We start from the raw sequence: 57,671 nt of genomic DNA on the forward strand, positions 1-57,671 counted from the left end.
ATGAGTGCGACCTCGCGATGCGGTAATGTGTGCGCCAACGCTTAATCATAGCGAATTCGTGCTTCAGTAAAGAAAAGCCTCTGCCGTCAAGCAAACAATCCCTGATCTCGTTGATGAAGTCTTGTAGGTAGTCTCTTAAAGCGCAAAAGCCTCGATGCGATCATCCTTATTCCCAAGCGACCGAACTCGTCGAGGGGGTGAGGTGAGACCTCGAGTTGATTGCGCAAGCCGGCGTGATCGAACGGACAGCGCGCCGCTACAACTTGGCCAACTCTGCCAGAAATTCATCGCTCCTCATTCAAATAGGATTCGTATCGCCAAACGTTGGCGCATGGACTCGCCGCTTCCAGTAAGCATGCAGGACGCCTTGTTGCCGTGGATTATTTCACAAAATGGCCTTGGCTTCAGCCTTGGTTCGGCAGGCGCTACGCAGAATCAGAAAATGGATGGTCCAGGTCAACAAGCGATCAGACCACGCCAATGAGTGCCAGATTTTTCCCAGACGCGGGGTCGTTCAGGCGACTTTTGCGTGGCTCGGTTTGAACCGCGCTCATGCCACGGACTTCGAACAAACCATCGCCTTCGCGTGACTAATTCCCGCCTCGACCCAGTTTTTCTTCCGCCGCATCGCAAGACTATGAGATTAATACAATTAATCTTGAACCAGACTCTAGCAAAGCTAGCTCGCCCAGTTCTCGATTACCTCAACGAAGCGCGTGAGCCAGGCATTGGTCTGATGGCCATCGACAACCCGGTGATCGATGGTGAGCGAAACATAGCACATTGGCCGAACCTGCATGGCATCCTGCCCGTCTATTTCTCGCACTACTACCCGCTTCTCCATCTTGCCGAGCCCAAGGATGGCCGATTGCGGCTGGTTGATAATAACGGGCGTGGCGAGCAGCGACCCGGAGACGCCGTGGTTGGAAATGGTGAAAGTACCGCGCGCCATATCGGCCGCACCTAACTGGTTGGATCGGGCGCGCTCTGTGATGTCGGTCAGGCGTCGTGCGATCCCGCGCAGCGACAAGTCCTGTGTATTGTGGATCACTGGCACAACAAGACCCTTTTCGCCGAGCGCAGTACCAATGCCGATATTGACGTTCTCGAAAAGTTCGAGACAGTCGTCGTGCCAGCGACTGTTGATCGCGGCTGCGACTTTCATCGCCTCCGCAGCAGCAGCGACGAAATAGGCTGAGAAAGTGAGTTTTACACCCTTTGCTTCAAACGCAGCCTTATTGGCAGCGCGGTGCGCGATGATCGCGGAGAGATCGGCTTCAAACACCGCTGTAACGTGTGGCGCGGTCTGGACCGAGTTGGCCATATTGCGAGCAATTGCCAGACGCATATTATCGTGCGGAATAGTACGCGCGGTCAGGCTGGCCGGTGTCGGTGCAGGCTCGGCGACTTCAGTCGAGGACTGTGCAGGAACCGCTGCCGCTCCGCTGGCGACGAATTTGTCAACATCGGCGCGGGTTATCCGCCCCCCGCGTCCGGTTCCTGAAATTTGTGCAGGGTCGAGGCCATGTTCGCCCAAAGCCTTACGCACTGAAGGCGAAAGCGCGGTGAGAGGATCGATAGCAGGCCCCCGTGCCTTTGAAGATTCGCGAAGCTGCGATTCCGATTTTTTAACTGCACCCCTTTGCTCAGCTGGCTGGCTGCCGACTTGCACTTCTTCCTTCACATCGGTCGGCTTAAGGTGCCCGAGCACCGCACCCGGTTCGGCCTCGGAATCGGTATCGAGCAGGATTTCCACGAGCACACCCTCGCTCGTAGCGGAAACTTCCTGTGTCACCTTATCAGTTTCCAATTCCACGAGTGGATCGTCAATCTTTACGTGGTCACCAACTGATTTTAGCCAGTTGCGGACGGTGGCGGTGGTGCCTTCGAGTTCGGTCGGGACCAATATATCTGTCATGTTAGGCCCTCCCTAGTAGCCGATGAGTTCATCGATCTTGGTACGTATACTCTCGATCGAGGGAACAACTGAGTTGAGCAGCACCGGGTTATGCGGACTGGGCAAATCGGGCATCGTCAGCCGCGCCACAGGAGCATCGAGATGGAGAAAGGCGTCCTCGACCACGACAGCAGCAATTTCCGCACCGAAACCTGCAGTTTGCAAATCTTCATGCACGATCAGGCAGCGGCGAGTGCGCCGCACCGATTCGAGCACGGCATCTTTATCCCACGGCATTAACGTACGCAGGTCAAGGACATGGACAGAGCGACCCTCCGCTGCTTCTTCGCAGCGCGGAACCATCGCCCCCCAAGTCACGATAGTCAGGTCGTCGCCCTCCGCAACACTGCGCGCTTTGCCGAATTCGAACGCGTAGTCATCACCAGGATAGGGTCGCCGCGCCCAGGTATCGTCGAGCATCGCACGATGTTCGAAGAAGATCACCGGATCGTTGCCGCGCAGTGATGTGCGCAACAATCCCACCGCATCTTCAGCATTGGAAGGCACTGCCACTTTCCAACCTGGGTTGTGTACGAAAGCAACCTCGTTGGTCTGGCTGTGCCAGGGGTCGCCGCATTTAAAGTAGCCACCCGGGATGCGTACCACCATTGGCGCAGCGAACCGGTTGTTCGTGCGCCAGCGGATTGTGCCGCAATCGTTGATCTGCTCTGTGGCGGGCTCGGCATATTTGCGGAACTGAATTTCCGGGACGGGCATTAGTCCGGCCAGCGCCATACCAACGGCTCGCCCGATAATGCCTTCTTCCGAAAGGCTGGTGTCGAACACGCGCTCTTCGCCGAACTTGTCCTGTAATCCCAGCGTCACACCATGGACTCCGCCCTTCGGCCCGATATCCTCGCCGAATAAGACTACGCGCTCGTTGACTTGGAGTTCGTGCTCCAACGTGCGCCGAATAGCGGTGACCATGTTCACGCGCTGACCACTCTCGGGCTGCGGAATATCGCTGCTTTCGGGCGGCGTGTAGCCAAGAGTCCACTGGCCGCCCATCTCCTGCATTCTACCCTCGAAAAACACGTCGTCGGCCACAGTTGCGGGCTCCGCTGGCTGACGCGCTTCTGCCTGCTCGCGCGCATTCTCTGCAACGTCAGCGGCTCGATTCTCAATAGCATCCCACTCCTCCGGTCCGATGACCGACGGGACCAAGAATTGCTTCATTTTGGGGAGCGGATCGCGCGCCCATTCGGATGTAATGGTATCCTTATCTTTGTAGGCCTGCGTATCTTGGAAGCTGTGTCCCTGGAGCCGCGGCATTGTCAGTCGCAGCATCGCAGGGGCGCGATTTTCGCGCACGTACTGGACCGCCTGCTCAGTAAGCTGCGCTGCTTCCTGCGGATCGGTTCCGTCACCGGATATAATTTCCAGGCCTTGCCAGCTAGCAAGGTTAGCAGCGATATTCCCGCCCGGTGTTTGCACGGTGGAAGGTACCGAAATGCCAAAACCATTGTCCTCAATATAGAACAGCAACGGCAACTGCTGCGTGGTCGCGATTGTGAGCGCAGACCAGAACCCGTTGGAAGCAACCGAGCCGTCACCGCCAAGTACTACACCGATAGCCTTGTTGTAGGCGCTGTCCTTAAGCTGCGTCCGATAATACTCAATCGCCTGCGCCCAGCCTGCGGTTGGCGTGTACTGCGCACCCACCCCGCCGCACATCGGCAGCGCCGAGGCGCCACTGTCATTGGGGTAGTTGAACACAACGCCGATATCCCGGCCATCGGAATAACCGCCGCTGCGCCCCATGGCTGATGCCAGTGCGTCCGACACATCAACGCCCAACGCCAGTAGGATTGGTCGCGAGCGGTAGTACCCGCAGATTGCATCGTGCTGCTCAGTCAATTGCTGGCCAAGAAGTAATTGCGCCATATCATGACCGCGCGCGGAGAATTGATAAAGAACCTTCTTCTCAGGAACGAGCCGCTCTTCCTCCATCGCGTCCAGTGCGCGCGAAAGTTGCATCAGGTACGTCAAGCGATGCCAGTCGGGGCTGTTCGCCTTAGCTGACCTAGTGGTCCGGGCTTTTGTGCTCGTTGCCATCTACTATTCTCTCGATTGCATCGCCGGTGACTGGCTGGAAATTACGAGAATATTTTATCCAAGTTGCAAAAGCTCAATCAGAATCCTTGACATTCTCCATGTGAGCGGAACATATTTTCGCATATCTCAATAATCTTGAAAGGTTTATATCATCGACGACATTGACCGAAAATTGGTACGATCACTTCAAAAAGATGCAGCGCTCAGCCAGCAACGCTTGGCAGAGAGCATCGGGGTTTCACCCGCATCGCTTTGGCGAAGACTAAAGAGCCTCGAGAAAACAGGGCTTCTTGGAAAACTGGTTCGGCTTGTCGATCCGGTCGCAGCTGGGCTGTCGCTTGATGTCATCTGCCAAGTACAGATGCAGAACCACGATGAGGAAACGCGAACCAGCTTCGAGGAGTTCGTGGCCTCTCGAGGAGAGATTCTTGCTTGTTTTTCGACCTCGGGCGAATGGGACTACCTATTACACATTATTGTGCCAGATATCGCCGGGTACGAACGGTTGCTAATGGAGGATTTACTTCGCCACCCCGGCGTTTCTCAATCGTCATCACACTTCGCTTTGAAGCGGATAAAGCACACGACGGTCCTACCCATTTCGTGACATCGGCGGCCAGACGATTTGCATGGCACACACCCGATCACCGGATTTCCATAAGCGCAGGGGTCTTGCCAGATTAACGTGGCAGCCGGATTGGCGCGTTGTTAAGTCGCACCGATGAGCCGCAAATCCAGAGCTAAGCCGCTGTCTCCATTCCGTCGCTTCTACTCATCGCCCGAGGTGATCCGCCTTGTTGTCATGAAGTATGTGCGGTTTCCCGATGCCAAGTTCGCCCATGTTCCTACGTCGAGCTCTCCCTTCTCCCCGACATTGGGATCGGATTTCTCGAGCAGGCTCTCGACCATTGCAGGGCAAAGCCGCAGTCAGAGCGAGACCTATTCCAACCTTGCACAGCAATCGACGAGCTCGGCGGTGATGGTCGAAATTCCCATTCTCGATCTCCAGGCCTCGGCCGGATTCGGGGCGATTGCGGCGAGCGAGAATGCCTACACCCGGTTTGGTTTCGATGAACGCTGGCTGCGCGCACTGACGCCCGCGAAGAGCGCCAGCCTGTCGATCGTGCGCGTGTTGGGGGATTCCATGGAGCCCATCCTCACGAGACGTTTGAAGCGCAGCGGACGCAATTGGCGTTTCACTTCGAGCGAAAAGAGGCGGGTTTCGGCGCCAGAAACAGGATCGGTGCGGAGAATTTCATCGCCGAGCACCGCGAAGCTATCGACGCGGAGCGTTTCCAGACCCAGGTCGAGCGTGCCAGCCCCGCGTGCGGCCTCGATCCGCGCTTCAACAAGACCGAGATATTCCTCGAAGATGCCGTTCTGCAACGCAATGGGAAGCGCGAGGATGCGGTTGAGCCAGCGCTGGATGGTGGGCAAATTATCGGTAAGGCCGCCATCGGGGCTCTCGAGCTTGAGGCCGGTTCGCTCGACGAAGTCCCCGAAACCGACTGCCTCGAGTTTGCCATCGTAAAGCAGGTGGAACCAGCGCGAGAGAGCGTCCTTCGCATAATCGCTTTCGAGATTGTCGGCAGGGTCGAACAGGTTCTGTCCCCCTGTCTGACGCTGGCCGCGTGTGAGAGCGCCCAATGCGTCGAGCCTTCGCGCGATGGTCGAGATGAAGCGGCGTTCGCCCTTCACATCGGTCGTGACCGGGCGGAACAGCGGCGCAGAAGCCTGGTTAGTACGGTTTGTCCGGCCAAGACCCTGGATTGCATTGTCGGCACGCCAGCCCGGTTCGAGGAGGAAATGGACTCGGCGCTGCTGGTTCTGGGCATCAAGGTCGGCGTGATAGGATTGTCCCGTACCCCCTGCGTCCGAGAACACCAGAATCCGTTTGGTTCCGTCCATGAAGCACTGTGCTTCAGCGACGTTTGCGCTTGCGCTTCGACGTTCAAGCCGCTGCTGACCGTCGCGTCCCCAGACCAACCTGCGCGAGCGGCCCGTGACCTCGGCCACCGCCTCGGTCCCGAAGTGCTCGATGATTGCATCGAGTGCAGTAGCGATAGGGGGCAATGCGCAAAGCTGCTCGATCAGTGCTTCGCGCGCGGCGATGGCCCGCGAGCAGAGAACGGGATTGCCGTGCTCGTCGCTCATCGCTTCAGAACGCAGATTGCCCTCCTCGTCAGTAAAGACCTGCATCAGGCGCACGGGAAAGCTCTTCGCGAGATAGTCGATGACATATTCGCGCGGAGAGAGATCGATATCGAGCGCTTCTCGCTCCTCGTCCGAGAGATCGGCCAGGCGACGGTCGAGCATGGCCTCGGCTGTCGAAACCAGTTGCACGACCACCGAATGATTTTCGCTGAGCGCCTCTTCCATCGCCGGGATCAGGCTCGGCAATTTCATCGAAAGCAGAAGCTGCGCGAAGAAGCGCTGCTTTTCGAGCCGCTTTCGCCATGCACGCAGATGATGCTTTCTGAGCTTGTCTAACTTAACCTTGGCAATGGCGTCATCATATACGTGACGGCGAAAGACGCCTTCGGCGATTGACCCAGGTTTGTCGCTGAGATAGGCCCGACAGGCATCTTCAACCGTATCCAGCTTCTCTGTTCGCAGCCCTCCCGCTTCTACCAACTTGGCGAATGCCTCTGCATCCCTTTTGGCCGTGGCGAACACATCATGTCCGGACAAGGTCCCATAAGGTCCAAGATTCTTGCGGCGGTACTTTCGCGCGTCTTCATCATAGGCCCGAGCGAACCATGATCCCTTTCCACCCCTGCGGGACGGTCGATATCCAACATACCAACCAGCCTGGAGGCGCTGCCAATGAGGTTCCTTGTCGCTTCGCGGCTTCAGTTTATCACGTTCGCCAATCTTGCTCAGGTCAGGCATTTCCGCACAGCTTTTGTATGAAACGTATGAAACAAGTATGAAAAACTTGGGTGGATCGATTAAGACAATCCTAGACAAATCTATCTGTTTTTCAAGGATTTTTTAGTCCCAGATAATCCCAGATAGTCCGTATTCCCATCCTTCACACGGGTGGGGTCGCAAGTTCAATCCTTGCCGCGCCCACCATTCTTCCCACTTTCATCGGCGCGCACAAACGGCTAACCCTCGGTCATGGTCGAGACACATTCACTCGCTTCACGGTCGACAAATTTCTGTCAGGCCTGCTCGGTGCGCAACCGGGCGATCTGTGCGGATCTGGACGATAGCGAGATTGAAGTGCTCAACGCCATCGGTCGCCGCCGCACGCTTGAAGCGGGCGAAGACCTGCTGTGGGAAGGTGATGAGGCGCTGCTGGTAGCGAATGTCATCACCGGCATGCTCAAGCTCTCGACCCATACGGCAGACGGGAAAGAACAAATCCTGGGCCTTGCCTATCCATCAGACTTCCTCGGCCGCCCTTTTGGCGAGACGACGCCGCATGGCGCGCAGGCGCTGATCCCGTCGCAAGTGTGCGTTTTTGCGCGCGCGGATTTTGACCGGTTTGCGAAGGAACATCCTAAGCTGGAGCACAAGCTGCTCGAACGCACCCTGCGTGAACTTGACCGCACACGCCGCTGGATGCTGCTGCTGGGAAGGATGAATGCAGAGCAGAAAGTCGCCAGCTTCCTCCTCGAAATGTCCGATCAGATTTCGCCGCAATTCGCCGACGATACCAAGGCGATCGAATTGCCGCTGACCCGCCAACAGATCGCCGATATTCTCGGCCTGACGATCGAGACGGTCAGTCGCCAGCTCAGCACATTCCGCAAGCAAGGCCTTATCGACCTTCCATCGCGCCGCGAAGTGATCCTCAGCAATCGCAGCGCGCTCGAAGATATCGCGGGCCTCTAGGCGCAACGGCGCTGGACAAGGCCCGGCGCAATTGGGCATAGGCCGCGGCCATGCACGATATCCGTTTCATTCGCGAAAACCCGGACGATTTTGACGCAGCACTGGCGCGCCGCGGGCTTGAGCCGCTGGCCGGCAAATTGCGCACACTTGACGAACAGCGCCGCCTCCTGACGACGCAGCTGCAAGAGGCGCAAAGCCGTCGCAATGAAGCCTCCAAAGCGATCGGTCAGGCGATGAGCCAGGGCGATAAGGAGAGAGCCGAAGCGCTCAAGGCCGAAGTGGCCGAGATCAAAGCGATGATGCCCGGTCTGGAAGAGCAGGAAAAGGCGCTTGGCGAAGAGCTGAACGCCGCGCTCGCCATCATCCCCAACCTGCCAGCCGATGACGTGCCCCAAGGCGAAGATGAAAGCGACAATGTAGAAGTCAGCAGCTGGGGCGAGAAGCGCGACTTCGCCTTCACTCCGCTGGAGCACGCCGACCTTGCCCCGCCGCTCGGCATGGATTTCGAAACCGGCACCAAGCTTTCAGGCGCTCGCTTCACGTTCCTGCGCGGCGACATGGCCCGGCTCCACCGCGCTATCGCGCAATTCATGCTCGACCAGCAGACGCGCGAGAATGGCTACACCGAATGCAATCCACCGGTGCTGGTGAATGACGATGCGATGTTTGGGACGGACAAGCTGCCCAAGTTCGCCGAGGATAGTTTTCGCACCACGGACAATCGCTGGCTCATCCCCACATCCGAAGTGAGCCTCACCGCCTCGGTCGCGGGCGAGATTATCGACGATCTGGCGGAGCCGCTCCGTCTTACCGCGCATACGCTCTGCTTCCGAAGCGAAGCGGGGTCGGCGGGCAAGGATACGCGCGGCTTTATCCGCCAGCACCAGTTCGAAAAGGTCGAGCTGGTCAGCATTTGCAAGCCCGAGGATAGCGAAGCCGAGCACGAGCGGATGACCGCCTGTGCCGAAGGCATCCTGCAAGCGCTGGACCTGCCCTATCGCAAGGTGCTGCTGTGCACCGGAGACATGGGCTTTGGCGCGCGCAAGACCTACGATCTCGAAGTGTGGCTGCCCGGTCAGGGTGCCTATCGCGAGATTTCGTCATGCTCCAACACCGGCGCATTTCAGGCGCGGCGGATGAATACCCGCTATCGCCCCGAAGGCGGGAAGAAGACCGATTTTGTCCACACGCTGAACGGCTCGGGCCTTGCCGTGGGACGTACTCTGGTGGCGGTGTTGGAGAACTACCAGGAGGAAGATGGCTCGGTCATCGTGCCGGACGTTTTGGCGCCCTACATGGGCGGTGTGGAGATCCTTCGGAGCAGGCAGTGATCCGTTCGTGGTGAGCCTGTCGAACCATGAATTTGCGAGCCTCACCAATTCGCCCTTCGACAAGCTCAGGACGAACGGATAGGGACGGCTCATGCGCATTCTCCTGACCAATGACGACGGCATTCACGCCCCCGGCCTCGCCGTGCTGGAAGAACTGGCGGCTCAGCTTTCCGACGATGTGTGGGTGTGTGCCCCGGCAGAAGAGCAATCGGGCGCGGGGCATTCGCTGACCCTGCATCACCCCGTACGTTTGCGCGAGCATGGGGAGAAACGCTTCTCTGTCACCGGCACGCCGACCGACAGCGTGAACCTCGCGCTGCGCAAGCTGTTTGAAGATAAGCGCCCAGACCTCGTCCTGTCCGGCGTGAATGCGGGCGAGAATCTGGGCGATGACATCACTTATTCGGGCACAGCCTCTGCCGCGATGGAAGCCGCGCTGGCCGGCGTTCCGGCAATCGCTCTCAGCCAAGCTTTCCGCGACAATGGGCCGAGCTTTTCGGCGACCCGCGAGTGGGGCAGGCGCGTGCTGGAGCCGCTGACCGACGTGACCATGGCCAAGCGAACGCTCATCAATGTGAACTTCCCCGCCCTCCCTGCAGACAAGGTGCGCGGCATTCGCGTGGTGCGGCAGGGTTTTCACGATTACTCTCGCGGTTCTCTGGTGCAGGGCACCGATCCGCGCGGTCGGCCATATTATTGGTTCGGCCTACAGGATGCCGAGCACACGCTGGATCACGGCACCGATCTGGAAGCGGTGGAAGATGGCTTTATCGCGGTCACGCCATTGCAGCTTGATCTTACCAATCACGGCGCGATAGGAACTCTGGCAGAGCGGTTTGCACCGTGACGGAGAGGCGCTGACCCTTGGCCAGAATGCACGACAAGCATGAGAAGCAGCGGATCGGCAAGCGCCGGTTTACGCCCATTCGCCGTGCCGTGAAGATCCCCGTCTGGGGCGATCTGGGCATCCGCATCGGAACGGCGCTTTCGCTGATCTTCCTCGTCATCATGATCCACTGGTGGGATCGCGCTGGCTTGGTCGACAATGTTGATGGCGATGTCAGCTTTCTCGACGTCGTCTATTTCACCATGATCTCCATCACTACCACCGGCTTTGGCGATATCGCGCCCGTCACAGACCGTGCACGACTGGTGGAAGCGGTAATCGTGACACCCGTTCGTTTTGCCGTGCTCTTCATCTTTGTCGGCACGGCGTATAACTTCATTATCAAGCGCAGTTGGGAGAAGTGGCGGATGGCCCGCATCCAGGATCAGCTCACAGACCATGTCGTGGTGCTCGGCTTCGGCGTCTCCGGCGCGGAAGCAGTTGGCGAACTTATCGAACGCGGGGCGGACCCTGCCACGATCGTCGTCATGGATACGCATGAGGAGCGCCTCGACCTTGCAGAGAGCATGGGCTGCAATGTCATCGCCGCCGATGCCTCGCGCGATGAGAACCTTGAGGCGGTGCGCATTGCCAATGCGCAGACCGTGCTGGTGTCCGCCGGCCGGGACGATGCCTCGATCCTGATCGTACTCACCGTGCGCCATCTCGCCCCCAACGTGCCGATCAGTGTCGTCGTGCGGGCAGCGGATAACGAGCTGCTGGCGCGGCAGGCGGGCGCGGATAACGTCATCAACCCGGTGCGCTTTACCGGGTTGCTGCTCGCAGGCTCCGCGCGCGGCGCGCATATCAGCGAGTACATGTCCGACCTCGCGTCGGTCACCGGCCGCGTGCAGCTGGTGGAGCGCGAGGTGCTGCCTGAAGAGATCGGCCGCCCGCTGTCGGATCTCGCGTCCGGCGGCCGTGGCCTGCGCATCTATCGCAATGGCGGCGCCTGCGGCTTCTGGGAGCACGAGGCTGACGCGCTGCAGGCAGGCGACATCATCGTCGAGATACTGCCGTCCGAGAACGGCGATGACGAAGATGAGGTCGCGGCGACCGAGAAGGCCTAGGCATTCTCCCTCTCCGCTTCCCTCTAGCCCCCGCCGCGCATCGGGTGTAGGGGCGCGGCCATTATGGCTTCCAACTCCGCCTCCCCAATTCCCGACCAGAAGCGTGTCGGCATGGTCTCGCTCGGTTGCCCTAAGGCGCTGGTCGATTCCGAACGCATCCTGACGCGCCTCCGGGCAGACGGTTACGCGATGTCGCCCGACTATGCCGGGGCCGATGTGGTGCTCGTCAACACCTGCGGCTTCCTCGATTCCGCCAAGGAGGAGAGCCTTGAGGCCATTGGCGAGGCCATCGCCGAGAACGGCCGCGTCATCGTGACCGGCTGCATGGGCGATGAGGCGGAGCTGATCCGCGCCCGCTATCCCAAGGTCCTCGCGATCACCGGCGCGCACCAGTATGAAGACGTGGTCGAGGCCGTGCACGAGGCCGCACCGCCCAGCCAGGGCCCCTTCATCGACCTCGTGCCCCAGCCATCCGACCAGATGGTCAAGCTCACCCCGCGCCACTACTCCTACCTCAAGATCAGCGAGGGGTGTAACCACTCCTGCGCCTTCTGCATCATCCCGGACCTGCGCGGCAAGCTCGCCAGCCGCCGGATCGATGCCGTCCTGCGCGAGGCCGAGAAGCTCGTCGCCGCAGGCACGAAGGAGCTGCTCGTCATCAGCCAGGACACCTCGGCTTACGGCGTGGACACCCGCCACGAGACCCGCAGCTGGAAGGGCCGCGAACCCCGCGCCCACATGACCGACCTCGCCCGCGAGCTCGGCCAGCTACGCACCGCAGAGGGCACCCCGCCCTGGGTGCGCCTGCACTATGTCTACCCCTACCCCCATGTCGACGCGGTCATCCCGCTGATGGCAGAGGGGCTGCTCACCCCCTATCTCGACATCCCCTTCCAGCATGCCGCACCCAGTGTCCTCAAGGCCATGCGCCGCCCGGCGAATGAGGCCAAGGTGCTCGAACGCGTGCGCAAGTGGCGCGACATTTGCCCCGATCTCACCATCCGCTCCAGCTTCGTGGTCGGCTTTCCGGGAGAGACCGAGGAAGACTTCCAGTACCTGCTGCGCTGGCTGGAGGAAGCCCAGCTCGACCGCGTCGGCGGCTTCCGCTTCGAACCGGTCGAGGGCGCAGCGGCCAATGCCCTGCCCAACCCCGTGCCCGAAGAGGTGAAGGAAGAGCGATACGCGCGCCTGATGGAAGTCACGACAAGCATCAGCAACGCCAAACTCGCCGCCAAAGTCGGCCGCACCCTGCCCGTGATCATCGACGAAGTCGGCGAGCCGGACGAAGACGGCGACATAGGCGCCACCGGCCGCAGCCAGGCCGACGCCCCGGAGATCGACGGCGAAGTGTTCCTGCGCAACGTGCCCGATGCGCTGGCCGCTGGCGACATCGTGCAGGTGGAGATTGAGGACGCCGATGCGCATGACCTGTATGGGGTGCTGGTAGCGCTGTAAGGGTGTGACACAGAACGCGGTTGTAAGACAGCTTCCGACTGGCCGCATCGCTCTGTAAAACAGCGATATTTTTGAGAAGTCCGTGTCCCAGCCATGGACTTTGGCTGTTGGAATTCCCGTGCGCTCGGATGGCGGTTGAATTGTGCCATGCGCCCTCCTTGCACTGGCGGAGGGGCTGTAGGAAAGCGGCTTAGCCCTCCAGCGGCAGCTCGATTTCCCGCATGATGCGGTCCGTCTCGATCAGGATTTTGACGATCCGCTGGTAATGCTGGAAGTCGGCAAAGGATAGCTCGCGGCCCTTGCGATCCTTGAGCCATTTCTGCGCCGGCTGGTATCCGCCGATGTGGAATTTCCACGCGATTTCAGGCACGCCATCGAAATACTGGTGCTTGTTGATGTGGACGCGGCCAACAATAGCCCTCTCCCCTTGCGGGAGAGGGTTGGGAGAGGGGTCGGCGGCGCCAGCCGACGCCTCCGCGTCGGTCCCCACACCCTCCGCGCCGTCCGGCGCTCCTCCCTCTCCCGCAAGGGGAGAGGGCGTGAATTTCGGATAGCCGCTCGCCACGACATTGCGCTCTGCCTCATCCTCGCATTCGCCCATGAAGGGGTATGCGGTCTCTCCGATGGCGGCGGGTTCCATCAGGTGCAGGCGGCGCAGCGCTTCGCCCTTTTCGCTGACATGGCGGAACACTTCGGGGCTCGCCGGATAGGGAATGCGCGGAAAGTCGATTTTCAGGAATTCGGCAAAGGTTTCGCGGTAATCCGGCGAGTGCAGCACGCCGTAGATATAATCGAACACCTTGACCTCTGACGGGCGCGCATCGCCGGTCGCCTTGCGGAAATCATCCTCCGGCCCGGCCTGATCGGCAGGTTCGATCCCCGCAGCCTCGCAGATGGCGGCGTAGAGCTTGGGGTCGAAATTGACCGTGCGTTGCGTGGGGGCGAGAGCGTCGGCTTGGTCGGTGGTGTCGTCGGGGTAGAGGTAGAGAGGGAATATATAATTGCCCTCTTTCATCGAGAGAGCGTGGTGGACCATGATGCCATCGAGGATAAGAGAGTGGGTCCAGTCTTGGAGAACGTCGGCCTTTCTTATCGTCGTCAGACAAAAATTTCGCTTAAGCATGTGTTTGCCGACCTCAAACACCGGATATGCTAAAAAACCTCGCGAAAAATCCGTGTAATACGTGAATCGGTAATCGAATGGCCGATACATAATCGGTCGGATGTGATCGGTTCCGTGCTTTGCGATGTTGGCTTTTATTCCCTGAAGATGCCAATCCCGAGCATCATGGATTCCAACGTATTTCTCCTCTAGCGCCTTACGATCCAAGGTCCTGAAATCTTCAACCTTGTTACTCACTTCAATCGGAGTATCACAGATCGTGATCGTGTCTCGCTTGGTCATGACGCCCATCGAGTTTGTAGAAAGCAAAGCGTCTAGAGTTGGCCACTTCTCGATGGTTGCCAGTTTCTCGTAATCGCGCGGTTCAAGAGGGAAGTCTGGCTCACGGCTCTCCAACCGTGCTGTCTCGGTTGCTCTCAACGCATTGCGCAAAACCGAATACTTGGTTTCTCTACTGCCCCACAAATCACCATGGAAAACCTCAGCCAGTTCGTCGCTGCCCTCCCCCTTCCGAACCGCGACAATCAAAGCCACTCCCTGCTGAATATCGAAGACATTCTTGTCCGGTGAACCGTCTGGGCTGACCTCTTTCTTCTTCGCATTGCCATGCAGGTCGAGCACCCAAATCTTATCGAAGGTCTTGAGGAGGTGCCAGCGCATCCCGCGAAAAGTCGGGTTGTCGAGATAGCCATGGTTCGTGATGAAGCCGAGCACGCCGCCTGACGGATTCTTCGCGATCAAATCCTCGCTCATGCGGATGAATTTGACGTAGTCGTCATTGATCCATTTAGGATTGCGCTCCTGCAGCCGCTGCTTCCCGCCCGGCTCCATCTTGTAGGCTTCCATCAAGTTCATGATGTGATCGCCCTTGTTGGCACTTTCGCCCGAATAAGGCGGGTTCCCGATAACGCACATGATCGGCGTCTGCCGCTTAACATCGCCCGCGCCCCTCGCTTCGTCGGCCAGCGCCTGTAGCGCGAAGAGGTCTTTAACCTCGCGCTCGGCGGGTTCCAGCGCATTGGTCAGCCAGACCGAAAGGCGCGGGGGCCATTGCTTGCCGGTGGGCCAGTCCTCCGGCGGCTTGCCGGTGCTGGGCACATAGCCGCTTTCGGTCAGCTGCATATCCAGCTTCATATGGCACATGGCATAGCTTGCCATCAGCAGCTCGAAACCATGCAGGCGCGGCAGCAGGTCACGCTCGACATAGTTCGACCATGCGGAAGGCGCGACGGTCTTCACCCGGTCGGCAATCGTCTGCACAGTCTTCGCAAGGAAAGTGCCCGTGCCTGTCGCCGGGTCGAGGATTTGCACGCGGTGCACATCGCGCTTGATCGTGCGCGGCTTGCCGGTTTTGGGGTCATCCTGCCCGGTGTCCCAATCCACCGTCACCTTCTTGGTATCGGCCAGCCCGTCAGGAATATCGAATTCGGTCTTCAGCACATCGTCCACCGCGCGCACGATGAAATCGACCACCGGTTCGGGCGTGTACCAGACCCCGCGCGCCTTGCGCTTCTTGGGGTTGTATTCGGCCAGGAACGTCTCGTAGAAATGGATGAAGGGATCGTTGCGTGCGGTGAATTTGCCGAAATCCTCGAACAGATCATGCGGGCGGCTGGCGCGCAGCACGTTGACCAAGTCTTCCACCGCGTAAATCAGCCACTTTGGCAAATCGAAGCCAACGATTGTCTGAAACAGACCACGGAGGAATGGATTCGATTTGGGGAGGAGCTTCAGAGCCTCGTCCCGGCTGAAATCTTCCGGCGTCTCGGTATCGTGCAGTCGCGCTGCAAACATGCCGTAGGTAATGGTTTCGGCGTAAAGATCGGCGAATTCTTCGGGCGTGAGGTTAGGCAGCAGGTTCTGTTTGAACACTTTGAATTGGCGGCCCAGCGTCGTCTGGAATTCGGGATCATCCTTCAGCGCGATATCGACTTCGCCTTTGATGATCGCCGCCTTGTTCGCCATCATTTCCGCCAGCCGCTTCGCGCTGCGGATGCTGATCGGCTGTTCTTCGGCAAACAGGCGCAAATGGCGTTCAAGCTCTTCGAACTTGTCCGGCAGCGGCTGCAATCCTTCGTCCATGCCGATAAAGTCGGCAATCGAGGTGTGATGGATCACTTCGCTTTCCCGGATGAATTCGAAATCGACACCGTTTGTGTAGATGAGGTTATGATAGGCCGCTTCGTAACGCTTGCGCTGCTCCACGCTGTAGCCTTTCAGCTTCACCACATCCTTGGGCAGGTCCTTCGCTTCCGCCCAGCCGAAGGCCACGCCATCGCGGTGGAACAGGAAATCGGGCATCCCGCCTTCGCTGCGCTTCGGCTCATTGATGACGCTGGCGGTCTCGTCCACGCTCTCGAACAGGCGCTGGAGCGGCGCGCGATAGCTGTGCTCCGTCGCATCCCCGCTTTGGTAGATGCGCGTGATTTCATCGAGATAACCGGCAATGTCCATGCGTGCCCCTTTCGTGAGGCTACATCACGCGAAAGCGCTGCAATCGCAAGCGATTACCGCGCCCCCTACCGCGCCGTGGTACTCACCACCTCGCCCTCGATTACCACGCCTGTCACGTGGCTGGTGTATTCAAACGGGTCGCCGTCGAACATTGCCACGTCGCCGTCCTTGCCGACTTCGAGGCTGCCGACGCGGTCGTCTACTCCGACGATCCGAGCGGCATCGATAGTAATGCTGGCGAGCGCGTCTTGCGGGGAGAGATCATTGGCAACCGCTTGGCCCGCTTCCCACAAAACCACGCGGACCTTGGGCACATAGGCTTCATATCCCGATTGCAGGGCGAACGGGATGCCGGCCTCCGCCAGCACGGCGGCGGTGGTGAAGGCCGCGTTTTGCAGCTCGCCTTCATTGCGTGCCATGGTCGGGTGCAGGATGATCGATCCGCCCCATGCGCGCAGTTCGTCCAGCATCAGGTGCGCATCTGCCGCGCCGTCTAGGATAACGGTGATACCGAACTCCTCTTCCAGCCGCAGCGCGCTCTGCATGTCCTGCCGGCGATTGGCCGTGACCAGCAGCGGTGTCTCCCCGCGAATGACTTCGATGAAAGCTTCGTTGACGAGATCGCGGCTGCGGCTTTCATCATCCATGCTTGCCCGCGCGCCGATCAGCGCCTGACGGATCATCGCCATCTGTCGTCCGCGCGTGCCGGGCGTGCCCGAACGATCGAGCGCCCAGGTGCCGAGATTGGCGGCGATCATCGTCCCTTCCTCCACCAGAGCGGCCTCGACCGTATTGCCGGTGGTTTTGACGACCATCGTTCCGCCCGAAACGAGCGCGCCGGGGCCGTGGCCGGTGTGGACCGTGGTGATGCCCAGCTCGCGCAGCCATTCGACCAGCCGATCATGCGGATTATAGGCATCGATGGCGCGCAAATGCGGCTGCATCGGGCTGCTGTCATCGAGCTGGTCCTGATCGTCGAACTGGTTGAGATATCCTGTGAGGCCCACAGTCGAATGCGCATCGACCAGGCCGGGGGTCACGATCGGCGCTTCGAGCACTTGCATGCCCTGCGGGATGGCGATGTCGCTAGCCGGGCCGACTGCGGTGATGCGACCGTCCTCGATCACGACGACGCCGTCTGCGATCACGCCTTGCGGGCCCATGGTCCACACCTGTCCGCCGCGAACGGCAACGTCCTGCGCCATGGCCGCGCCGGAAAAAGATGCGATGGCAAGCCCTGCTGCGAATGCGCTTTTCAAAATGCTCATTGCTCGGTCTCCAGCATGCGTGCCTCGCCCTCGAGCACGTGGGTATTCATCTGCGGATTGCCTGCGCCAAAGCCGCCGGTGGCGTGCAGCAGGTCTTCCGGATTATCGCGGTCGAACAGCAATTCGCCCATAATCCATGTTTCGTGAAGATCGGTGTAGACCGAAAGCGGATCGCCATCGAGAATCAGGAAATCGGCATATTTGCCGGGCTCCAGACTACCGACCAAATCCTCCAGCCCAAGCTGGACTGCACCATTGATCGTCATCGCCCTCAATGCGCCATCGCGGCTCATCCCGCCGCGCACGGCAATGCCAGCCTGGCGGAACATCAACCGGCTATCAATAATGTTGTCATCCGAATGCAGCGAGATAAAAACGCCTGCCCGCTCCAGCTCAGCGGCGGTTTCGATGCTCGCATTGGCGGCTTCCAGCTTGCCGCCCGGTGCATCGACGAGGATCGCGGAGACAGGTACATTGGCCGCGGCCAATTCGTCCGCAATACGCCCGCTTTCGATCCCGTGCTGGATAAGCAGATCGAAGCCGAATTCGTCGCGCAGCCTGACCGCCGTCATAATGTCATCGGTGCGGTGCGAGTGGAAATGGACGAGGCGGTCCCCATCCAGGATCTCGCACATGGCCTCCATCCCGATATTCTGCGGCGTGCGGTCCCCTTCGCAATATTCCTGCGCGGCGACGAAATGGCTGCGCACCATCGCGGCAGAGCGCGCGCGTGTGCTCGGGAAGGTGGGGTTCTCGCGGATGGGATTGGTGCCATTGGCCATCTTCATCCCGCCCATCATGTCGCCGTCCTCGTCGATGAAAGCGAGGTCGCGAATGTTATAGCCATCGACAAGGTGCATATAGAATGTCTGGCCGCCCATCAGGTGTCCGGAGCCCGGCATCACATTGGCCGTTGTCACACCACCCGACCGCGCGCGGGCGATAGAGCTGTCGCGCACATTGATCGCATCGAGCGCGCGCACATCCGGCTGGATCGCGGCGGAACTGTCCGCTCCCGAAACCTCTCCGATATGCGAGTGCGTATCGACGATGCCGGGCATGATGATCATCCCGCTCGCATCGCGCATTTCCGCGCCCGCGGGAATGCTCGTATCCGCACCGCCGATGGCAACGATCATCCCTTCATGGATGACCATCGTGCCGCCTTCGATCGTGCCAAGGCCGCTATCGCTATCCATCGTGTGGATCGTCGCATTGGTGAATGCGATGGGCACTTCCTGCGCAGCGACGGGGCTGGCTGCCAACGCCATAAAACCAACGCTCGCGGCGAGCGCGCATCTAAACTTCATCATGAAAGATCTCTCCTGTCCGCGCGGAGACTAGCGCGCGGGATGCGCAATGCAAGCGGACCTTTCACCGGATTGGCGCGGCGGCTATGTCTGCCATCATGCAGCAATCACAGACCCGCTTCACCATCTCCACACAAGGCCAGGCGCTGTATGAATTCACGCGCGAGGTGGCGGACTGGATCAGCGATACCGGGATCGAAACAGGCTTGCTCACGCTCTTCTGCCGCCACACGAGTGCCAGCCTGCTGATCAATGAAAATGCCGCGCCTGCGGTGAAGCGTGATTTGCTGCGATGGCTGAGCAAGGCCGCGCCTGAAGGCGACACCTACGAACATGACGATGAAGGGCCGGACGATATGCCCGCGCATATTCGCACCATGCTGACAGGCGCCTCGCTCTCCATTCCGGTGGCCGATGGCCGTATGGTGTTGGGCACTTGGCAAGGCATTTACCTCGCCGAACACCGCGCAATGCCACACCGCCGCGAAATCGTGGCACATTTGCTGGGTGAGCGGGTTAGTGAGGTATGATCCTCCAAATCAATTCAAGCTTCGCCTTCCAGCTTCAACAACCAACCGATTGCCTCTTGCAATTTGAGGCGGCTCCCCTTTCCGACCAGCGGGTCATTTCGGCGAACACCAGGGTCAGCGATCCGCTGCAATTTGTCCGCGTGCCAGCACAGGACGAAGTGGGAGAGCGGATCTGGGTGCGCGCCGATGGCGATGTTGAAGTCACCTATGAAGCGAAGGTGGAGGTGACGCGCGATGCCCCGGACATGCACGAATTTCGCTTGCTCAAGCCGCATGAAATGCCCGGCCATGCAGTGGAATACGTATTCGATTCGCGGTATTGCCAGGCGGACCGTATGCAAAACTTCGTGGCAGATCGTTTCGGCACATATACCGGCGGCGACAAGATCGTCGCCATGCACGACTGGATCGCGCAGAATATTACCTATGAGCCCGGCGCATCGGGCCCGGCGACAACAGCGCTAGACACTTTTGGCGACCGGCGCGGCATCTGCCGGGATTTCGCCCATGTGATGATCGCGCTGGCCCGTGCGTCTGCCATTCCGGCGCGCTATACCAGCTGCTATGCTCCGGGCGTTTCGCCGCAGGATTTCCACGCGGTGGCTGAGCTTTTCGTCGAGCATGATGGTGACGGCGGCAAATGGCGTATCGTCGATCCCACCGGCATGGCTGACCCTGCCGAGACGGTGAAAATCGGCATTGGCCGCGACGCTGCAGATGTTAGCTTTATGACCACATTCGGCTTTGCCCAGTTTCAGAGCAACTCGGTCGATGTGCGCGAAGCCGCGTGACGCGGCGCAATTGAATGTATTGAGAGGATCGGACCAATAATGAATATCAAGGCCGATACGCTGATCCTGTTCGGGGCAACGGGTGACCTATCCAAGAGGATGCTTCTGCCGTCGCTGTGCGCGCTTCACGCCGAGGATTTGCTGCACGCGGACCTGCGGATCATCGGCACCGCGCGGTCCGAATTATCCGACAATGATTTCCGCAATCTGGCGCGCGAGGCAATCGAGACTTACCTGCCCGATCACCGCCGCGGACGGATGGCCGAATTCCTCAACAAGCTGAGCTACAGCCAACTCGATGTGACGACGCCCGAAGGCTATGCGGCGCTCGCCGAAAAGGCAGGCTTGAAAGAAGGCGACAACCGGCAGGTCGCGATCTTCCTCTCCACCGCGCCCAGCCTGTTCGAACCGACCATCAAGGGACTGGCCGAGCACGGGCTTGCAGGCGAAAACTCGCGCATCTGCCTTGAAAAGCCGCTCGGCACCGATCTGGAAAGCAGCTGCGCGATCAATGATGCGGTGGCATCGGCCTTCAGCGAAGACCGTATTTTCCGCATCGACCATTACCTTGGCAAGGAGACGGTGCAGAACCTTATCGCGCTGCGCTTTGCCAATATGTTCTTCGAGCCGCTGTGGAACAGCCAGCATATCGAGCATGTGCAGATTTCCGTGGGCGAGACCGTGGGGCTGGAAGGCCGCGCGGATTTCTATGAAAGCGCAGGCGCGCTGCGCGACATGGTGCAGAACCACATGCTGCAATTGCTCGCGCTCGTCGCGATGGAGCCGCCGGTCAGCTTCGATGCCGGAGCGGTGCGCGACGAGAAGGTGAAGGTCCTGCGTTCGTTGCGCAAGATGGAGCCGGACGAAAGCGTCACCGGTCAGTATCGCAAGGGCGCAGTCGATGGCCAGCCGGTGGCCGGATACGATGAAGAGCTGGGCCGGGACAGCAATGTCGAGACTTTCGTGGCGCTGAAGGCCCATATCGACAATTGGCGCTGGCAGGGGGTGCCTTTCTACCTGCGCACCGGCAAACGCATGCCCGAACGCGTAACCGAAATCGTGGTGCAATTCCGCTGCGTGCCGCACAACATCTTCCCCGGCGCGAAGCTGAAGCAGAACCGCCTCGTGATCGGCATCCAGCCCGAAGAAAACATCCATCTTTCCATGATGGCCAAGGTTCCGGGCATCGAGAATGAAGGCATGACCCTGCGGCAGGTGCCGCTCGATATCACCATGCCCGATGCCTTTACCGGCAAGTTCAAACGGATCGCCTATGAGCGGCTGTTGCTCGACCTGGTCGATGGCCGTCAGACGCTGTTCGTGCGGCGTGATGAAGTCGAAGCGCAATGGCGCTGGATCGATTCCATCCGCGAAATCTGGGAAAAGGAAGACCGCGCGCCCAAGACTTACGCCGCAGGAAGCTGGGGCCCGTCCAAGGCAATCGCGCTGGTCGAACGTGACGGAGTAAGCTGGCATGACTAAGCTGCACCCCACCATCGAGCGCGTCACGGCGCGCGTGATCGAGAAATCGAAGGATAGCCGCAAGGCCTATCTCGACCTGATCCAGCGGGAGGCGGACAACCGCCCCGACCGCAGCCAGGTCAGCTGCTCCAACCTAGCCCACGCCTTTGCCGGCGCGCTGGAGGATCAGGAAGCGCTCAAGACCAACAAGGGCCCAAATATCGGCGTGGTGACGGCGTATAATGACATGCTGTCCGCCCACCAGCCCTACGGCCGCTATCCCGAACGGCTGAAGATTTACGCGCGCGAAGTCGGCGCCACGGCGCAGGTCGCAGGCGGAACGCCCGCTATGTGTGACGGGGTGACGCAGGGCGAAACGGGGATGGAGCTCTCGCTGTTTTCCCGCGATGCGATTGCCATGGCGACGGGCGTCGCGCTCAGCCATGCCATGTATGATGGCATGCTATTGCTCGGCATTTGCGACAAGATTGTCCCGGGCCTGCTGATCGGCGCGCTGCGCTTCGGCCATCTGCCCTCCGTCTTCGTGCCCAGCGGCCCAATGCCCAGCGGCATTTCCAACAGCGAGAAGCAGAAGACCCGCCAGCTTTATGCAGAGGGTAAGGCAACCCGGCAGGAACTGCTCGATTCAGAGCTGGGCTCCTACCATTCGCCGGGCACCTGCACTTTCTACGGCACTGCCAATTCCAACCAAATGATGATGGAACTGATGGGCCTGCATATTCCGGGCGCCGCTTTCATCCAGCCGGGCACGAAGCTGCGGCAGGCGCTCGACCGCGAGGCCGTGCACCGCGTCGCCAGCATGACTCAGGACGGCAATGATTATCGCCCGCTCGGCCACTGCGTCGATGAAAAGGCGATTATCAACGCGATGGTCGGCCTGCTCGCGACAGGCGGCTCGACCAACCATGCGATTCACATCCCCGCCTTCGCCCGCGCGGCTGGCGTGCAGGTGGATTGGACCGACTTGTCCGAGCTGTCCTCCGCCGTGCCGCTGCTGGCGCGCGTCTATCCTAATGGATCGGGCGATGTGAACCACTTCCACGATGCCGGCGGCATGGGCTTTGTCGTGCGCGAGCTTGTCGATGCAGGCCTAGCCCATGGCGATGTGATCGGTGTCGGTCAAAAGCGCGGGATGGACGAATATGGGCAGGAGCCGGGCCTTGATGGCGACGCTCTCGTCTGGCGCGATGTCGGGCCTTCGGGCGATGACACCATGCTAAAAGGCGCTGCCGATCCGTTCCAGCCCGATGGCGGTATGCGGCTGGTCGAAGGGAATCTCGGCCGCGCATGCTTCAAATCATCCGCTGTCGCGAAAGAGCGTTGGACAGTCGAAGCGCCGTGCCGCGTGTTCCAGACGCAAAAGGACGTGGTCGCCGCCTTCAAGGCAGGCGAACTGGACCGCGATGTCGTTGTGGTCGTGCGCTTCCAGGGGCCCAAGGCCAATGGCATGCCCGAACTTCACAGCCTGACCCCGCCGCTCGCGGTGCTGCAGGATCGCGGATACAAGGTCGCCCTTGTGACCGATGGCCGCATGTCGGGTGCCTCGGGCAAAGTGCCCGCCGCCATCCATTGCTCGCCCGAAGCCTTGGGCGGTGGGCCGCTCAGCCTGCTGCAGGATGGCGATGTGGTGAAAGTTTGCGCCGAAACCGGTGAGCTTTCGACCAGCGCCGACCTTTCGGCCCGCACGCCAGCAGAAGATCCCGCACCCGATCAGGGCACGGGGCGTGAGCTGTTTGCGATGTTCCGCCAGCTGGCGGACGAAGCGGAAAAGGGCGGCAGCGCGATGCTCGCCACCGCCGGGCTGTAAAGCCGGACCACTTTCAGGGGAGAGAGCCACATGACCGACATCGTCACCGTAGATATTGGCGGCACCCACGCCCGCTTCGCCATAGCGTCGCTAGCCAAGGATGGCGCGATCACGATGGATGAGCCGATCACGCTGCACACCGATGATCACGCCAGCTTCCAGTCGGCATGGGACGATTATCGCACGCAGAAAGGCGGCACGCTGCCGACCGATGTGGCGATGGCGATTGCGGGCCCGGTGGGCGGCGATGTCATCCGCTTTACCAACAATCCATGGATCATCCGCCCCGCCATGATCGGCGAGAAGCTTGGCTGCGAACGGCAAGCGCTGGTCAATGATTTCGAAGCGGTGGCGCATGCCGTCGCGCGCGCGGGCGATGACGAATTTCTCCACCTGACCGGCCCGGAAGGCACGCTGCCTGCAACCGGACGGCTGACGGTGATGGGACCGGGTACCGGCCTTGGCGTCGCCCATCTCTACCGGGAGCCCGATGGCACCTACCGCGTGTCGGCGACCGAAGGCGGACATATCGACTTCGCACCACTCGACCAGATCGAGGACGCGATCCTCGCCCGCCTGCGCAAGCGCCACAATCGCGTTTCGGTCGAGCGCGTAGTCGCCGGCCCGGCCATTTCAGACATTTATCACACGCTCGCCGCGATGGAGAACAAGAGCGTCCCCGAACTCGACGATATCGAAATCTGGACCAAGGGCATGAATGGCGAGGATATTCTTGCCGCTGCCGCAGTGGACCGTTTCTGCCTGTCGCTGGGGTCCGTCGCCGGTGACATGGCGCTGGCGCATGGCGCAAAAGCCGTCGTGATTGCGGGCGGGCTTGGATACCGGCTGCGCGACCATTTGCCACAATCGGGCTTTGCCGAACGCTTTCGCGCAAAGGGCCGGTTCGAAGGCCTGATGGCGAGCCTGCCGGTCAAACTGATCACTCACCCGCAGCCCGGCCTGTTCGGCGCGGCGGCTGCCTTTTCCCAGAAATATGGAGACGCCTGATGAGCGCGCCCGACAATATCGAAGCAATCATGCGCACCGCTCCGGTTATTCCGGTGCTGGTTGTGGAAGATATCGGCCACGCGCGGGAGACCGCAGAGGCGCTGGTTGAAGGCGGGCTGAAAGTCCTCGAAGTCACGCTGCGCACCGAGCATGCGCTCGAAGCGATCAAGCGCATGAATCTCGTGCCCGGAGCGATAGTGGGAGCTGGCACCGTCACCAATCCCGATCAGCTTCACGCTGCGGTGGATGCGGGAAGCGAGTTCATCGTGTCCCCTGGCCTGACCGAAAAACTGGGGACGGCAGCGGTGAAATCGCGCATTCCGTTTCTGCCCGGTATCGCCAATTCGGGTGACATCATGCGCGGCATGGATCTGGGGCTGAAACACTTCAAATTCTTCCCCGCGATGGCAAATGGCGGCGTGCCCGCGCTGAAATCGCTCGCCGCGCCTTTCTTCCAGTGCAAATTTTGCCCGACCGGCGGCGTTTCGGCGAGCAACGCGCCCGAATGGCTTGCCATGGAGCAAGTGCTTTGTGTCGGCGGCAGCTGGGTGGCGCCTGCCGGTGCGTCGCCTGAGGAAATCACTCGTCTCGCCAAAGAAGCTTGCGAGCTGGCTCCCGCATGAAATCTGTAAGCGAATTATCCGAACGCCTGCAGGAACTCCACCGTCGGACGGAGGAGACTCCGCTATTCAATCCGGTTTTCCAATTGGCGCATGATTTGTCGCGCGATCTGGAAGCGGGCGAAATGTCGCTCGACGATTTTGAAGCGATTGTGGCCGAGCTGGAAGTCGCCTCTCTCAAAGAGCGCGCGACCCGGCTGGAGTGCATGGTCGCTCCGCTTGATGAGCAAGCAAACGAAAACGCGCTGGCGGATAGTTTTGGCAATGGTGATTTCGCTGCCTTTCAGAAGCGCTGGGAAAGCCCAAGCCTGCACGCCGTTTTCACCGCGCACCCGACCTTTCTGCTGACGCCGGACCAGTCGGCTGCAGTTGCAGACGCTGCATCGGGCAAAGGCGAGATCGGCGATAATGTCGTTGGCACTGATCGACCGCAAGTGACGCTCGCCTACGAACACCAGCGCGCTATGCGGGCCATCGCCAATGCGCAGGATGCCCGCAGCGCCATCGTCAGCCAGGTCCTCGCCCATGCGCGCGAAACCTGGCCGGACCAATGGGCAAAGCTCAATCCGGTGCCGTTCCGGTTTGCGAGCTGGGTCGGCTACGACATGGATGGCCGCACGGACATTACCTGGTCCAACTCGATCGGCTTTCGCCTCTCTGAAAAGGCCGAGCGCCTGCAACGCTATGTCGCCGCTCTGGAAGAGATCGACGCCGATCACCCGCTGCTCGGCGAACTGCGTCCCGCTGCCCTTTACGCGATAGAACGCGCGCAGGATTTCACGTCTGACCTGACCGATCCCGCCGCTCTTTCGGTTGCCGCCAATCGCCTGACCGCGAGCGATCCGCGCAAGCTGCTCAGCCTCAAAAAGTTCATCGATGCACTCGATAGCGAAGCTGCAGAGAGCGACGATGCCAAGCGTGCTGTTGCCCTGAAAACCCTTGCCGCATCCATGCGTGCCGATGGCCTTGGCATGGGCTGGATCCACTTCCGCGTGAATGCGAAACAGCTGCACAATGCCATCCGCCGCCGGATCGATCCGGACGGTAATCTCGATCTCGCGAGCAAGGGCGCTGTCGTCCATCTGCGCCGCGCCATCGCCAAGGTGAAGCCGCATCGCAGCAATTTCGGCTCGCTCGCGATCGAGGCGAGTACGGCCATCCGCCAGTTCCTCGCCATGGCGCAGATCCTCCAGCATATCGACGCGGACACGCCAATCCGCATGCTGATTGCCGAATGCGAAGAGCCCGCCACCGTGCTTGCCGCCGTCTATTTCGCGAAACTGTTCGGAATCGAGGACAAAGTCGATGTATCGCCGCTGTTCGAAACTGAAACCGCGCTGGAACACGGCGGCCGCTTCCTTGATGAGCTTCTGGCAGAAGAAGTCTATCGGGACTACGCCAGGAAGCGTGGCCGCATCGCTATCCAAACCGGCTTTTCCGATGCGGGTCGCTTCGTCGGCCAGATACCGGCCAGCCTCGCAATCGAACGGCTTCAGGGCCGCCTTTCGGAAGCGATGGAGGCGAATGGTCTTACCGAGGTAAATGCGCTCATTTTCAACACCCATGGCGAAAGCATGGGCCGCGGTGCGCATCCCACCAAGATGGCGGACCGGCTGGACTGGCCGCTTTCGCCGTGGGCCAAGCGGCGCTTTGCCCGTGCCGGCATAACGCTGGAGCCCGAAGTCAGCTTCCAGGGCGGCGATGGCTATCTGTGGTATGCAACGCCCGAACTCGCCCGCGCCACGCTCACCCGCATTGCGTGCCTGCGCCCTGCCGAAACCGATACTGACGCGCCGGTGGACGTATTCTACCGCCGCACCGATCTGAGCCTCGATTTCTACCGCGCCATCAAGGATCACCAGCGCGAGCATCTCGAAAGCCGGATTTACAGCCGCGCGATTACGGCGTTCGGCCTCGGCCTGCTCAACAGCACCGGCAGCCGCGTGTCGCGCCGCCAGAGCGACATTTCCGCAGACCGCGACATGAACCTGCGGCAGATCCGTGCGATCCCGCACAATGCGATCCTTCAACAGCTCGGCTATCCGGTGAATGTGATTGCCGGGATCGGCGAAGCCGCCGAAGGCAATTACGAGGAAATCGGCGAATTGCTGCAGGAAAGCGCGCGCGGGCGTGAGCTGGTGCGTCTGGTGCGTGCGGCCAATGCCCTCGCCAGCGTGAAGACGGTTGCCGCCTATGGTGAGCTGTTCAATTCCGCCTATTGGGCCAGCCGCCCCTATCGCGGGACCGAGCAGCACCTGTCCATGGCGTGCGAGAACCTGTCCGAATATCTCGTCAAAGATGACCGTGTCGGCGTGTTTCGCCGTCTTGCGAGCCGGTTGCGCGTGGATGCGATGAAGCTGCACCGCCTGCTCGATCACATCCCGGATGAAGCGCCGACCGCAAACCGTGAGGACAAGCGCCGGATGATCGGTGTCGCGCAATCGCTGCGGCTCGCTCTGATGCAGGCGATGTTTATCCGCGCGGTCAGCGTGCCGGTGTTCAGCCGCGCCAACGATGTGAGCCGCGACGATGTGCTGGAGATGGTCTTCACCCTGCGGATCGACGATGCGCTGGCGCAATTGCGCCGTGCCTATCCGCGCACTTTCCCGCGCATTTCGCGCTTCGATCTCACCGAAGCAGCCGATTGGCCGGACGGTGCGGATGAAGGCTATGAAGCGATCCACCGCGACTATATCGACCCGATCGAGCGCGCCTACTCGCTTTCGCTGCGTCTCTCCACCGCCATTGCCAATATCTTCGGCGCGCACGGTTAACGCCGGTCACCCGCGCGCTTCGTGTCGTCTCGAAGCGGGACGCGCGCAGCTGGGCTGTAGGATTTGCGCGCATTTGCGCGTATACCGCCACTCATGGAAAGCGGCGTGAAATGGATTCTTGGCCTCAGCCTTGGCGTGGTGGCGATTGTCGCCAGCGCGGTGTTTGCCGGTAATTCGCTGGAAGCGCAGGACCACACCAGCGGCTGGCTCACCCCGGAAGACGTGCTGGTGGAAGGCGACGCTGTCGTCTCCGATCACGACGTGAGCGAGGCCGAAGTGCTCGCGAATGCCGACGGCGAATATTACGGCAATGACCCGCTGAGCGAGGAAGAAATTGCCTATCTCAGCCGCGAAGTCGTGCAGGAAACGCCCGACTATGATCCGGATAATCCCTTCGTCATCAAGCGCGTCCTGCCGATCGAAGGCCCCATCCGCTACGGCGAATGGTATTGGGACGATGAAGGTGTTCCCGATGGCCCGCTGGTGATGACCGTCGACTTGCAGGCGCGCGTGATCAGCGTATTCCGCGATGGCTATGAAATCGGCGCCGCTGCCGCCCTTCTCGGCACGCCGGAGCACCCTACACCCACCGGCGTATTCCCGATCCTGACCAAGGAACGCCACAACGTCTCCGAGAAATACAACAACGCCCCCATGCCTTGGACCCTGCGCCTGACATGGGACGGGATCGCGGTGCACGGCGGATCGACCGTGGAGCTCGGCTACGCCAGCCACGGCTGCATCGGCGTGCCCGACGAATTCGCCAGCCGCCTGTTCGACATTGCCGAGCTGGGCGATGTGGTGATTATCACCGATGGTGTGATGACTGGCGTTGGTGGCTCGCTGGATTACCGGGAGCGGTAGGGCTAGCCCGTCCGCCTCGGAGGTTCGGGTCGATACACCCAATCACCCTTGTCAACTTTAACAAGAATGCCCGCCACATTGCCGCCTTTGCCCTTACGCAATTGATCCATCAGCTGCGCGAGGTCCCGCCCCCTTGGCGTTGCTCCCATGAGGCGGAACTGTGTTTCCAGAATTGGGAAGTGCATATATCGCGCGATCGGCACAGGGTGGCGCAAGCCACCTTTTTCGGTCTTTTCGTTGTCGGAAAGCCACATGTTCACCGCCCACTCACAAAGCATGTCGGCGTCTTCCATATGCTGGGCGCTCACAGAAAAGCCCTTGGGGTCAAGGCAATCGATTTGCGAAAGAGCACTCCGGATCTGAATCCGTTCGAAACTCGTGTCGGCATTGCTCGGATCGTGTGCGACGGCAATACGCGCACTCTCGACTACCTTCCCAAGCTCCCCGCGGCTGAACGATAGTAGGGGTCGAACAAGCGCGCGCCAACGGCTGACATAAGTCCGATCACGAATAGCAGAAAGTCCGGATGTGCCGCAGCCCCGGTTAAGCCGCATGAGTATAGTTTCCATCTGATCATTGGCATGGTGCGCAGTCGCGAGCGTCCGGATGCGGCGCCGCTTTCCCCAGCGATCAAGTGCCGCATACCGCGCCTCGCGCGCCTTGGCCTGCACATTGCCCTCGCCAACCTTAACGGTGAGCACCTCGCACGGCACACCGCGCTCTTCGCAGGCCGTCAACACCAGCGCGCACTCGTCTTTCGCTTCGGGGCGCAGGCCGTGGTCGACTGTCGCGACTTCGAACTGGCCGGGGATCGCTTCCTGAGCCAGCAGCAGCATCGCCATGGAGTCAGGTCCGCCGCTCACCGCGAGGCCGATTTTCCCGCCATCGGGATTCAGCCGGTCGAGCGCGGCTTTGAACCGCGCCACAAGCTCCGGATCAATCGCAGTCGACACGGCCTCCGAGGCTTTCATACATGCCGGACAGGCGGCCCACGGCGAGCGCGGGATAGGTATCGCCGAATTCAGCGAGCGCGATGCAGGCGCGGTTCGTGTCATCAAGCGCGATCATACTTTCGGCAAGATAGAGCAGGCTGTCCGGCGCGCGGGCGGCAGAGCTATCAGCCTGGTAATTCTCGAAGAAATGGGTCGCCGCTGCACGCGGATCGCCGGCATCGAGGAAAGCGCGGCCGAGCAGGTTGCGGCCGAAGGTCGTACGCGGGTGATTGGGATATTGTGCGACGAAAAGCGCCAATTGCTGCTGCGCTTCGGGATAGAAGCCCGCATCCCACAGGCGGAAGCCGTAGACATATTCGTCATCGCCAGCATCGCCGGTCGCAGGCTTGGCGATGGCCTGCACGGCGGCGAGGCGCTCGGGTGAAGGTGCGGTCTGTGCCGGAGGTTCGGGCAGCTCCACTTCGGCGGTGTCTTCAGGCACCGGAATGACGCCGCTCGGGCGCTCATCTGCCGGAGCAGTGGTGGTATTTGGCGCGGGAGCCGCAGCCATCGCTCCATTCTCGATTGCGACTATGCGCGTCTCCAATGCGGCAAGCGCGTTTTCATTGACTTCGGTTGCTGCGGTCAGCCGAGCGAGCTGCTGCTCGATCGCGTCGAGGCGGACCAGCACGTCCGTCAGCGCGCTGGTGGTGACTTGCGGCTGGCTTGTGACCTGGCCGGAAGTGTTCGCTTCCGGTGTGATTTCAGGCTCGAAAAAGCGATCATCGCCGCCGGGAAACACTGCGCGCTGGAGAGCGTTCAACTGCCGCTCGATCCGGTCCAGCCGATTGTCGACCTGCGCCGAGGCAGGGGTCGCCACGACGATCAGCGCCAATGAGAGCGAGCCCAGAATGGCGTTGGTTGCTGCCTTGGGTGCAGAAATCCATTTCATCGCCGCGAATACCTCCTGAAATTCAAAAGCTTTGCTGGCACACTGCCATGCCCTGCCAAGATATATGATTAACGCGTGCGAGAAACCCGGGATATCGCCTTATTCCCCGCAAATAGGCGTCAGTTGACCGACGTGGTCGCGCTGTCCGATGGCACAGGCGACTGGCGGGAGAGCAAGGCCGCTGCCGACACCTCGACATCTTCCAGCGTTTCGATCTCGGTCGAAAGCTTGGGCACGCTTCGCCCGCCAATGGTGATGGCGAGCAGATCGGGCCGACCGGTGATGATGCGCGGGCCATCCGCATCGGCGGGGATCGTGTAACTGTCCCCTTCGGAGAGCGTCTGTTCGCTCAGCACGCGGCTTTGCGCGTCATAGAAGCGCACCCACACCTCGCCCTCTGCGGTGAAAACGACCGGATCACCCGCCGAAGGAGCATCTGTTGCACCAGCGTCGGTGTCCGCGTCTGCAGTCAGCTCTCCGCCTTCAGGCTGCGCTTCTTCTTCCTCCGTTAGCGCCGGCAATTCAGCGGCCGGAGCGAAAAGCGCGCGCGAAGCAAAGAAAATGCCGACGAGCAGCAGGACGACGGCGAAAAGCGAGAACCACACCAGCTTTCCGCCCGGCGCGCGCGATGGGTCGCCCGGCTCGAACGAATTGTTGGTGCCATTGCGTTCACGCGGCGCATCGTCCGCCATCTCCGCGCCGACCATTGCCGCAACATCGCCTTGATCAAGGCCAACCACCTTCGCGATCGTCTTGGCGAAGCCGATGGCATAGGTGCGTCCGGGCAGTTCGCTGAAATCGCCCGCTTCGATATTTTCGATATGGCGACTGGAAATGCGCGTTTCGGCGGCGACCTGTTCTATCGACAGGCCCTTTGCTTCACGTGCAGCGCGCAATTGCGGGCCTACGCTTCCGGGTGCCGCTGCCGCAGCATCTTCGTGATCCAAGTGTTTTTCGTCGGACATTGCCGCTCCAGCTGGGGGATGCTGGGTCTATGCTAACCCTTTGCGCGCAGAAACTATGTTAGACCCCGCAGAGTCAAGCGCTGCGTTGCACAAATCGGCTAATCGACCTCGATTTCCCGCGCTTCCGCCCATTCCGTCAGCGCCGCGCGCATATCGGGCGGCGGGGATGCGAGCCATCCGCGCATGGCGTCGCCGATTTCCTTGGTATCGACTTTGCGCACCAGCTCCTTGATCTGGCCGACGGCTGCCGGGGTAATCGAGAGGCGCCTTATACCAAGCCCGATCAGCGCCAGCGCTTCAAGCCGCCTGCCGCCCATTTCGCCGCACACGCCCAGATCGACCGGCTGGCCGACACAGGTCTGCACCACGCGGGCCAAGAAGCGCAGGATTGACGGGCTGAGCCAGTCATAGCGTTCCGCCAACATCGGATTGGCACGATCGGCAGCAAACAGGAATTGGGTCAGATCGTTGGTACCGATGGAAATGAATTTCAGACGCGGCAGGAGCAGGTCCAGCTGCTCTGCCAGCGATGGCACTTCGAGCATAACGCCGTAATTGATGCAGCTGGGCAGCTGGTGCTTGCGCTTTTTCAAATAGGCGAGCTGGCTGTCGAACACCTCTTTGGCGGCGTCGAACTCCCACGGTTCGGACACCATTGGGAACATGACATTCAATTCGCGCCCGGCAGAGCCCTCGAGCAAAGCGCGCGCCTGCACTTTCATCAGGCCTTCGCGTTCCAGCGCGAGGCGCAATGCGCGCCAGCCCATGGCCGGGTTCTCGTCTTCCTTCGCATTTTCGCTGGAGATGTAGGGTAGTTGCTTGTCGCCGCCGATATCGACCGTGCGGAAAACGACTTTCTTGCCTTTCGCCGCGTCGAGCACATCGCGATAGAGCCGCGCCTGCCGTTCCCGCTGGGGAAGCGCTGCGGACACAAGGAACTGGAATTCGGTTCGATAGAGGCCGATGCCATCCGCGCCGGTGACGGCGAGCATGCTCATATCATCGCGCAGCCCTGCGTTCATCATCACTTCGATGCGTTCGCCATCGCGAGTGAAGGGCTCGACATCGCGCAGCTTGGCGTAGGCAGCCTGTTTTTCCCGTTTGCGGGCAAAGCGAGTTTCGAACGCGGAGAGCACGCCCTGGCCGGGGCGCAGCGTCACCGCGCCCTTGTCGCCATCGACCAGCACCGTATCGCCTTCGCGCACCAGACCGCGCAAATTGCGGATGCGGCCGACAACGGGCACACCCATGGCGCGCGCGACAATCACCACATGCGCGGTGAGCGAGCCTTCCTCCAGCACCACACCTTTGAGGCGTCGCTTGTCGTATTCGAGCAGTTCTGCAGGCCCGAGATTCTTGGCGACAAGGATCGTATCCTTGGACAGACCCTTTTGCGCCGCCGTGCCAAGCTGGCCGGACACGATGCGGATCAGGCGATTGGCGAGGTCTTCAAGATCGTGCATCCTATCCTGCAACAGCGGATCGGAAATTTCGCGCATGCGCATACGCGTGCGCTGCTGCACGCGTTCGATCGCGGCTTCGGCGGTGAGGCCTGAATCGATCGCTTCATTGATGCGGCGACTCCAGCCTTCGTCATAGGCGAACATCTTGTAGGTTTCGAGAACCTGCTCCTGCTCTCCACCCACGCCGAATTCGGCTTGACCCGTCATATTGTCGATCTGTTCGCGCATCCGGTCAAAGGCGAGATAAACACGCTGGCGCTCCGCCTCGGTGTCTTCGGCAACGGTCTGCTCGATTTGCACGCGCGGCTGGTGGAAAACGGCTTCGCCCAGCGCGAGGCCTTTGACCAGTTTCAGCCCCTCGGCCGTCTCCTGCCCGGTCAGCTTCTGCGTGCCTGCCTCAAGGTCGACATCATCGACGAGGCCCGCATTATTGATCAGCTCCGCCAGCACCATGGCGACGGTCTGCAGCGCCTCGATCTCAACTTCTTCGTATTTGCGCGGCTCGATGTGCTGCACATTGACCACGCCGATGGCGCGCTCGCGCCGCACGATCGGCACGCCAGCGAAGGAGTGGAATTTTTCCTCGCCCGTTTCGGGGCGATACTGAAATTCAGGATGGGTCGCTGCCTCATCGAGGTTCAGCGTTTCGATGTTCTGGGCAATGGTGCCTGTGAGCCCTTCGCCCACCGCCAGGCGCGTAACGTGGACGGCGGCCTGGTTCAGCCCGCGTGTCGCAAACAGCTCCAGCATGCCGTCGCGCAGCAGGTAGATCGAGCACACCTCGCTATCCAGCGATTCGCCGATCGTCTCCACGACCTGATTGAGCTTGGCCTGCGCGTGGGTGCGCGAGGCCATGATTTCATGGAGGCTGGTAAGGATCGTTCGTGCGGAGGCGGCAGCTGACATAACTACCGCCTATAGCACGTAAAATGTTTTGCAAATTATACCGCTGCCCCAGGCAGCCCAAGAATCTGCGTAACCGCTCCTAATGAAAGGCGATTTCTTCCTTGATGCGGAGTTTCTGTTTCTTGAGCGCCTGAATTTTCGCTGCATCGGGAGCGGGTCGGTTCATTTCTTCCCGAAGTCGACGGTCGAGGCCTTCATGCTTTGCGGTGAGGGCGTTGACGTGCGAAGAATCCATATGCGCATCTCCTGGCGGTTGCGGCCGCGCGTGCGACCTATCGTTGCACAAATGCAGCGACTCGCCAGTGCGACGAGCGCCGCAATTGTCATCAAACCATAATAGTTTTAATTCTTCAATTCGAACGGCGATGAGTCGTTCTGACTCGCCGATAATCGGGTCGCTTTTGTAATTTATGAAAAGCCGGCAAGGATGTTTCGCCTCGCATGACAGAAGATGAAATGCGCAAACGCCTCGCCGTGCTCAAAGTTGAGCATCGCGATCTCGACATCGCCATCGGGGCGCTGCTCGCGAATGGCGGGCCCGACCAATTGCAGGTCGCGCGGCTGAAGAAGCGCAAGCTCGCCCTGCGCGATCAGATCGCCATTCTTGAAGATTATCTGACCCCCGACATCATCGCCTGAGCGCGTTTTACGCGCGGTCAATCCGTGTCTTGCTGGGACAGGGGAATTTCCTTGTGCACGTTAACCATGATCCGTCTGGCAGGGCGGGCATGGAGGCGCTAGCCGGAGGGAAGATATGTCAGATCCTGCGACCATAAGCCCGGCGATCGTCGAGACGCTGTATGAAGATGCTCTTCAACTGGCCGAAGAGGCGCGCGCGCTGTTCGACACGCAGGATGCGCGTGCACCTTTCGATGAAGAGGACACGCAGTTTCGCATCGCGCTGTCGTGCGAGGGTCTGCGCACCACCACGCGGATCATGCATGCCATCGCCTGGCTACTGAACCACCGCGCCTATTTCGCTGGCGAGATGACCGAGTTCCAGCTGCGCCGCCATGGTCGCTTGCCGCCGCCGCAGCCCGAAGGCGATGCGCGCCAGCTGGCGATGATGGACCTCTACACCCGCAGCATAATCGATCGCAGCAGGTCGCTATATGCGCGGATCGAGCGGCTGGATGCAGCTTGGCGTAGGCATTATGCGATGCAGCCCGAAGCTGTGCATCGCCTGCGCGAGCGGATCGGTCAGGCTTTTGCTGTAAGCTAAGCGGCTTCGCTCAGACTTTCGAAAGCGCTTGATCCCACTCCTTCAGCCGGGTGGCGCGAACGTCATCGTCCATCCCCGGCGTAAAGGTTTTGGCAGCGCCGATCATCGCCGCAGCGGCGTCTTGCAGTGACGCGTGCAGCCCTGCGCCCACCGCCGCCAGCATGGCTGCGCCCAGCGCGGTCGTCTCGACAAAATCGGGCCGGACCACTTCGATATCGAGGAGGTCGGCGATATCCTGCGCCATCCACTCATTGGCGGCCATTCCGCCGTCGATCTTCAGGCTTTTCCATTCCGCGCCGTCGGCAGCAAATGCGCTCGCCAGATCGTAGGTCTGATGCGCCATCGCTTCGAGCGCGGCGCGGGCGATATGCGCGCGGCCGGTGTCGAAACCGAGGCCGGAAATAATGCCGCGCGCCTCTGGTCGCCAATGCGGTGCACCAAGGCCGGATAGCGCGGGCACAATCACCACGCCGCCATTGTCGGGGATCGAGCGAGCGAGCTCCTCGGTCTCCGCAGCGCTGCCGATCAGGCCCAGCGTATCGCGCAGATATTTGATCAGGCTGCCCGAGACAAAAACTGCGCCTTCGATCGCGTAATGCCGCTCACCGCCGAGCTGATAGAGCACTGTGCCGAGCATGCGGTGCTGCGAATGCGGGACCTGCGTGCCCGTATTGCCGAGCACGAAAGCGCCGGTGCCATAGGTCGCTTTGGTATCACCCGGGGAGAGGCAGCCCTGCCCGATGGTGGCGGACTGCTGGTCTCCGGCCATGCCGCAGATCGGGATCGGTGCGCCGAACAGATCCGCATGGGTGGTGGAGAGTTCGCCCGCGCAATCCATGATAGCCGGGAGAGCGGATTGCGGCACGCCGAGCAGATCGCACAGCTCATCGTCCCAGCCCTCCCCATCGAGCGCCATCAGCATGGTACGGCTGGCGTTGCTGGCATCGGTGATGTGCGAGTTGCCGCGCGTCAGTTTCCACACAAGCCAGCTTTCAACCGTGCCCAGCGCCAGCCTGCCACCTTTCGCCGCCTTGGCCACTTCCGGCGCGTTGTCGAGCAGCCAGCGCATCTTGGTGCCGGAAAAATAGGGATCGAGCAGCAGTCCGGTTTTAGCCCGCACCATGTCCTCATGCCCGGCGTTTTTCAGCTGAGCGCAGAAATCGGCGGTTCGGCGGTCCTGCCAGACGATTGCGCGGTGGAGCGGTTCGCCCGTTGCCTTGTCCCATGCGACGACGGTTTCGCGCTGGTTGGTAATGCCGATGGCCGCAATCCGATCTGGTCCGCCCGCCTGCTCTACCATGTCGCGCGCGCAGGCGAGCGTCTTGTCCCAGATTTCGGCTGCATCATGCTCCACCCAGCCGCTGCGCGGATAATGCTGCGTCAGCTCCGCCTGCGCCACGCCGCGCTGGCTGCCGTCCTGCGCAAACAGCATGGCGCGGGTGCTGGTGGTGCCTTCATCCAGAACGAGTATCGACTGATCGATCATTGGCTTTCTCTCTCCTCCCGGCCATATGCGCAGGATGGCAAAAACTCCGCAAGCCCATGATCCCAGCACCTGGCCCACCGGTGACCTCGAACAGCTTGAGCCACTGGTCGCACGCGTGCTCGCGCCCAATGCCTCGGCCTTCACCTATACCGGCACGCAGACCTATCTGGTGGGAATAGAAGACCTGGCCGTGATCGATCCCGGGCCTGCCGATGAGGAGCATCTCGATGCCCTCATCCGCGCCATAGATGGCCGTCCGATCCGCGCGATCATGTGCACCCACACCCACCGCGATCACTCACCCGCCGCCATGCCGCTGGCCGAGCGGACAGGTGCCCCCATCGTAGGCTGCGCGCCGTTGCGGATGGAAGGCGGTGGCGGTGTCGAGGCTGCCTATGATCAGGAATACGAGCCCGACCGGGTGCTGGAAGATGGCGAGGCGATGACCGGGGCCGGCTGGACGCTCACCGCGCTTTTCACCCCCGGCCATATCTCCAACCATTTGTGCTTTGCGCTGGAAGAGACCGGCGTGGTCTTTACCGGCGATCATGTCATGGGCTGGTCCACCAGCGTCATCGTTCCGCCCGATGGGGACATGGGCGATTACATGGCGAGCCTGCACAAGCTCTACGAGCGCGACGATCGCATCTATTATCCGGCGCATGGCCCGGCGGTCGAGAAGCCGAAGCAATTGGTGCGCGGCAATATCGGCCACCGAAAGGCGCGCGAGGGGCAGATTTTGAAACTGCTGACCGAGGCGGCGCAGCCGATCGAGGATCTGGTGGCGCGCATGTATTCGGGCGTCGATAAACGGCTCTGGCCCGCCGCGCAGATGAGCGTGTGGGCGCATCTCATTCATCTGGAACAGCGTGGCCTCGTCAACCGTTCTCAGAACATATGGACAGCCAGACAGAACCCCGCACCGGCAGCCTGATTGCCGAACCAAGCCCCATTAACGAGGTCACCGCCCGTTCGACCGGCATCGCGCCGTGGATCGTCGTCGCCCTGATGGCGGTTGCTCTGGCATGGCTCGCTTGGGAAAAGTGGGGTCCGCAGGATGAGGGCGACATTGTTGCCACTTCGATGCTCGCATTCGAGAGGCAGAATTCGCTTACTGTATTTTCCAGCCGGTTCGATGTGGTTGCCGAGAGCACGTCCACGCCAAGCATCGGCCCGCTCGATCTCGATATCTTGGAATCGCGTCAGGCGATGATCGTACCCGCTACCGTCGAATACCGTCTCGACCTGTCGGGCATGGATGCAGGCGACTTCGGCTGGGACGAGAACACGCAAGTTCTCGAAGTCGAATTGCCTGAGATCACGGTCTCCACCCCGAACCTTAATGAGGGTCAGGCGCGCTTCTTCACGGATGGCGCTTGGGTAAGCCGTGATGCCTCCGCTTCGCTCAGTCGGTCCAACTCGCAGATCGCCGAACGGCGCGCGCGTGCATTTGCGAATAATGCCGAAATCATGGGCCTTGCCCGCAGCGCCGCGCGTGAAGCCGTGCGGCAGAATTTGGCTATTCCGCTGGAAGTTGCCGGCTTCGGCGATGTCGACGTGCGCGTCCGCTTCGCCGATGAATAGGTGAGCTTAGTTGTCGTCCTGCAACACCGAAGCCATCGGCGTGGTGCGGGGCAGAATCTGGAAATCCTGCTGATCGTCTTCTGCAACCGGCGGGCTGACGATCATTCGCCAAATGCCGAAGACGGCTCCTACCAGAGCGAACACACCAATCGCGCCGAAGAGACCGGCAGGGCCAAACCAGCTCAGCGAGGCCGAGCCGAATTGCGGCCCCAGCATCGCGCCGAAGGAATAGACCAGCACCAGCCCGCTGCTTGCGCCCACGCGCTCGCTTTCTTCGAGGTGATCATTCGAATGCGCCACGCAGAGCGGGTAAAGCGCAAAAGCAAACCCGCCAAATGCTGCCCCTACGATAAAGATCAGGGCCGGCTCGCTTGTGAAGGCAAGCGCCGCGCAAAGGCCCGCCGCTGCCAGCATCGCTGCGATAATCACGCGCCGCCGGTCAAACCTGTCTGACAACATGCCGAGCGGATATTGCAGCACCACACCGCCCGCGATCACACAGGAGGTAAACAAGGCTACCTGCGAGAGCGGCAATCCCACGCGCTGCACGAATACAGCGCCAAGCGCGTAGAATGCGCCGAGCATCATCCCGGTCGCGAGTGTACCGACGATCCCGAGCGGCGACGCTTCGTAGAGGCGCTTCAGCGAAAATGGCGCGACCTCTTCGAGCACCGGCTGTTCGATCCGGGTCAACACGACCGGCAGAACCGAGATCGACAGCAGGATTGCAGACAGCATGAACGGCAGCGCCGGTGCGTTGTCCTGGAGGTTCAGCAGGAACTGCCCGATGGCCTGCCCCGCGTAGAGAGCAATCATGTAGGAGGCGAGGATCGCGCTGCGATTGTCTGGCCGCGCCACGCGGTTGAGCCAGCTTTCGAGGCACACGAAAACCCCGCTCATCATGAAGCCGTCGATAAAGCGCAGCACGGTCCACGCCGCGGGCAGATCGATCACCGCATAGGTCAGGCTGCTGGCGGAAAAGATCGATACGAAAGCGGCGAAAGCACGGATGTGACCGACGCGCTCGATCACGCGGACCACAGTGAACGCGCCAAGTGTCAGTCCGCCGAAATAGCTAGTGCCGACAAGGCCGATGACGAAATCGCCAGCACCCGCCTCTTCAAGCCGGATCGCGATGAGAGTAGACAGGAAGCCGCTGCCCGCCATCAGGACGAAAATCGCCAGCAGCATTGTGCGCACGGAAAGGAGCGATCCGACCATTTTTGCCCCTTAGCTATGGTCGGAAGGTTACGCTAGAGCTTGTCGCCCAGCGCCTCTCGCAAGTCATCCAGCCATGGGTCGAATGGCACCCATGCGCCCTGCCCCTTGCGGTTGATCGGCTGGCGCACCTGCTCGCTGCTGGCCGTTTTCACCGCGCGATCTGTCTGGTGGAAATTGAGGCAGGCTTCTTCGAATTCGAGCCCGCAATAATCGAGCATCCGGCGGATCTGGCCCTCCGGATCATCAAGCACGTCCTCATGCTGCACGCGCAGGACGCGCCCGGGCAACACCTTGTCCCAGTGGTCCATCAGATCGACATAGTCGCTGTAATAGCGACCCACTTCGGTCAGGCCGTATGTAAACTCCTGCCCTTCGGCGAAGAGCTGCTTGAAGCCGGAGAAACAGCAATCCATCGCCGCGCGGCGGGCATCGATGATTTTCGCGTTGGGAAGGATCAGGTGGATCAGCCCGATATGGCGGAAATTGTTCGGCATCTTGTCGATGAAGAACGGCGCGCCCTGTCGGTGGATGCGAGTATTCTCGATGAACTGCTTGCCGAAAGCTGCGAGTTGCTCGGGCTTCAGATCGTGCAGCACTTCCGGATAGCGCGACTGGCCCGCCTTGCGCCCGCGCAGCCGGTGCGCGAGCGCGAGAATGTCCGGCAATTCCATCGTGCCATCGACCTGGCTGTGGCTGGCCAGGATCTGTTCGAGCAGGGTTGAGCCCGCGCGCGGCAGGCCGAGGATGAAGATCGGATCGGGTGACGGATCGCCATTGCCCTCATGCATGGCGAAGAGTTCGGGCGTGCAGGTCTCGCGCTGCTTGGCGAGCTCTTCGCTCATCTGGTCCGCGCTGTAGCGGGTTTGCGCGCGTTTGAGCGCATTGCCCTGCTCGTAATAGCGAAAGCTCGCTTGGTAGTCTTTACGATCCTCATGCGCCTTGCCCAGCGCGAAAGTCATATGCACCCGGTCCATGAAGGCGAGCGTATCGCCCGCGAGATGGGCCTCCATTGCCGCCATTTCTTCATCGGTGAAGGTATAGGTCTTGAGGTTGGCGAGCGCATACCACGCATCGCCATGGTCGGGCTTGGCAGCGAAGGCCGCGCGGTAGCTTTCGACCGCCTCATCAGTGCGTCCCGTCGTTTTCAGCGCATGGCCACGGCTGGTCAGCGTCGCGGGATCGGCGGGAAGCTTTCCCAGAACCGCATCGAACAGCTGAAACGCGCGATCATAATCGCCCGTTTGCATACTTTCGATGGCGAGGTGCGACTGGAAGAGCGGATTGTCCGGCTGGGTCAGGTAGAGCGCCTCGGCCTCTTCCAGCGCGCGGGCGAATTTCTGGCGACGACGCAGCGCATCGATATAATCGAGGTGGATCTGCACATTGTCGGGCTCGAATATGCGAGCGCTTTCGAGCAGGAATTCAGCATCGTCTAGAATGCCCAGCTTGATACCGATCTGCGCGAGCAGCCGCATGCCCTCCGCGCTTTTGGAATGGCTGCGCAAGTAGTGGCGGCAGAACTCCTCAGCCTTAAGCAAGCGCCCTTCGGCAAGGTGATTGGTCGCAGCGAAAAGCTCTGGCGGCAGCGCCTTGATCCGGTCTGCCTGCGCCTTCGCGGCTGCCGCTTCCGCCCCGCCCTGCAATTCCGAAAGCGCGCGCCAGCTGGCCTCGAGCGCGGGGTTGAAGCGGGTAGCGCGGGTATAGGCCTCGATGGCCTCCGAAGGGCGGCCTTGCGCTCGCGCCAAGTGACCCGCCTCCTGCCACGCACGCCCATATTCCGGCATCGCCGCATGGAGCTTGGCGAGCGCCTCCTGCGCCTTTTCATGGTGGCCGAGATAGCGATGCGCCACCGCCGCCATATAGAGCGCATCGGCATCGTCCGGCGCCTCTGCCAGCACGGCCTCAGCCTGCGCGAGACCGGCTGCAAAATCGCCCGCCTGCAAAGCCTTTTGCGCGTCAGCAATCTGCTGGTCTCTTTCGCTCATGGCGTTCCCCTAACAAAAACGAAAGCGGGGGCGAACCCGAAAGCTCGCCCCCGCCTTGTGTCACTGCAATCGCAGGGTGATCAGTACTGGTAGGACACCCGCAGGCCGACCGTGCGCGGACGGTTGACCGTGATGCGCGGGCGATCGTTGACATAGTTGCCGGAAATCTCGGCACGCTCATCAGTCAGGTTCTCGCCGAACAGTTCAAAGCTCCACTCATCCATCGACACGCCAGCTGCGAAATCGACGATGGTGTAGCTCGCCAGTTCCAGACGGTTGATGTCGATAATGTCGGTGAACTTCGATGCCGAATAGCTGACCTGCGGCATTACGAAGGCTTCCAGATCGCTGGAGAGGTCCCATTCGTAGCGCGCGCGGATGTTGCCCTGGAATGACGGAGCGAAGGCGAGGTCATCGCCCACATTCACGTCATCGGTCGGGGTCAGCACTTCGGTGATCTCGGTATCGAGGATCGAGAAGGCACCCGCAACCGTCAGGCCCGGCACCGCGTAGGGCGCAATCGTGAAGTCCGCTTCGAGACCGTAAATCTCTGCGTTCGCCGCATTGTCCGAGAAGAACAGATTGGTGATGCTGGGATCGAAGATCGTCGTCTGCAAACGGCTGATATCGACATAAAAGGCGCTGCCGTTAAAACGCAGCTGGCCGTCGACAAGATCGAGCTTCCAGCCGATTTCATAGTTCTGCACTTCGTCGGTTTCGAGCTCGAACGGCACGGTAAAGCCCGCGCCATTCGTCGCGCCGCCCGGACGGTTCAGCAGACCCGGACGGAAGCCTTCCGAATAGGTCGCATAGATCAGCGTATCAGGCGTCGGCGTGACGTTGATCGTGCCTTTGAAAATGAAGCCATCGGCAGCAGCCACATGGGGTGCGCGCACGGCGTTGAACACCTGCTGCGCCTGCGTGGCGCTGAGGCCGGCATCCTGGATATCCTGCAGGCTGTCATTCAGATCGAATGTCTGGCGCAGCGCGGGCGAGCACGAACCGATGAAAGTGAACTGGCCATCGCCATCATACAGATCGTTGATATCCGTACCGAAAGCGTTCTGATCTTCCGCACTGAAGCTGTTGCAGAATGAGCCGTTGGCACTGCCTTCGAAATCGACTTCGATATCGTAAAAGCGAGCGCCGAAAGTGGTGGTGATGAGATCAGGGATCACGTCGAAGCTAACTTCGCCGAAGAAGCCGAGCTGCTCGTCCGTACGGCGGATGTCGTTACGGAAAATCGTATCGGCCGGGAACGGGCCCGGCTCGGTGGTGAAGCCGTCCTGCGGGAAGTTCGGCTTAAATGGACCAAACGGTGCCGCTGCGACATTGCCGGGATAGGCAAAGTCATTGCGTTCCTGCAGCTCGAGGTCGGAATAGAAAGCGCCGCCCTGGAAACGGACGCGCCAGTCTTCCGGCGTGCTGAAACGCAGTTCCTGCGTGAACACGGTCGTATCGCTGGCCGAAGTCACATAAAGGTTCGGAGCCTGGCACGTGCCGCTCGGTCCGCCAGCGCCCGGATAGGTCACGCCGCCATCACAGATGTAATAGGGCAGGTACTGACCCACGAACAGGTAGTCGGTGTAATCGACGCGCTGGTTGGTTTCGCGATCGGTGTAGGCACCGGTGTAGACCACATCGAGCATCGCGAGACGGCCTTCGACCGTCCAGCTGGTGTTCGAGAAATCGTCTTCCAACGTGTCATCTTCGAAGCGCTGGATGTTCAGCTCATCAAGTCCGCCCGGCAGTTCCGGATCGGCAAAGAACACACCGTCCGATTCCACGCTCTGGCGGCTGTGTGCGACAGTCAGCGTCCAATCGGGGGTGACTTCCCACAGCGCGGTGGCGCGGAAACCGGCATATTGCGTGTCGTTGAAATTCTCTTCGACAAGGCGCGCATTGTCCGCCGACAGGAAAGTGACGTTCGGATTGTTGGCCGGGTTCTCGTTGAACGGGGTCGTGGGATCGTCGGTCGACTGGAAACCGGCGCGAAGGGGGCTCACCGGAACGCCGTTTGAACGCACCGTACCTGCGGGGCGGAAGCGGGCGCTTTCCGTCAGGTCCCGCGTGCCCTGCACATTGTCGATATAGCCGCCCTGATCGTCGAGATAGACAACGCCACGCAGGCCGAAATTGCTGGTCACCGGCACGTTGAGCATGAATTCGGCATTGTAGCTCGTCTCGCCGCCTTCGGTGAAGGAGACGCCAGCCGAGGCTGCGGCATCGAAGCCCGAAAGGTCCGGCTTGTTGGTGATGAGGCGGACAACACCGGCCTGTGAGCTTGCGCCGAACAGCGTGCCCTGGGGACCCGAAAGCACTTCGATGCGCGAAAGGTCGGCCGCGTAAACATCGAGGTTGCGGCCCGGCTGCGCCAGCGGCTGCTCATCGAGATAGAGCGATACGTTGGGGGCGAGGCCGGCAACACCGGCGGTCGTCAGGTTCGGCGTCGTCGAAGCGAGACCGCGAATATAGATCGTCGACTGGCCCGGGCCGCTGCCGCCCGCGGTTACGCTGGTCAGCTGGTCGAGATAATCATTGAATGTAGAAATATTCAGTTCTTGCAGGCCTTCTGAGTCCAGAGCCTGCACCGAAACCGGCACGTCCTGCAGATCTTCCTCACGCCGCTGTGCGGTCACGAGGATCGTGCCGACGCCGCCTTCGCGCGCCTCGGTATCCTGTTCGCGGGTATCCTGCGCGAGAGCAGGAGTAGCCATGGCGATCGCGAGTGCACCGACAGATGCACTGGTCGAGAATTTCAACATATTTGGATTTCCGCCCGTTGTTAAAGAATTACGCGCGAAAGTTATCGAAAATGCTCCGAATTTTCGCGCGGGAGTAAAATTGCTTTTTGGATGGCGGCAGGAATAGCGGAGTTCCTGAGCGCATTCCAACCGTCTAAAGCCCGTATTACGGACTAAGCCATAGAATGTTGCAATCACGTTACAGTTGAAGTCTTGCTGAAACACAGGCTTAATGCATCGCTATCTGCTGACTGTATTCAAAAAACTTAACTGTATTTCTATGTCGGGCGCCGGATGTGACTATCTATTAATTTTCCAATAGAATAAATTGTTATTGGGGTCTTCATGCAGCAAGAATCTTTCACTTGCGCTTTTCTATCCGATTACTTGGCAGCCTCCCATTCCTCGCAGCCTTGCGCAGTCGTCGGCACGCCATATCGCTTGCGGCGGATGTCGAAAATGATGGCCTTCGCAATGGCGATCGCCATCAGCGCGACAACGAAGGAGAACGGCAGCGCCCCGATGATCATCGTGACCCGGATCGCATCGATGCCCCCGATGATCAGCATGGAGCCGACCACGAAAGCCAATGCCGCACCCCAGAACAGGATGTGATTGCGGTGCTGCCCTTCATTTTCGCCAGCGCCGTTGATCGTGTTCACAATCAGGATCGCGCTATCCGCACTGGTAACGAGATAGGTCATCAAAAGGATAACGACGAGGCCCGAGACGATCGCCGCGACAGCCGGATCAAGCAGGATAGCGAGCGTCGCATAGAGCTGATCTGAAATGTTGGCGTCAACGATGGCTCCATCGGCAGCGCCGCTCAGCTCCAGATCGATTGCCGTGCCGCCGACCAGGGCCATCCACACAAAACACATCAGTGAGGGTACAAGCAGCACGCCCAGCACATATTCGCGCACCGTGCGGCCGCGCGAAATGCGGGCGATAAACATGCCGACAAAGGGTGAAAAGGCGATCCACCAGGCCCAATAGAAAACCGACCAGTCGAGCTGCCATTGCACCAGCGCATCGCCCGTCTCGCTGCCATCGGAGCTGAACAGTGTCAGCGCCTGTTGCGGCAAAGTACGCAGGTAATCGAAGACGCCGACTGTAAGAAGCTCCAGCCCGAGTAACCCTGATCCGACAATTGCGAACAGCGCCAGTAATACAAAGGACAAGCCCATGTTGAGATTCGAAAGCCACTTGATCCCGCGCCCCACGCCGGACAGTGCGCTGATCGTCGATGCGCCAACCAGTAGGACAAGCGCGACGATAATCGCCAATGGGGTCGATGAACCTTCGGAATCGACAAGCCACTCGCCAACGCCCAGCCGGTACAGTCCGGCAATGAATTGCTCAACGCCAAGGCTCATCGTGACGGCGACACCTAGAATTGTCGCGACGACGGCGACGATATCGACGATGTGTCCGGCCGTCCCCGACATCACGCGGCCGAATAGCGGGGCAAGCGCAGACCGGATGGTAAGCGGAAGATTGCGGCGGTATGCAACATAGCCGATCGACAGCCCGACAAGGCCATACGTCGCCCAGGCGGCCAAGCCCCAGTGCAGGAAAGTGTAGATATAGGCCGAACGTATGGCCTCTCGCGACAGCGGCTCGATCTGGCCGCGGATGATGTCCGGATTGTTGGCCCAATGCGAAAGCGGCTCGCCCGCCGAATAGGTAAGCATGCCGATACCGATGCCGGCGCCGAACAGCATAGCGAACCAGCTGAACCGGCCAAACTCGGGTTTCTCACCCGGAGCGCCGATGCGCAGCTTCCCGGTTTGCGGGGCCACTGCCAGCCCCAGCGCAACCACCATGATCGCTGCGACGAGATAGACATACCAGCCCGAGAAACTGGCAATAATGGTCGAATTGGCAGCGGACAGGGTCTCATTCGCCGAAACGGGGAAGAAAATCGCCCACAAGATCAGAAGCGATACGATGATCTTAGCAGGGATGGTCACTTCACGGCTGAAGCCATCGTAGAAACCGCGATCATGCGTATCGATCGGCAGGTCCACCAATGGCGGATCAATTGGAAAATCTTTCGTTTCGCCGGCAGGCGCCTGCTGTGTCACGCGATGACTTTCTGTGTTGCAAATCGACGCTGCGCCCGGCGCAGAATTGCGCAACAAAAGGCAGATCGACGGGAAGAACGCTGCGAAGCATAGGGAGTTGGCCCCGCAATGCAAATGAGCTGGCGCGCGCGCCCCCTTGACCATCGGCGTCTCTGGCGGCAATTTTGGCGGCGACGTTGCAGAGCTGAAGGGGGGATTGGCTATGGCGACACAGGCAGGATCGGCTTCTGCGCCGGTAGGCACGACACGGTTCTACACCATTATGGCGTGGATCATGTCCGTCGTCACCGTTGCAGGATTTTCACTCAATCTGGCGATGGGGCGTTCGAGCTTCGATGTGCCTGCGGCATACCATGTCCATGCCGTGGTCCTCATGGGTTGGATCGGCCTGTATCTGGCGCAGCACATGACGATGTCTGCGGGCGCCATCGGTCTTCACCGCTCGCTCGGCAAGCTGGCCTATGTCCTCGTTCCCGCGATGGTTGTTGCAGGCAGCGCGGTAATGGTGGTGGTGGCGCGGCGCACGGGTGGTCCATTTTTCTTCAATGTCAGCGAATTCCTGATCAGCAATCTGGCAACGCTATGGTGTTTTGCCGGGCTTGCCATCTGGTCTCTCTCGCGCCGCCGCTACAATGGCTGGCATCGGCGGCTGATGCTTGTCGCCATGGCTATCCTGACCGGGCCGGGCCTGGGACGACTGCTGCCACTGCCGCTGATGATCCCCTATTCATGGACGATCACCGTCTGCGTGACCTTCCTGTTTCCGATCATCGGCATGATTGCGGATAAGCGCCGCGATGGCCGTGTGCATCCGGCCTATCTCTGGGGCACGGCTATTTATGCTGCGGTATTCGTGGCTTCCATGCTGCTCGCCTATTCGCCGCTCGGCTATGCTATCACGGATTGGGTGATCGCGGGAACTCCGGGTGCGGAACGCCCGATGGACGCTTTCCTGCCGCCCGGTTTCACCATGTAGGCGGAACCCCCTCGCCAGCCCGTTCATTCCCTCTATATAGAGCGCCAAACGCCAATTGACGGGATCACGACATGAACGACCAGACCTCCATCCCCACAGGAGTTGACCTGCGCGAAGAAATCGACCGCCTGCGTAAAGAGCGCAACGCGGTTATCCTCGCGCATTATTACCAGAAGCCCGAATTGCAGGATCTGGCCGATTTCGTTGGCGACTCGCTGGAGCTGTCCAAGAAAGCGGCAGAGACCGATGCCGATGTGATCGCCTTTTGCGGCGTGAAGTTCATGGCCGATACCGCCAAGATCCTCAGCCCCGAAAAGATCGTGGTGCTGCCGGATATGGACGCAGGGTGCAGCCTGGAGGACAGCTGCCCGCCGGACAAGTTCCGCGCTTTCCGCGAAAAGCATCCCGATCACATCGCGCTGACCTACATCAACTGTTCGACCGAGGTGAAAGCCCTGTCGGACGTTATCGTGACCAGTTCCAGCGCGGAGACGATCCTTTCGCAAATCCCTGAAGACCAGCCAATCATCTTCGGTCCGGATCGCCACCTTGGCGGCTATCTCAATCGCAAATTCGATCGCGATATGCTGCTGTGGCCGGGCGTGTGCATCGTGCATGAGGCGTTTAGCGAGAGAGAACTGCTGAAACTCAAAGCGCAGCATCCCGATGCGCCCATTGCCGCGCACCCGGAATGCCCGCCGCATATCATCGATCACGCCGATCACGTCGGCTCGACCAGCTCGATCCTGCAATTCGCCAAGACCTTCGAAGGCGACACGTTGATCGTCGCGACAGAGCCGCACATCATCCACCAGATGGAAAAGGCGCTGCCGGAAAAGACTTTCCTTGGCGCGCCGGGTGCGGACGGCAACTGCAATTGCAATATCTGCCCCTATATGGCGCTCAACACGATGGAGAAGCTCTATCTCTGCCTGCGCGATCTTGAACCGCGTATCGAGATAGAGGAAGAGCTGCGTCTGAAAGCCAAGGCGAGCCTCGACAAGATGCTCGAAATGGCTGCCGGGACTATCGGCAAAGGCGATTTGGGCCGGGTCTAAGCCTCCCGCCTAACGCTCCAATCGCTCTGCCAGCATATGCGGCGTCGCCATGCCGAAAGCGAGCGCCGCGGCGATAGGCAGCGCCATGTTTCCAGCCACTACTAGCGCTGCGATTGCTAAAGCTCCGAGCACAGCGAGGACAGTTGTGAGACCGGCTGCCTTGGCGACATCGCGCCAGCCATAGCGGCGAATTTGTGCCTGCTGGATCGGCAGGGCATGTCCGGCGGCAAAGGCAAAGGCTACCGCCAAGACGGGATGCAGCGCAGCGGTTGCGACAATCGTCGAGAGAAGCACAGGATCGCGCCAATTGCGCGCTAGCGACCACACAGACAGCGCCAGCCCTGTAGCGCCTAATCCAGCGAGCGCGAGGATGAAGCTTGGCGGTGTGTCCATCCCGAGCACTGCGGCAAAGACTTGCGTCGTCGCGCCACCCTGCCACAGCGCGCTGCCGCCAATAGCCGTCAGCGCGAAGCCTGCCTTGCGCGCAGCCTGCCCCTCTGTTGAATGCGCGAAATGCCACGCGGATAGGAGCAGGAACAGCGTAAGCCCCGCCAAGGGAAGCGACATAAAAAGTGCGGCGACCGCCAGGCCTGTGACGACATAAGCGGCAGCGCCGGCGAGCCGGTATGGATGGATGGTGCCATCCTGCTCGTCCCCCGCGCCATGGGCGACACCGACAAGAAAAAAGAGCAGGCCGAGAGTGATTGCAGCGGTCTCGCTCCAAAGCTCTGCTGCCCCGGCCAAGGCAAGGAGCCCTAAAGGCAAAGCAAGCGGACGGGCGGCCCACCCCGATTGGGTAGGCCGCCCGCTAATGGCTGTCGAAACAGCCGACATGGATCAGTCGCCGCGCTTGGAAGCGATCTTCGACGCGGCGCCGGTGGTGTCGAGTGCTTCTGCTGCAGGCGCATAGCCCTCAAGCGCGCTGCGGCGCAGGACATAGCGTGACAGGATGATGCCGAAGACCAGCTTGGTCGAAATGTCGGCAATGCTGAAGAGCAACTGGCGGCCCACCACGATATCGCCTGTGAAGCCAAGCTGTGGCAAGGCGTAGGCGATGGGATAAAGGCCCCACGTCGCCAGGAAATACCACCAGATGTTCTTCGGCCATGCGGCGATTTCGGCGGGGCTGTTGGCGATGCCAGCGGTGATGACGCCGCGCACTTCCACGATCAGCCAGACGAAAAATACGGTCGAGATAACGCCCCAGATATTGAGCCGCGACCAATCGCCGGTTTCGCCAAATTGGCCGTAAAGGCCAGTCCAGATCATCAACACGCCCGGAATGATCATCCGTAGTGAACGCTTGTGCAGTTCAGGCCGTGCGAGGGCGAAGGCGATGGGCAATTGCGTGAGCAGGATCGGGACGGTGATCGTCCAATTGCCGTAACGGAATGCATTAGTGAATGTGTTGCCGTCCGCCATGGGCGCATACATTGCGCCGTCGAAAGCATAGCTTGCTTCCCACAGACTGAATTCGCGCATCAGGCTGAGCCCCGCGCTCGCCATTACCAGGGCCGACATGATCGGGACCAGCCGGTATCGCGGAGCGAGCTGCTGGCTGACCATGAGAAAATACAGGATAAAGGCGAAATGCGCGCCATAACTGACCATCAGGATCAGCGATCCCGTGGTGTATTGCCCGGCGGTGAGCGGCACGAGATTTTCGATACTGCCGGTTAACTCTGCAACCTCTGCCATGCTTGGTGTTTGTAAAGCCATCGTAATTTCCCTCACGAGAAGATAGGGGCGACGCCGATCAGGCGCCGCTGACCGGCGCTCGTGGCCGACCAGTTCATCAGCAACCAAATCGGCTTAGCGGCGTTATGGTTCCCGTATGACCGGCTCTAAATCCCTCAAAAATAGCGTATGAATGCCTCCAAAGGCCCTTTTCTCGGTCGGCTCGATTGGTTGCTGCACCGGATAGTCGCGAGCTATTGGTCGCTCCCGCTTGCAGGGGTTTTCGCCGCGCTGCCGATTGTTCTCGCAATCCTTTGGCTGGACCGCGAAGGGCTTACGCAGTGGATGCTTGAAAACGGGATCGATCCCGTTGCCAATGGCGATACGGCCAAAGATCTTGTCGCGGTGTCGGTCGGGATAAACGCAGCCTTCATCACCCTTTATTTCTCACTCACTCTGCTGGTTCTTACTGTGGCGAGCAGCAATCTGGGCGTGCGACTGGTGGATCGCTGGCTGGAAAAAAGGCTCGTTCGCATATCGCTCGCCGGACTGTCCTTCACCCTGATATTCTCGCTTGTCGCCCTGATGGCGATGGATGCGGAGGCCCCAAAAGAGAAATTGCCGCTCGCCCTGATTTGCGCGGTCGTTTTCCTGCAAGCCGTCAATGTCGCAATGCTGACGGTGGCCCTGCATGATCTGGGCCGCACGATATTCGTCGATCGCTCAATTGACCAGCTCGGCCAGGATGCAGCCGAAGGTCCCTTCGCCGTGCAATCCGCACCTGAAGAGGAGGTCGAATGGGCCCGAAAGGTTTGCTCTCCGCGTGAAGGCTATGTCGAAGGAAACGATCTTGAACTTCTGAGGAAGCGCTTGGGCGACACAGGAGGCCGGGCGCGCATATGTGCAGCGCCAGGCCAACACGTCCTTAAAGGCGAGACGCTCCTCTTGCTGGAGCGCGATCCGGGCGATGATGTCAGCGACGACCAATTTCTTTCAGTGGTGCCCGTGGGCGGTTTTAGAAGCGACGGGCAAGGTGCCGTATTTCGTATTCGGCTGCTCGTGGAAATTGCCGCGCGCGCATTGTCGCCAGCCGTGAACGATTTCTACACCGCGCTGACTTCGGCTGATCGCCTTGGCGCAGCGATCCTTGAGCAGAGACACAATTGGGTCAATCACGGCGAAATCGCGGTCTATTGCGAGAACCCTTCTTTCGAGTTGCCGGGCCAGGATTTTCGTGGGCTTTTCGAAGACCCCTTGAACGCATTACGGCAGGCCGCCTGCCAATATCCATCCGTTTCAATCCGCATGATCAATAATTATGCGCGTATCCGGCAAATCGTGCTGGAAGATGACCAGTCACACGAATTCGCCGAATTTCTTCGCCGCCTTGCGCGCGAATTGCGCGATCATGCGATCTCGGTTACCGGGTTCGATGGAGACCGGGATGACATCGAAGCTGCCTTTGCAGACGGTTTCAGCGACCCGGCACCCAATTCGCAGAAGGAAGCGGAGACCGCATCATGACCGCTGAACTCAAATTCATCTGGGCGCGATTGAACGCGAATTACTGGTTTTACCCTGCCCTCTTCTCCATCGCGGCAGCCTGCCTTGCCTTCCTGATGGTCTATATTGATCGCAGCGGCGCAGCGCAGTGGCTCAACGATGTCGACTGGATCGCACCTGCGCGGCCCAATGGCGCGGCCGACATGCTCACCGTGATGGCAGGCAGCATGATCGGCACGGCGGCGACGGTGTTTTCGATCACCATAGCTGCGGTTGCCTATGCCAGCGGCAATTACGGACCGCGCTTGCTGACCAACTTCATGGAAGATCGCGGCAATCAGATCAGCCTCGCCACCTTCATCGCCAGCTTCGTCTACGCACTCATTGTCCTTCGCGCTGTGCGTGCCGAGGATGAGACACCTGCTCTCGATGCGGCCACGGCGATGCCGGGCTTCACGCCCCAGCTTTCACTGTTGGGCGCCTACATCCTGCTGGCGATCTGCGTTGGCGTGCTGGTCTTCTTCCTCAATCACATCCCCTCCTCGATCCGCATCAACAAGGTGCTCGAAGGCATTGGCAAGCGATTGCTGGAAGCCATCAGGGAGACCTACCCCGTCGAGAATGAAACGGGCGATGCGCGTGAGCCTGAAGGCGGCGAACCGATCACGTCAACCGAGACTGGCTATATCCAGATGATCGACTTTGAGGATCTGCAAGCCATTGCGAAGGATTGCGATGCGGTTTTCTCTCTATCGGTACGTACCGGCGATTTCGTTCATCGCGATCTTACCCTTATGGAAGTGAAGGGCGTCCAGCCGGATGATGTTGCAGAGCGGGTGCGCGCATGTTTCTCGCTCGGACCCACGCGGACTCCAGAGCAGGACCCGCAATTTCTGATCGATGAGCTGGTAGAAATTGGCCTGCGCGCCCTTTCCCCGGGCATCAACGATCCCTTCACGGCGATTACCGCCCTGCACTGGCTGGGCGCGGCCACCGCCGAAATCGGGCGGCGCGATCTGCACAAGGATGTGTGCGGGGCTGGCGACAAGGAATGCCCGGTCATCCCGTGCCCTGACGATTTCAAACACTATGCCGATCGGGGCTTCGGCTCGATCCGCAGCGGCGTCGCCACCAGTCCTTCAGCGGCGCAGGTGATGCTCGAAGTGCTCGAGAATGCGGCTGTGCCCACAAAGCATGAGGGGCGGCGCGAAATCCTTCGGTTGGAAGGTGAATTGTTGCTGAAACAGGCGCAGCACGCGCTCACTGGGCCTGATCTGGAAGAGGTGGAAGCGCGCTATCGTGAATTCGCGGCAAAGCTGCCCTCAGCTAAGCCCGTACGCGCGGTGTCGTAGCTTTCGCGAGCGCGAGTCCGCTGCCGACCAGCGCAATGCCGAGAAAATCGAGTGGCACCAGTATCTCATCGAAGACGAACCACCCGACCACCGCCGCAACGGCTGGTTGTGTCAGCAGCGCAATGCCGATGACCAGAGGCGGGAAATGCCGCAGCGCGTAGACCAGCAACCCCTGCCCCACGAGTTGGCTGGAGAAGGCCAGCACGATGAGCGGCGTCCAATCGGTGGGCCACACGGGCTCGCCCAGCACCAATGCTGTGCCCAGCAGGACCGGCGCGCTGGCAAAGCCGGAGAGGGTGAGCAAGCTCCAGCTACCGAGCTCTTTGCGCGCATCGTGCAGGATCAGCAAATAGCCGGCATATAGCAGGCCGGCGAGCAGGCAGAAGAGGTCCCCCACCAGATTGGCCTGCGATATCTCCAGCGAGCGTCCGAGCAGTATCGCCGCGCCCGCGAGTGCCGCGATGATGGCTGGCCATTCGCGGCCGTTCGGCAGGCGGCGCAATACCACGAAGGCCCATAGCATCAGGATGATGCTTCCCGAATTGCCGAACAGCACCGCATTGGCGAGCCGCGTTTCACCTATGCCGATATGCCAGCTCGCAATATCGAAGCCGAAAAATACCCCGCCCAACAACACCGCAAGCACCATCTTGCGGCTTATCTTAGTCAGAGGCTGGCCGTTCACATGCGCCATCAGCGCCAGGAACGGCAACGCCAGCGCGACACGCCAGAAACCTGCTGACACCGCGCCGCTATCGGCCAGCCGCACCAGCCATGGCCCCAGCGCCAAAGCGACATTGCCGCCGATCAGCGCGGCGAACGGCAGCAGCCGCTCTCGAAAATGGCCGGGTGCTTGCTCCACAAGCCCGGTCTAGCGCCGCGCGCTGTCTTGGCTATAGGAAAGCGCGGAAACGTAGCGGAGAAATGCATTGCCGATCAGAAGCTGGATGTTCGTTCCGGGCGATAGCGAGCGCAAACTAGCCAAGGCCTCGTCCATCGGGGCGGATGTCATCATCCTCGATCTTGAAGATGCCGTCGCGCCGGAAGCCAAGGAGATGGCGCGCGAGACAACACGCAGCTGGCTGGAAGAACAGCGCGCCAATACGGATGCGACCGAAGGCACCCAGCTCTGGGTGCGCATCAATCCTCTCGATACGACGCAGTGGCAATATGATATCGAAAGCGTGCTGGCGGGAAAGCCCGATGGCATCATGGTTCCGAAAACCGCCGACCCTGAACAACTGCGCCGCCTGATCACGGTTCTTTACGAAATGGAGCCGCGCAACGGCATTGCACCGGGCAGCACCCGCCTGCTCCCACTGGTCAGCGAAACGCCGCAATCGGCCAATTGCATTGCCGATTATGGCCGCGCCGATACTGAAGTGCCGCGCCTAGCAGGCCTGACTTGGGGTGCGGAGGATCTTTCCGCTGCCATCGGCGCGAGCCGCAAGCGCGATGATCGCGGCGTATGGACCGACCTCTTTCGAATGGTACGCGCGCAGGTTCTGCTCGCTTCCCACGCGGCAGGCGTCGCCGCGATTGACACGCTGCATGCCGATTTTCGCGACGAAGAGGGTTTACGCAAGGTTGCGCGCGAAAGCTATCAGGACGGGTTTTCCGGCATGATGGCGATCCATCCCGCGCAGGTACCGATCATCAATGAAGCCTTCTCGCCAAGCGATGAAGAACTGGCAGAGGCGCGCGCGATTGTGGATCTGTTCGCCGAAAATCCCGGCGTGGGCGCGCTGCAGCTTGATGGCCGGATGATCGACCAGCCGCATCTCGATCAGGCGCGAAAGCTTCTCGCCAGCGTCCGCTAGCTCTTATTCTTCGGTCGGCTCCGCTGCGGACTCGGGCTCTGCCGCTGCGGGCTCGCCTGCCTCGTCTGCGTCGCCTTCATCGCTTGCGCTGGCATTGCCTGCGCCGGTAGCGCTTCCGCCCTCTTCCGGGTCGGGTTCTGCGAGCGGGGGCTGGGAGCGCAATTGGTCGAGCGGGATCATATCGTCACTGATCGTGCCTTCGAGCACTTCGCCGCTGGCTTCGCGGGGATCGTCGTCGGCTGGCACTTCATCGCCATTGCACGCGGCAAGCAGCATCAGCGCGGGGAAAGCAGTCCAGGCGTGTTTCATGCCGATTGTGTCTCCGAACTCTCAAGCGCGGCGAGGAAGCTGTCCGCCCGTGCGAGCAGTGCCTCGTCCCACTGCTCTGCGGTAACCGAAATTCCCAGATCGGCAAGGCTGGTCACGCCGAAATCGGCAATGCCGCAGGGGACTATCCCGGAAAAATGGGTGAGGTCGGGGTCGAGATTGACGGCAAAGCCATGCATGGTGACCCAGCGGCGCACGCGCACACCAATCGCACCGATCTTGGCTTCCTGCCCATCCTTGCCGCGCGTCCAGATGCCCACCCGGTCGCAGACGGACCATGCCTCCACGCCGAAATCGCTGAGCGCGCCGATCACCCAATCTTCCATGGAGTGGACGAAATTGCGCACATCGCGGCTGCGACGGGTCAGGTCGAGCAGCACGTAGGTCACCCGCTGGCCCGGCCCGTGATAGGTGTAGCGCCCGCCCCGTCCGGTCTGGACCACATCGAATCGCGGATCGACCAGTTCTGCCGTATCCGCGCTGGTGCCGGCGGTGTAGACAGGCGGATGCTCCAGCATCCAGATCAGCTGCGCCGCTTCGCCTTTGGCAATCGCGGCATTGCGCAATTCCTGCTCGTCCAGCGCCACGCGATAAGGTACCTGCCCGGCAGAGCGACGCCATTCGATATCGGCGTGACTTTTCGTAAGAATAGCGTGAGTCATGATCGTGTGGCTGTTGCGTGGCGACCCTTGTGCAGCTTATCAAGCCTGCAATCGCAATTTTAAGGACATCGCATGCCGATCAAGCTGGATATGGGCCAAGCCTGGAATGAGGCCGTGGCCATCCTGACTGCAAACAAGGATGTCGTTGCCATTGTGGCGGGCGTGTTCTTCTTCCTGCCCAATGCGATTGCCACCGTGATGATGCCCCAATCGGCGGAGTTGCAGGCGATGGCCGCATCGGGCGACCCGCAGGACTTGCAAGTGCTGAGCGACGTGATGCTGGATATGTATGCCAGCATCTGGTGGATATTCATTCCGCTCATCATTATGCAGGCCATCGGTACGCTGGGCCTGCTCGCGCTATTCACGGATAGCAGCCGCCCAACCGTCGGCGAAGCGCTGGGCTTCGGGGCGAAAGGCCTGCTGACCTATATCGCCGTGTCGCTCATCAGCGTCGTGGTGCTGACCGCGGCCTTCGTGATCCCGGTAGTTTTCGGCGCGATGATCGGTACACTTGGTGCGGCCTTGATGGGCGTGGTCGGCCTTGCGCTGATGGTTTACGTGCTGGTGAAGCTTTCCCTGACTTCCCCTGTCATCGCTATCGAGCGGCAGTTGAACCCCCTGACTGCGATAACCCGGTCTTGGCGGATTACGAAAGGCAATTCGCTGCGCCTATTCGCATTCTTCGTCCTCCTGTTTCTCGTGCTGATCGTGATCAGCGCCATCGCCAGCATGTTCTTCACGATCTTCGCGATTGCCGGTGACGAGGTTGGAGTGTTTGCCAGCGCGATTGGCGGTGCTCTCATTAATATGATTGGCGTGGTCGTGCTTTTGGCGGTGATGGCGGCAGTCCATCGCCAGCTGACAGGCGGAACACCAGCTACGGTGACCGATACTTTCGCTTAAGGCTTTCTAGGCAGACGGCTTGTCGTCGTTTTTTGCAGGCGCGTCTTTATAGCCCCAGGCAAGGATGCAGGGCGGGATATTGCGCCACACGAAGCCGGTTTCGACGCGCGGGAAATGCCGCGCTGTCAGATCGCGCGCCACACCCTTGAACTGGTAAGTCAGGAAAGCGCCGCCTTCGCGCAGCACACGATAAGTCGCCGCCGCAATATTTTCCCCAACGCCGTCCGGCAGTGTCGAGAAAGGGAGGCCTGACAGCACGTAATCGGCGTGGTCATGTCCGATGGATTTGACGATGGCTTCCACGTCTTCGGCTGATCCCAGCACGGCGTGGAAGCGACTGTCGCCAAATGTCTTGCGCAGATAGTCGATGAAGAGCGGGTTGGTGTCGATCACCAGCAATTCACCGCCGCGCGGCAGGCGATCGAGGATATGCGGGCAGAAGGTGCCAACCCCAGGGCCATATTCCACGAACAGCTTGCAATTGCCCCAATCCAGCGGATCGAGCATGGCGTCGATGGTCACTTTGGAAGAAGGAATGACGGAGCCGACCATGCGCGGTTCTTCGAGGAAACCCTTGAAGAAAACACCAGCCGGGCCAAGCGCACGCTTTACCCGCGCCCGGATGCTGGTCTTGCCCTGCCGGGCCAGATCATTGCTCTTCATAGTCAGATTATTCCCCGAAACGTCTATGCTGCCTTGCACCCATGCCTCTGTAATGCAAGCGCTCTGCGCCAGCGCGTGTCGCCGCGGGCTTCAGAGAATTTCCTCGACCATTTCTTTCGGGCGGCACAGGCGCACGCCTTTTTCGGTCTCTACCAAAGGCCGCTCGATCAGGATCGGCTCTGCGACCATGGCATCGAGCACAGTGTCCGCATCCGCCTCTGTCAGGCCGCGCTCTTTCGCGTCGGTTCCACGAATGCGCAGCGCTGCGGAGGGCTCCAGCCCGGCATCGGCATAAAGCTGCGCAAGCTTGTCGCGCGTGGGCGGGTTTTTGAGATATTCGACCACTTCTAAATCAGCGCCGCGCTCCTTAAGGATCGCCAGCGTGTTGCGCGAAGTGCCGCATTTGGGATTGTGCCAGATCGTTGCCTTCATGTGCTCATCTCCATTCGCGGTCAGCAAAACTGTTGCATTCGCGCCTAGCGCCCAAAAAAATTTACGCCAAGCGCAGATTAGATGTTGTCACTGATAATCATTCTCAATAGAGGCGCTCTT

Annotated in this window: 49 protein-coding genes; 25 read left to right on the forward strand and 24 right to left on the reverse strand. The window is 60.5% G+C overall.

Annotation, left to right across the window (positions count from 1 at the left end; translation table 11 throughout):
• Positions 1 to 679: 679 nt before the first annotated feature.
• Positions 680 to 1,918, reverse strand: a complete 1,239-nt coding sequence (locus I5L03_RS12940; protein WP_197922437.1) for a dihydrolipoamide acetyltransferase family protein — start codon at positions 1,916 to 1,918, stop codon at positions 680 to 682.
• A 12-nt stretch (positions 1,919 to 1,930) separates the two neighbouring features.
• Positions 1,931 to 3,934, reverse strand: a complete 2,004-nt coding sequence (locus I5L03_RS12945; RefSeq protein WP_234035251.1) for an alpha-ketoacid dehydrogenase subunit alpha/beta — start codon at positions 3,932 to 3,934, stop codon at positions 1,931 to 1,933.
• Positions 3,935 to 4,172: 238 nt separating this feature from the next.
• Between I5L03_RS12945 and I5L03_RS13605 the strand changes: the two genes are divergently transcribed.
• Positions 4,173 to 4,619 carry an Lrp/AsnC family transcriptional regulator gene (locus I5L03_RS13605; RefSeq protein WP_325100218.1) on the forward strand — a complete coding sequence of 149 codons (447 nt, stop codon included), beginning with the start codon at positions 4,173 to 4,175 and terminating at the stop codon, positions 4,617 to 4,619.
• Between the two features lie 161 nt (positions 4,620 to 4,780).
• On the opposite strand, the gene I5L03_RS12955 is transcribed toward I5L03_RS13605, so the two are convergent.
• Positions 4,781 to 4,921, reverse strand: coding sequence for a hypothetical protein (locus I5L03_RS12955; protein WP_197922441.1), 141 nt, complete (start codon positions 4,919 to 4,921; stop codon positions 4,781 to 4,783).
• A 141-nt stretch (positions 4,922 to 5,062) separates the two neighbouring features.
• Positions 5,063 to 6,211, reverse strand: a complete 1,149-nt coding sequence (locus tag I5L03_RS12960; RefSeq protein WP_407647641.1) for a strawberry notch C-terminal domain-containing protein — start codon at positions 6,209 to 6,211, stop codon at positions 5,063 to 5,065.
• 924 nt (positions 6,212 to 7,135) lie between these two features.
• Here I5L03_RS12960 and I5L03_RS12965 point away from each other — a divergent pair.
• From I5L03_RS12965 to rimO, 5 genes are all read left to right on the forward strand, one after another.
• Positions 7,136 to 7,855: a Crp/Fnr family transcriptional regulator gene (locus I5L03_RS12965; RefSeq protein ID WP_197922442.1), complete on the forward strand. Its 720-nt coding sequence runs from the start codon at positions 7,136 to 7,138 to the stop codon at positions 7,853 to 7,855.
• 50 nt (positions 7,856 to 7,905) lie between these two features.
• Positions 7,906 to 9,186: a serine--tRNA ligase gene (serS, locus tag I5L03_RS12970; protein ID WP_197922444.1), complete on the forward strand. Its 1,281-nt coding sequence runs from the start codon at positions 7,906 to 7,908 to the stop codon at positions 9,184 to 9,186.
• A 91-nt stretch (positions 9,187 to 9,277) separates the two neighbouring features.
• Positions 9,278 to 10,033 carry a 5'/3'-nucleotidase SurE gene (surE, locus tag I5L03_RS12975; RefSeq protein WP_197922445.1) on the forward strand — a complete coding sequence of 252 codons (756 nt, stop codon included), beginning with the start codon at positions 9,278 to 9,280 and terminating at the stop codon, positions 10,031 to 10,033.
• A 26-nt stretch (positions 10,034 to 10,059) separates the two neighbouring features.
• A complete protein-coding gene (locus tag I5L03_RS12980) occupies positions 10,060 to 11,142 on the forward strand; it encodes a potassium channel family protein (protein ID WP_197922447.1) in 1,083 nt (360 codons plus the stop codon).
• Between the two features lie 63 nt (positions 11,143 to 11,205).
• Complete coding sequence (gene rimO / locus I5L03_RS12985) at positions 11,206 to 12,597, forward strand: 30S ribosomal protein S12 methylthiotransferase RimO (protein ID WP_197922448.1); 1,392 nt, start codon at positions 11,206 to 11,208, stop codon at positions 12,595 to 12,597.
• A gap of 190 nt (positions 12,598 to 12,787) precedes the next feature.
• On the opposite strand, the gene I5L03_RS12990 is transcribed toward rimO, so the two are convergent.
• The 3 genes from I5L03_RS12990 to I5L03_RS13000 all read right to left on the reverse strand — a co-directional run bounded on the left by I5L03_RS12990 (position 12,788) and on the right by I5L03_RS13000 (position 18,755).
• On the reverse strand, positions 12,788 to 16,174 hold the full coding sequence (locus I5L03_RS12990) for a type ISP restriction/modification enzyme (protein ID WP_197922453.1): 3,387 nt from the start codon (positions 16,172 to 16,174) through the stop codon (positions 12,788 to 12,790).
• Between the two features lie 65 nt (positions 16,175 to 16,239).
• Complete coding sequence (locus I5L03_RS12995; protein ID WP_197922463.1) at positions 16,240 to 17,442, reverse strand: amidohydrolase family protein; 1,203 nt, start codon at positions 17,440 to 17,442, stop codon at positions 16,240 to 16,242.
• Entirely contained in the window at positions 17,439 to 18,755 is a 1,317-nt protein-coding gene (locus I5L03_RS13000) for an amidohydrolase family protein (protein ID WP_197922473.1), read from the reverse strand. Before I5L03_RS13000 ends, I5L03_RS12995 begins: the two co-directional genes overlap by 4 nt.
• 95 nt (positions 18,756 to 18,850) lie before the next feature.
• Between I5L03_RS13000 and I5L03_RS13005 the strand changes: the two genes are divergently transcribed.
• From I5L03_RS13005 to I5L03_RS13040, 8 genes are all read left to right on the forward strand, one after another.
• A complete protein-coding gene (locus tag I5L03_RS13005; RefSeq protein ID WP_197922474.1) occupies positions 18,851 to 19,282 on the forward strand; it encodes a secondary thiamine-phosphate synthase enzyme YjbQ in 432 nt (143 codons plus the stop codon).
• Entirely contained in the window at positions 19,279 to 20,073 is a 795-nt protein-coding gene (locus I5L03_RS13010; RefSeq protein ID WP_197922475.1) for a transglutaminase-like domain-containing protein, read from the forward strand. Before I5L03_RS13005 ends, I5L03_RS13010 begins: the two co-directional genes overlap by 4 nt.
• A gap of 39 nt (positions 20,074 to 20,112) precedes the next feature.
• Entirely contained in the window at positions 20,113 to 21,555 is a 1,443-nt protein-coding gene (zwf, locus tag I5L03_RS13015; protein ID WP_197922476.1) for a glucose-6-phosphate dehydrogenase, read from the forward strand.
• Positions 21,548 to 23,362: a phosphogluconate dehydratase gene (gene edd, locus I5L03_RS13020; protein ID WP_197922477.1), complete on the forward strand. Its 1,815-nt coding sequence runs from the start codon at positions 21,548 to 21,550 to the stop codon at positions 23,360 to 23,362. The genes zwf and edd overlap by 8 nt, the downstream gene beginning before the upstream one ends.
• A gap of 30 nt (positions 23,363 to 23,392) precedes the next feature.
• On the forward strand, positions 23,393 to 24,370 hold the full coding sequence (locus I5L03_RS13025; RefSeq protein ID WP_197922478.1) for a glucokinase: 978 nt from the start codon (positions 23,393 to 23,395) through the stop codon (positions 24,368 to 24,370).
• The gene (gene eda, locus I5L03_RS13030; protein ID WP_197922479.1) at positions 24,370 to 24,993 is read left to right on the forward strand and encodes a bifunctional 4-hydroxy-2-oxoglutarate aldolase/2-dehydro-3-deoxy-phosphogluconate aldolase; all 624 of its coding nucleotides are present in this window, start codon (positions 24,370 to 24,372) and stop codon (positions 24,991 to 24,993) included. The genes I5L03_RS13025 and eda overlap by 1 nt, the downstream gene beginning before the upstream one ends.
• Positions 24,990 to 27,764, forward strand: a complete 2,775-nt coding sequence (locus tag I5L03_RS13035; protein ID WP_197922480.1) for a phosphoenolpyruvate carboxylase — start codon at positions 24,990 to 24,992, stop codon at positions 27,762 to 27,764. Before eda ends, I5L03_RS13035 begins: the two co-directional genes overlap by 4 nt.
• 105 nt (positions 27,765 to 27,869) lie before the next feature.
• Positions 27,870 to 28,628, forward strand: coding sequence for a L,D-transpeptidase family protein (locus I5L03_RS13040; protein WP_325100212.1), 759 nt, complete (start codon positions 27,870 to 27,872; stop codon positions 28,626 to 28,628).
• 2 nt (positions 28,629 to 28,630) lie between these two features.
• On the opposite strand, the gene tilS is transcribed toward I5L03_RS13040, so the two are convergent.
• From tilS to I5L03_RS13065, 5 genes are all read right to left on the reverse strand, one after another.
• On the reverse strand, positions 28,631 to 29,599 hold the full coding sequence (gene tilS, locus I5L03_RS13045; RefSeq protein WP_234035252.1) for a tRNA lysidine(34) synthetase TilS: 969 nt from the start codon (positions 29,597 to 29,599) through the stop codon (positions 28,631 to 28,633).
• Complete coding sequence (locus tag I5L03_RS13050; protein ID WP_197922497.1) at positions 29,565 to 30,512, reverse strand: tetratricopeptide repeat protein; 948 nt, start codon at positions 30,510 to 30,512, stop codon at positions 29,565 to 29,567. Before I5L03_RS13050 ends, tilS begins: the two co-directional genes overlap by 35 nt.
• A 119-nt stretch (positions 30,513 to 30,631) precedes the next feature.
• Positions 30,632 to 31,477, reverse strand: a complete 846-nt coding sequence (locus tag I5L03_RS13055) for a helix-turn-helix domain-containing protein (protein ID WP_197922498.1) — start codon at positions 31,475 to 31,477, stop codon at positions 30,632 to 30,634.
• A 98-nt stretch (positions 31,478 to 31,575) separates the two neighbouring features.
• Entirely contained in the window at positions 31,576 to 33,846 is a 2,271-nt protein-coding gene (gene ptsP / locus I5L03_RS13060) for a phosphoenolpyruvate--protein phosphotransferase (protein WP_197922499.1), read from the reverse strand.
• 79 nt (positions 33,847 to 33,925) lie between these two features.
• Positions 33,926 to 34,081: a YdcH family protein gene (locus I5L03_RS13065; protein ID WP_197922500.1), complete on the reverse strand. Its 156-nt coding sequence runs from the start codon at positions 34,079 to 34,081 to the stop codon at positions 33,926 to 33,928.
• A gap of 206 nt (positions 34,082 to 34,287) precedes the next feature.
• Between I5L03_RS13065 and I5L03_RS13070 the strand changes: the two genes are divergently transcribed.
• A complete protein-coding gene (locus I5L03_RS13070; RefSeq protein ID WP_197922502.1) occupies positions 34,288 to 34,485 on the forward strand; it encodes a YdcH family protein in 198 nt (65 codons plus the stop codon).
• 115 nt (positions 34,486 to 34,600) lie between these two features.
• Positions 34,601 to 35,068 carry a DUF1465 family protein gene (locus I5L03_RS13075; protein ID WP_197922504.1) on the forward strand — a complete coding sequence of 156 codons (468 nt, stop codon included), beginning with the start codon at positions 34,601 to 34,603 and terminating at the stop codon, positions 35,066 to 35,068.
• Positions 35,069 to 35,078: 10 nt separating this feature from the next.
• Here I5L03_RS13075 and glpK read toward each other — a convergent pair whose 3' ends face one another.
• Positions 35,079 to 36,554 carry a glycerol kinase GlpK gene (gene glpK / locus I5L03_RS13080; RefSeq protein ID WP_197922508.1) on the reverse strand — a complete coding sequence of 492 codons (1,476 nt, stop codon included), beginning with the start codon at positions 36,552 to 36,554 and terminating at the stop codon, positions 35,079 to 35,081.
• 34 nt (positions 36,555 to 36,588) lie between these two features.
• On the opposite strand from glpK, the gene I5L03_RS13085 reads away from it, so the two are divergent.
• Positions 36,589 to 37,488 (forward strand): MBL fold metallo-hydrolase, encoded by a 900-nt coding sequence (locus I5L03_RS13085; protein ID WP_197922510.1) that lies wholly within the window; start codon positions 36,589 to 36,591, stop codon positions 37,486 to 37,488.
• Positions 37,452 to 38,138 (forward strand): DUF4230 domain-containing protein, encoded by a 687-nt coding sequence (locus I5L03_RS13090; protein WP_197922512.1) that lies wholly within the window; start codon positions 37,452 to 37,454, stop codon positions 38,136 to 38,138. Before I5L03_RS13085 ends, I5L03_RS13090 begins: the two co-directional genes overlap by 37 nt.
• 6 nt (positions 38,139 to 38,144) lie before the next feature.
• Here I5L03_RS13090 and I5L03_RS13095 read toward each other — a convergent pair whose 3' ends face one another.
• The 3 genes from I5L03_RS13095 to I5L03_RS13105 form a co-directional block, all read right to left on the reverse strand.
• On the reverse strand, positions 38,145 to 39,359 hold the full coding sequence (locus tag I5L03_RS13095) for an MFS transporter (RefSeq protein WP_197922514.1): 1,215 nt from the start codon (positions 39,357 to 39,359) through the stop codon (positions 38,145 to 38,147).
• Between the two features lie 32 nt (positions 39,360 to 39,391).
• Entirely contained in the window at positions 39,392 to 41,344 is a 1,953-nt protein-coding gene (locus I5L03_RS13100; RefSeq protein WP_197922517.1) for a tetratricopeptide repeat-containing sulfotransferase family protein, read from the reverse strand.
• A gap of 80 nt (positions 41,345 to 41,424) precedes the next feature.
• Entirely contained in the window at positions 41,425 to 44,061 is a 2,637-nt protein-coding gene (locus I5L03_RS13105; protein WP_234035253.1) for a TonB-dependent receptor, read from the reverse strand.
• Here I5L03_RS13105 and I5L03_RS13110 point away from each other — a divergent pair.
• A complete protein-coding gene (locus tag I5L03_RS13110; RefSeq protein ID WP_197922633.1) occupies positions 44,060 to 44,215 on the forward strand; it encodes a hypothetical protein in 156 nt (51 codons plus the stop codon). The two genes, I5L03_RS13105 and I5L03_RS13110, sit on opposite strands and share 2 nt — an antisense overlap.
• 256 nt (positions 44,216 to 44,471) lie before the next feature.
• Here the strand turns inward: I5L03_RS13110 and I5L03_RS13115 are convergent, their stop codons facing one another.
• The gene (locus I5L03_RS13115) at positions 44,472 to 46,175 is read right to left on the reverse strand and encodes a BCCT family transporter (RefSeq protein ID WP_325100213.1); all 1,704 of its coding nucleotides are present in this window, start codon (positions 46,173 to 46,175) and stop codon (positions 44,472 to 44,474) included.
• A gap of 136 nt (positions 46,176 to 46,311) precedes the next feature.
• On the opposite strand from I5L03_RS13115, the gene I5L03_RS13120 reads away from it, so the two are divergent.
• A complete protein-coding gene (locus I5L03_RS13120; protein WP_234035254.1) occupies positions 46,312 to 47,151 on the forward strand; it encodes a hypothetical protein in 840 nt (279 codons plus the stop codon).
• A gap of 71 nt (positions 47,152 to 47,222) precedes the next feature.
• The gene (gene nadA / locus I5L03_RS13125; RefSeq protein WP_197922521.1) at positions 47,223 to 48,209 is read left to right on the forward strand and encodes a quinolinate synthase NadA; all 987 of its coding nucleotides are present in this window, start codon (positions 47,223 to 47,225) and stop codon (positions 48,207 to 48,209) included.
• Positions 48,210 to 48,218: 9 nt separating this feature from the next.
• Here the strand turns inward: nadA and I5L03_RS13130 are convergent, their stop codons facing one another.
• Both I5L03_RS13130 and I5L03_RS13135 read right to left on the reverse strand, forming a co-directional pair.
• Complete coding sequence (locus I5L03_RS13130) at positions 48,219 to 48,953, reverse strand: Brp/Blh family beta-carotene 15,15'-dioxygenase (RefSeq protein WP_197922523.1); 735 nt, start codon at positions 48,951 to 48,953, stop codon at positions 48,219 to 48,221.
• A 93-nt stretch (positions 48,954 to 49,046) separates the two neighbouring features.
• The gene (locus I5L03_RS13135; RefSeq protein WP_197922534.1) at positions 49,047 to 49,928 is read right to left on the reverse strand and encodes a bacteriorhodopsin; all 882 of its coding nucleotides are present in this window, start codon (positions 49,926 to 49,928) and stop codon (positions 49,047 to 49,049) included.
• Positions 49,929 to 50,075: 147 nt separating this feature from the next.
• Here I5L03_RS13135 and I5L03_RS13140 point away from each other — a divergent pair, with 147 nt between their 5' ends.
• Both I5L03_RS13140 and I5L03_RS13145 read left to right on the forward strand, forming a co-directional pair.
• Positions 50,076 to 51,410: a DUF2254 family protein gene (locus I5L03_RS13140; protein WP_197922535.1), complete on the forward strand. Its 1,335-nt coding sequence runs from the start codon at positions 50,076 to 50,078 to the stop codon at positions 51,408 to 51,410.
• Positions 51,407 to 52,741 carry a DUF2254 domain-containing protein gene (locus tag I5L03_RS13145; protein WP_197922537.1) on the forward strand — a complete coding sequence of 445 codons (1,335 nt, stop codon included), beginning with the start codon at positions 51,407 to 51,409 and terminating at the stop codon, positions 52,739 to 52,741. Before I5L03_RS13140 ends, I5L03_RS13145 begins: the two co-directional genes overlap by 4 nt.
• Here I5L03_RS13145 and I5L03_RS13150 read toward each other — a convergent pair.
• On the reverse strand, positions 52,716 to 53,603 hold the full coding sequence (locus tag I5L03_RS13150; protein WP_197922539.1) for a DMT family transporter: 888 nt from the start codon (positions 53,601 to 53,603) through the stop codon (positions 52,716 to 52,718). The genes I5L03_RS13145 and I5L03_RS13150 overlap by 26 nt on opposite strands.
• Positions 53,604 to 53,670: 67 nt before the next feature.
• Here I5L03_RS13150 and I5L03_RS13155 point away from each other — a divergent pair, with 67 nt between their 5' ends.
• Positions 53,671 to 54,561: an HpcH/HpaI aldolase/citrate lyase family protein gene (locus tag I5L03_RS13155; protein ID WP_234035255.1), complete on the forward strand. Its 891-nt coding sequence runs from the start codon at positions 53,671 to 53,673 to the stop codon at positions 54,559 to 54,561.
• 3 nt (positions 54,562 to 54,564) lie between these two features.
• Here I5L03_RS13155 and I5L03_RS13160 read toward each other — a convergent pair whose 3' ends face one another.
• Positions 54,565 to 54,870 (reverse strand): hypothetical protein, encoded by a 306-nt coding sequence (locus I5L03_RS13160; protein WP_197922541.1) that lies wholly within the window; start codon positions 54,868 to 54,870, stop codon positions 54,565 to 54,567.
• On the reverse strand, positions 54,867 to 55,550 hold the full coding sequence (gene lipB / locus I5L03_RS13165) for a lipoyl(octanoyl) transferase LipB (RefSeq protein WP_197922543.1): 684 nt from the start codon (positions 55,548 to 55,550) through the stop codon (positions 54,867 to 54,869). The genes I5L03_RS13160 and lipB overlap by 4 nt, the downstream gene beginning before the upstream one ends.
• Positions 55,551 to 55,622: 72 nt before the next feature.
• Here lipB and I5L03_RS13170 point away from each other — a divergent pair, with 72 nt between their 5' ends.
• Entirely contained in the window at positions 55,623 to 56,456 is an 834-nt protein-coding gene (locus I5L03_RS13170) for a glycerophosphoryl diester phosphodiesterase membrane domain-containing protein (RefSeq protein ID WP_197922544.1), read from the forward strand.
• A 6-nt stretch (positions 56,457 to 56,462) separates the two neighbouring features.
• On the opposite strand, the gene I5L03_RS13175 is transcribed toward I5L03_RS13170, so the two are convergent.
• On the reverse strand, positions 56,463 to 57,119 hold the full coding sequence (locus I5L03_RS13175) for a class I SAM-dependent methyltransferase (protein WP_197922545.1): 657 nt from the start codon (positions 57,117 to 57,119) through the stop codon (positions 56,463 to 56,465).
• A 90-nt stretch (positions 57,120 to 57,209) separates the two neighbouring features.
• The gene (gene arsC, locus I5L03_RS13180) at positions 57,210 to 57,551 is read right to left on the reverse strand and encodes an arsenate reductase (glutaredoxin) (RefSeq protein WP_197922546.1); all 342 of its coding nucleotides are present in this window, start codon (positions 57,549 to 57,551) and stop codon (positions 57,210 to 57,212) included.
• Positions 57,552 to 57,671: the final 120 nt, after the last annotated feature.

It is taken from the genome of Aurantiacibacter sediminis, from assembly GCF_016019885.1.
Lineage (GTDB): Bacteria > Pseudomonadota > Alphaproteobacteria > Sphingomonadales > Sphingomonadaceae > Alteraurantiacibacter > Alteraurantiacibacter sediminis.

What these genes read in the sequence shown, in the direction of transcription:
- I5L03_RS13110 (WP_197922633.1), top strand. Translation starts at nt 44,060, where the DNA reads ATGGCGATCGCGAGTGCACCGACAGATGCACTGGTCGAGAATTTCAAC.
- arsC (WP_197922546.1), bottom strand. Translation starts at nt 57,551, where the DNA reads ATGAAGGCAACGATCTGGCACAATCCCAAATGCGGCACTTCGCGCAAC.
- I5L03_RS13025 (WP_197922478.1), top strand. Translation starts at nt 23,393, where the DNA reads ATGACCGACATCGTCACCGTAGATATTGGCGGCACCCACGCCCGCTTC.
- I5L03_RS12955 (WP_197922441.1), bottom strand. Translation starts at nt 4,921, where the DNA reads ATGGTCGAGAGCCTGCTCGAGAAATCCGATCCCAATGTCGGGGAGAAG.
- I5L03_RS13140 (WP_197922535.1), top strand. Translation starts at nt 50,076, where the DNA reads ATGAATGCCTCCAAAGGCCCTTTTCTCGGTCGGCTCGATTGGTTGCTG.
- I5L03_RS13135 (WP_197922534.1), bottom strand. Translation starts at nt 49,928, where the DNA reads ATGGCTTTACAAACACCAAGCATGGCAGAGGTTGCAGAGTTAACCGGC.
- I5L03_RS12965 (WP_197922442.1), top strand. Translation starts at nt 7,136, where the DNA reads ATGGTCGAGACACATTCACTCGCTTCACGGTCGACAAATTTCTGTCAG.
- I5L03_RS12960 (WP_407647641.1), bottom strand. Translation starts at nt 6,211, where the DNA reads ATGCAGGTCTTTACTGACGAGGAGGGCAATCTGCGTTCTGAAGCGATG.
- I5L03_RS13145 (WP_197922537.1), top strand. Translation starts at nt 51,407, where the DNA reads ATGACCGCTGAACTCAAATTCATCTGGGCGCGATTGAACGCGAATTAC.
- I5L03_RS13160 (WP_197922541.1), bottom strand. Translation starts at nt 54,870, where the DNA reads ATGAAACACGCCTGGACTGCTTTCCCCGCGCTGATGCTGCTTGCCGCG.
- tilS (WP_234035252.1), bottom strand. Translation starts at nt 29,599, where the DNA reads ATGAAAGCCTCGGAGGCCGTGTCGACTGCGATTGATCCGGAGCTTGTG.
- ptsP (WP_197922499.1), bottom strand. Translation starts at nt 33,846, where the DNA reads ATGTCAGCTGCCGCCTCCGCACGAACGATCCTTACCAGCCTCCATGAA.
- lipB (WP_197922543.1), bottom strand. Translation starts at nt 55,550, where the DNA reads ATGACTCACGCTATTCTTACGAAAAGTCACGCCGATATCGAATGGCGT.
- I5L03_RS12980 (WP_197922447.1), top strand. Translation starts at nt 10,060, where the DNA reads ATGCACGACAAGCATGAGAAGCAGCGGATCGGCAAGCGCCGGTTTACG.
- I5L03_RS13100 (WP_197922517.1), bottom strand. Translation starts at nt 41,344, where the DNA reads ATGAGCGAAAGAGACCAGCAGATTGCTGACGCGCAAAAGGCTTTGCAG.
- edd (WP_197922477.1), top strand. Translation starts at nt 21,548, where the DNA reads ATGACTAAGCTGCACCCCACCATCGAGCGCGTCACGGCGCGCGTGATC.
- I5L03_RS13000 (WP_197922473.1), bottom strand. Translation starts at nt 18,755, where the DNA reads ATGATGAAGTTTAGATGCGCGCTCGCCGCGAGCGTTGGTTTTATGGCG.
- I5L03_RS13010 (WP_197922475.1), top strand. Translation starts at nt 19,279, where the DNA reads ATGATCCTCCAAATCAATTCAAGCTTCGCCTTCCAGCTTCAACAACCA.
- I5L03_RS13055 (WP_197922498.1), bottom strand. Translation starts at nt 31,477, where the DNA reads ATGTCCGACGAAAAACACTTGGATCACGAAGATGCTGCGGCAGCGGCA.
- I5L03_RS13170 (WP_197922544.1), top strand. Translation starts at nt 55,623, where the DNA reads ATGCCGATCAAGCTGGATATGGGCCAAGCCTGGAATGAGGCCGTGGCC.
- I5L03_RS12995 (WP_197922463.1), bottom strand. Translation starts at nt 17,442, where the DNA reads ATGAGCATTTTGAAAAGCGCATTCGCAGCAGGGCTTGCCATCGCATCT.
- I5L03_RS13035 (WP_197922480.1), top strand. Translation starts at nt 24,990, where the DNA reads ATGAAATCTGTAAGCGAATTATCCGAACGCCTGCAGGAACTCCACCGT.
- I5L03_RS12990 (WP_197922453.1), bottom strand. Translation starts at nt 16,174, where the DNA reads ATGGACATTGCCGGTTATCTCGATGAAATCACGCGCATCTACCAAAGC.
- zwf (WP_197922476.1), top strand. Translation starts at nt 20,113, where the DNA reads ATGAATATCAAGGCCGATACGCTGATCCTGTTCGGGGCAACGGGTGAC.
- I5L03_RS13090 (WP_197922512.1), top strand. Translation starts at nt 37,452, where the DNA reads ATGGACAGCCAGACAGAACCCCGCACCGGCAGCCTGATTGCCGAACCA.
- I5L03_RS13065 (WP_197922500.1), bottom strand. Translation starts at nt 34,081, where the DNA reads ATGGATTCTTCGCACGTCAACGCCCTCACCGCAAAGCATGAAGGCCTC.
- I5L03_RS13075 (WP_197922504.1), top strand. Translation starts at nt 34,601, where the DNA reads ATGTCAGATCCTGCGACCATAAGCCCGGCGATCGTCGAGACGCTGTAT.
- I5L03_RS13175 (WP_197922545.1), bottom strand. Translation starts at nt 57,119, where the DNA reads ATGAAGAGCAATGATCTGGCCCGGCAGGGCAAGACCAGCATCCGGGCG.
- I5L03_RS13005 (WP_197922474.1), top strand. Translation starts at nt 18,851, where the DNA reads ATGCAGCAATCACAGACCCGCTTCACCATCTCCACACAAGGCCAGGCG.
- glpK (WP_197922508.1), bottom strand. Translation starts at nt 36,554, where the DNA reads ATGATCGATCAGTCGATACTCGTTCTGGATGAAGGCACCACCAGCACC.
- I5L03_RS13050 (WP_197922497.1), bottom strand. Translation starts at nt 30,512, where the DNA reads ATGAAATGGATTTCTGCACCCAAGGCAGCAACCAACGCCATTCTGGGC.
- serS (WP_197922444.1), top strand. Translation starts at nt 7,906, where the DNA reads ATGCACGATATCCGTTTCATTCGCGAAAACCCGGACGATTTTGACGCA.
- I5L03_RS12940 (WP_197922437.1), bottom strand. Translation starts at nt 1,918, where the DNA reads ATGACAGATATATTGGTCCCGACCGAACTCGAAGGCACCACCGCCACC.
- rimO (WP_197922448.1), top strand. Translation starts at nt 11,206, where the DNA reads ATGGCTTCCAACTCCGCCTCCCCAATTCCCGACCAGAAGCGTGTCGGC.
- I5L03_RS13070 (WP_197922502.1), top strand. Translation starts at nt 34,288, where the DNA reads ATGACAGAAGATGAAATGCGCAAACGCCTCGCCGTGCTCAAAGTTGAG.
- surE (WP_197922445.1), top strand. Translation starts at nt 9,278, where the DNA reads ATGCGCATTCTCCTGACCAATGACGACGGCATTCACGCCCCCGGCCTC.
- I5L03_RS13095 (WP_197922514.1), bottom strand. Translation starts at nt 39,359, where the DNA reads ATGGTCGGATCGCTCCTTTCCGTGCGCACAATGCTGCTGGCGATTTTC.
- I5L03_RS13085 (WP_197922510.1), top strand. Translation starts at nt 36,589, where the DNA reads ATGGCAAAAACTCCGCAAGCCCATGATCCCAGCACCTGGCCCACCGGT.
- nadA (WP_197922521.1), top strand. Translation starts at nt 47,223, where the DNA reads ATGAACGACCAGACCTCCATCCCCACAGGAGTTGACCTGCGCGAAGAA.
- eda (WP_197922479.1), top strand. Translation starts at nt 24,370, where the DNA reads ATGAGCGCGCCCGACAATATCGAAGCAATCATGCGCACCGCTCCGGTT.
- I5L03_RS12945 (WP_234035251.1), bottom strand. Translation starts at nt 3,934, where the DNA reads ATGCAACTTTCGCGCGCACTGGACGCGATGGAGGAAGAGCGGCTCGTT.
- I5L03_RS13105 (WP_234035253.1), bottom strand. Translation starts at nt 44,061, where the DNA reads ATGGCTACTCCTGCTCTCGCGCAGGATACCCGCGAACAGGATACCGAG.